Source organism: Enterobacter cloacae complex sp. IR5450 (assembly GCF_049238665.1).
Lineage (GTDB): Bacteria > Pseudomonadota > Gammaproteobacteria > Enterobacterales > Enterobacteriaceae > Enterobacter > Enterobacter hormaechei_C.
Window position 1 is genome coordinate 1 of record NZ_JBMKIC010000039.1, and the last position, 40,597, is coordinate 40,597.

Genomic DNA, 40,597 nt, shown 5'->3' on the forward strand with positions numbered 1-40,597 from the left:
ACTCAGAAGTGAAACGCCGTAGCGCCGATGGTAGTGTGGGGTCTCCCCATGTGAGAGTAGGGAACTGCCAGGCATCAAACAAGAAAAACCCCGTACCGTAAGGTACGGGGTTTTTTGCTTTGGGCGCGGAAAACATGCCGGATGGCGGCTTCCCCTTATCCGGCTTACAATTGTTAAAACAATTTTAACAATGGTGCCGCTTTGACTCGTCCCTTTGATTATCAACAAGATTTTGCCAATATTAATTTTCGCGAACATCCCGAACGGTATCAGGTGGGCCGGGGTGAGCAGGGCGTATTGATGGTCGAGCCTTATAAAAGCGAAATCCTTCCACACTGGCGTTATAAAAATGCTGAAGTCGCAGCGCGTTCGGCAGAAGAGATCTACGCCCTCTTTGAAGAGTACCGCAGGAATAACGATTTTGTAGGTATGGATATGGCGCGTAAATTCATACAGATGGGATACACCCGTGCCCGGCGATACGCCAATCATAAAGGCGGAAAAAAGTATGATGAGAAGCGCCAGGTCAAACCCCTCGATCACGATCCAGTAAAAGCAGAGGCCGCTGCGGTATTCAAAACGTGGTGGGATAAAATTCGTGCCGATGAAGATTATTTGCAGCGAAAAAAGGCTCACCAGCAAGCGTGGGGATAATTACTACGTCCGCTAATAATTCGATACCTGATCGAGTTCACAAAATCCAATGAAACATATTGGAAACATTTTATTTACCTAACGATTCGTTTTAAATCCGGTTTTACTGTTTGTGGGCAATGGCCCGCAATGTGAGACAGGGGATTTTAAAATGACAGAAACCGTAGCCACTGCAGATACGGATAATACCAGTTTAGCAGGCAAGGATACTCGCCGTCGGGTTTGGGCAATCGTTGGAGCTTCATCGGGGAACCTTGTAGAGTGGTTTGATTTTTACGTCTATTCATTCTGTTCACTCTACTTTGCGCATATCTTTTTCCCGTCAGGGAACACCACAACGCAGCTTCTGCAAACCGCAGGCGTTTTTGCCGCCGGGTTCCTGATGCGTCCCATTGGCGGATGGCTGTTCGGCAGGATCGCGGACAGGAAAGGGCGCAAGACATCCATGCTCATCTCTGTGTGCATGATGTGCGTCGGCTCGCTGGTGATTGCCTGCCTGCCCGGATATGACACAATCGGAACATGGGCACCGGCGTTGCTGTTGCTGGCACGTCTGTTCCAGGGGCTGTCAGTGGGTGGCGAATACGGCACCAGCGCGACATACATGAGCGAAGTAGCTGTTGAAGGGCGCAAAGGTTTCTATGCATCATTCCAGTATGTAACCCTTATTGGCGGTCAGTTGCTGGCATTACTGGTTGTGGTGATCCTTCAACAAATCCTTAGCGATGAAGATTTACGCGCCTGAGGCTGGCGCATCCCGTTTGCCCTGGGGGCCGCCCTGGCGGTTGTGGCGCTGTGGTTACGCCGTCAGCTTGATGAAACCTCCCGGCAGGAGGTCAGGGCGCTGAAAGAAGCCGGTTCGATGAAAGGGCTGTGGCGTAACCGCAAAGCATTTTTGATGGTACTAGGCTTTACCGCCGCAGGCTCGCTAAGCTTCTATACCTTCACCACCTATATGCAAAAATATCTGGTCAACACCACGGGCATGCATGCTAACGTTGCGAGCGTCGTCATGACGGTGGCGTTACTGGTCTTTATGCTCATACAGCCGATTGTTGGCGCGCTGTCGGACAAAATAGGTCGCCGCACCTCCATGCTGATCTTTGGTGGCATGCTCACCCTGGGGACTGTTCCGCTTTTGACGGCGCTACAGCATACAACCTCTCCGTATGCCGCTTTCGCTTTGATTATGGTGGCACTTATTATTATTAGTTTTTACACGGCAATCAGTGGCATTTTGAAAGCGGAAATGTTTCCCGCACAGGTGAGGGCGCTGGGCGTAGGCCTCTCTTATGCGGTCGCTAACGCCCTGTTTGGCGGTTCGGCAGAATATGTCGCGCTATCCCTAAAGTCATGGGGCAGTGAAACGACCTTCTTCTGGTATGTCACCATCATGGGGGCGCTGGCGTTTATTGTCTCCCTGATGCTGCATCGTAAAGGAAAAGGGATTCGCCTTTAATAATGCGCCATCTGCCAGACGGCGTAGCCGGTTGTTGCCCCGGCTACGTCCCAGGCAAAATCTTTCCAGCTCCAGCCGCTTCCCGAGGGGCGGCTATCCCAAAGTTCTTTTGATGCCCCCAGGCTAATGGAGAACATGAGCCCCATTGTGGCACTTCGATCCCGGTTATACCCCTGGTGCAGCGCATACTCATTACCCGCAGCGGACAACATTGCAGACGCCAGAAAGTGTTGAGCTTTATCCTGACCCGACCAGTTATCATTAGCCATATGGCTGCAACCGGTCAGGAAAAGAGGGATTATCAGGAAAGGCGTACGCATTAACAGACTCCATAAAAAAGCCCCGTCGATGACAGGGCTCGTGTATTACAGAATGCGGCTGATGAGGCGGTCGATACGGATCCGACGTAGACGGCGAATCAGCTTGCGAACTTTCACCGGATAATCAGCGATGCTTTGCAGATCGCGATAATGACGAACCACGGTGGTATGCGTGCGTATAAGCTCCAGCTCACGATCGCGTTTCGCGGCTAACGCATGCTGAGGATCATGAATAAGGATGGCGTTTTCCAGATCCAGACGCCAGGCGCGTGGGTTCAGGTTATTACCGGTCAGCAGCATCCACTCGTCATCCACCCACATCCCTTTGAGGTGATAGCTGTTGTCTTCATCTTTCCAGAGACGCACAACCAGCTGGTCCGTGTTCACATAGTACTGTAAACGGCTCAGGAAGCGGCGCAGGTTAATCTCATAGAGATAAGGCAGTGCGCCGATGATCTTGAAAGGCTGATCTTCCGGAATGAAAAAGTCATTTGCCGTTTTATCCCCGACAATGATTTCCACCTTTTTACCATCACGCAGCAGCTGAATGATATTACGCACCAGAACGGCGGGAAGATTAAAGTACGGGGTGCAGATGGTCAGCTTATGCTCAGCGCACGGCATCAAATGAAAGATGGTCTTGTTCAGCAGGCTGGATTTTCCCAGGCCTACCAGAGGCGTAACGGACAGTTCTTCATTACTGGCATCACCCTGAAAACGATAAACCGCATCGCGCAGTTCCTGGCGGAAGGAGCGAACGTCGTTTTTGATTTCCGGGCTTTTTGGGCGATGAGGATCGTCAAGACGGTGCACACCCCGACCATGAACCAGGTTTTTATCAACCCAGTTGAACATGATGTCAGCCATCTGCGGATTGCGGATCAGATGGTAGCGATCGTAGCGGTATTTATCGAGCTGATGGAGATACACATCATTCAGGCTGGCGCCGCTATAAAGGACACTGTCATCAATGATAAATCCTTTAAAATGAAGAACGCCAAGCGCTTCACGGGTATTCACCGGTACGCCATACACCGGGATATCAATCCCCGGATTTTCCTGGGCCGTGCGGCAATACCAGTCAGCATTGGTATTCGAGGCAGCCGCACCAATACGGCCACGCTGAGCACGGTGCCAGTCTACCAGCACGCGAACATCCAGTTCCGGACGCTGACGTTTCGCTTCATAGAGCGCGTTCAGGATCGCACGCCCACCTTCATCTTGTTCAAGATAGAGCGCCACAATGCAAATACGTCGCGTAGCGCTGGCAATCTTTTCAAGAAGCGTCTCCCGGAAATGAGCGGGAGCATAAAAGAACTCTACATCATCAACTGACTGAGAAATCTTCGGTAGTTGAGCAAGGTGTTGTTGATGTTTATTACGCTTAAATTTTGACAACATCACAGTGCGTTTCTTCTCTGTTCATTGAAGGGTTGTCTGTACCAGGCAAACAACATAAGCGGACAATGATACCCCAGTGCCGGTAAAAGTGGGTAACATTTCCAGCAGCTTACTCTTGTTTATCCGTCGAAGTCAGGCTGAGGGACAGAGAGACAATGCCTTCATCCAGCTGGATATCAACGTCAAAACCGAGCTTCCGCGCCAGGGTCACCATACCCCGATTGTTTGGCATAGTAATGCCATTCAGGCGTGACAATCCGTGATCGCGCGTATAACCAATGAGTTTTTCGAGCAGCCGTCTGCCCAACCCCAAACCCTTAAGATCGGAACGCACCAGTACGGCAAACTCGGCATCCACGTTATCCGGGTCGGAAATAGCGCGCGTCACGCCGAGGATCTCCTCTCCCGCTCCGGAACGGCGGACCGCCACAATCGCCATTTCTCGATCGTAGTCGATCTGGGTCATATTGGCTAAATCGTCGTGGGTAAATTCATTGATTTCGCTGAAATAGCGATAGTACAAATCTTCCTTCGTCACCTGCGAGATGAACGCCCGCAGCAGCGGCTCGTCTTCCGGCAGGATAGGGCGAAACAGCGCCCGCTCCCCATTTTTCATCTCCACCCACTCTTCCAGATGAAGAGGATAAGGACGAATGGCGAGACGGCTTTCCGGGTCACCGATATAGGGCGCAATGTCCAGCGTCACGTCCAGGGCGGTAAATTCATTTCCGGAGGCAAGAAGGGGGTGGATATCCAGGCGCTGGATCTCCGCACAGTCAACAATGAGGTTGGAGACCTTCACCAGAAACTGGCTTAATCCGGCGATATCAAGCGGCCGCAGAGCGCTTCTCCCGCGGATTTTTTTGCTTTTGATGGCCTGAATAATTAAATAACGCGCCAGGTTCATGTTCAGAGGGGGAAGCGCGACAACCGCCTGTTCTTCTGGCCGCCACTCAACGCCGCCTTCACCCAGCATAATGAGCGGACCAAAAACCGGATCGTGTTCGACAACCACGCGCAGCTCCTGCGCACCTGCACGGTTGGCCATGCTCTGCACCAGCAGGCCGTGGATCCTGGCCTGTGGCCACGTCATTTTTACGCGATCGATAATGGCATCCGCGGCCTGTTGTACTTCTGTCGCGGTGCGCAGATACAGCATGACGCCCTGCACATCCGATTTGTGCGGAATATCGGGAGAGCGCAGCTTCAGCGCGACCGGATAACCAATCTGCTCAGCAATATGTACCGCCTCAGCGCTGTCGCCGGCAATCCAGGTGGGCAGGGTTTGCATTCCATAACTGCCAAGAATGGGTTGTACCTCATGTGTGTCAAGAGAAGTGGCGCCCTCTTCGATGGCCTGCTGCAAAAGCCTGTGCACATCCACCGAATTTGCGGTGAGATTGCCCGGCAGGGCAGGCGTTTCACGCAGCTGCTTCTGGTTGCGGCGGTATTCAACCATATGCATAAACGCGGTAATGGTGCCCTCTGGGGTACGGTAGGTTGGCAACCCGGCTTCACTAAACAGACGCCGTGCCTCCTGCGAGGAGAATTCGCCGCACCAGTTGGTCAGCAGGGTAACGTATTTGCCGCGGGGATGGTTTCGGACCGCCTCAATCAGCGCACGCGCACTTTCGCTGCCTGGCGCAACCGCGCTGGGCGAATGGATAATCATCAGCGCATCAAAGTCCTGGCTATCCAGCAAAATCGTGATCGCCTTAATGTAACGATCGCTGCTGGCATCATCGCGCAAATCGAGGGGATTATCGGGAACAACGCTTCCCGGTAACGCATCCCGCAGGCGCTGGAGCGTCTCTTCACCCAGCGTGGCCAGCTTGCCGTTGCGTAGCCAGAGCTCGTCCAGCGCCAGGGCGGCGGGAGCTGCACCGTTGCTGACAATCATCAGCTTTTCACCGCGCAGGGGGCGCATGTGGCTTAACGTTTCGACGGCGGAAAAAAGCTCGTGCGTATCCTGTACCCGCAATAAACCGGCGCGCTGGATCGCTGCATCCCATGCGGGATCCATCCCGGAACGGGAATGTAGCAGGCGCTGAGCCGCGGGGCTGCGCCCGCTTTTGATGACCAGAATCGGTTTATTACGTGATGCGCTACGCGACGCCGACACAAAACGACGGGCGTCGCTCAGGTGTTCAAGGTAGAGCAGGATAGCGCTGGTTTTGCTGTCACGCGCCAGGAAATCCAACAGCTCATCGACGTCAATGTCCAGGCTGTCGCCGAGGGCAATGAAATAGGAAAAGCCCATCTCACGCTGCTGCGCCCAGTCGAGGATGGTATTGGATACCGCAGCCGACTGCGAAATAAAGGCCAGTTTGCCTTTACGGATCGGAACCGGGGAAAAACTGGCATTCAGCCCTTGCCAGGGCGCAAGCAGACCGAGGCTATTTGGACCAAGAATGCGCATCTGGTAGCGGCTGGCGCAGGCCAGCAGTTCGGGCTGCTGTTCAGGAGGCGAGGAAAGAATAATGCAGGTTTTACAGCCTTTCTGACCGAGCGACTCAAGCAATTCGAGGTTTCGTTTCGCATGCGTACAGAGCACGGCGAGGTCGGGAACAAACGGTAAACTTTGCACGTCCGGCCACGCCAGCACCCCCTGTACCGCCTTATAAGCGGGCGTAACGGGCATGACCGGGCCGTTAAATCCGCCAGCCAGCAGATTGCGCATCATCAGATACCCTGCGCGGTCCGGTTTCATCGAGGCGCCAATAACGGCAATGGATTTCGGACGGAGTAGCGCTTCTAACCCTCTCTGGCTCATGCAGGCCTCCTGTGAATGCAAGCGACCTGATGATTTTAAACGCTTTCTGCCTCAGTTGCTGTGACGCTACCCTTATGAACGGTTTTTCCCGCAAGATAACGTTCGCGGAAGCAGGAGAAGTGACTGCCCAGCGCGCCGGCCGCCTGGGTATCGCCCGCCAGATCCAGTAGCGCTATGGCGACTTCAGCGGTGCAATATTGACCGTCGGCATGCGCTTCACGCAAGCGATAGGCCGAAACACGCGACAGATCGACGGAAATCACCGGCAGCGCATCAAGATAAGGGCTTTTGCGAAACATCTTTCTTGCTTCGGTCCAGGTGCCGTCGAGCATAATAAACAGCGGCGGCTTACCGGATGGTGGCGCCGTAAGTACCTGACGTTGTTCGCCTGCATATGATGCCGGGAAAACGACCATGGGCTGATAGTCCGGGCTTGCCACCAGGTCGAGCAGAGCCTGAGGTGGCTCAGTGCGCGACCACTGAAACGCTGCGGTGTTGGGTAGAATATCGGCGATCAAACGCCCTGTGTTGCTGGGCTTCATCGGTTCGGTATCGAACATGACCAGACAAAAGCGGCTTTTCGCCTCGCTCGGCGCAAGCGTTTCGCACAGACACACTTTCAGCGGTAAAAGGCAGCGCTGGCAGCGGCGAATACGATTGCCTCGGGCCAGAAAAGGGCGGGTGGCGCGCGCAAGGCGCTCGGCGCGTAATTGAAGTACAGCGTTATCAGTCATGGGCGAAAAGGCAGGAAAAACCCCATTTTCGCAGAGGAGAGAACGGGGCACAAGATATGCCCCGCGAATGTTACAGGGATTCGTTTAACCAGCTGTCGAAAGGCGCTTTTGGTACTGCACCATTGAGCATGTCGATCACTTCACCATTTTTGAAAATCATAATGGTTGGAATGCTGCGAATGCGAAAACGGGCGCTGAGTTCACGTTCCGCTTCGGTATTCACTTTGACAAAACGCATTTTCCCGCTGCGCTCTTCAGCTACGTCTTCGAAGATGGGCGCAAAGTTACGGCAGGGGCCGCACCACGGTGCCCAGAAATCGACCACAACAGGCAGATCGTCCTTGAGGAGTTTGTCCAGCGTAGCACCCGTCGCGTTAATGACATCGCCATCAAATAATTCGTGGCCACAACGCCCGCATTTCGCACCGTCATCCATCCGATCGTCCGGAATGCGGTTTAAAGCCTGACAGTTGGCACATACGGTATTCATAACTAACCTCTGATAGAGCCGTGGAACAACGGCAGAACGCCGATAATGTTTCTGATATGTTACATATTATCAGTGAGCCTGTATGAAACGACAACGCGTTTTATTCAATGGGAACAATAGTCACAGGCTTTTGTACGAAATTATGGCTATGAGCTTGCACATCGGGTAATCTGCGCGCTTCGCGCAGCGCTGGTGGAGAAAAGCATGAACGACGAAATGAAAAACAAAAGCGGCAAGGTCAAAGTGATGTATGTCCGCAGTGATGATGACTCTGATAAACGCACCCAAAATCCGCGTACCGGAAAAGGTGGCGGGCGTCCGGCGTCTTCTCGTGCAGACGGTGGCCGTCGCCCCGCCCGCGATGACAGAAATAACCGCGGCGATGACCGCAAACGTGATGACCGTAAGCGTGACGATCGCAAACGCGATGATTTTGTCCGCGACGGTGGATCGCCATGGCGTACCGTTTCTCGCGCGCCCGGTGAAGAGATGACCGAAAAAGCCGATCACGGCGGTATCAGCGGAAAAAGCTTTATCGATCCGGAAGTGCTGCGTCGTCAGCGTGCGGAAGAGACCCGTGTCTACGGTGAGAACGCCTGTCAGGCCCTGTTCCAGAGCCGCCCGGAGTGTATCGTTCGTGCATGGTTTATCCAGAGCGTGACCCCGCGCTTTAAAGAAGCGCTGCGCTGGATGGCGGCGAACCGCAAAGCCTACCACGTGGTTGACGATGCCGAGCTGACAAAAGCGTCCGGTACAGAACACCACGGCGGCGTCTGCTTCCTGATCAAAAAACGTAACGGCACTACCGTGCAGCAGTGGGTTAGCCAGGCGGATGCCGATGACTGCGTACTGGCGCTGGAAGATGTAGGTAACCCGCATAACCTGGGCGCTATGATGCGTAGCTGCGCGCACTTTGGCGTGAAAGGCGTTCTGTTGCAGGATGCCGCGCTGCTGGAATCCGGTGCGGCGATTCGTACTGCGGAAGGTGGTGCAGAGCACGTTCAGCCGATCACCGGCGACAGCGTGCTGGAAGCCCTGGAGCAATTCCATAAAGCGGGCTATACCATTGTCACCACCTCAAGCCGTGCCGCTACGCCGCTGTTTAAAGCGACGCTGCCGCGCAAAATGGTGCTGGTGTTAGGTCAGGAGCGTGATGGTCTGTCTGATGCGGCACTCTCCAGCGCTGACCTGAGCGTCTCTATCGACGGCACTGGCAACGTTGAAAGCCTGAACGTATCCGTTGCGACCGGCGTGCTGCTGGCGGAATGGTGGCGTCAGAACAAGGCATAAGCCTTTTATGTGCCGGGCCTGACCCGGCACATTCAAACCCTACTCGCTCTCTGCCGGTAACACAGGCATCCAGTCAATCGGCTTTTCGCCACGCTTTTCCAGCCACTCATTCGTCAGAACAAAATGATTACTGCCAAAGAAACCACGATGCGCAGACAGCGGCGACGGGTGCGGCGCCTTCAGCACGTGATGACGCTGACGATCGATAATCGCCCCTTTCTTTTGGGCATGCGAACCCCAGAGTAAAAACACGACGCCTTCACGATGCTCATTGATCAGGCTGATAACCTTATCGGTAAAGGTTTCCCATCCCAGACTGGCGTGGGAGTGTGCCTGACCCGCCCGGACAGTTAATACTGTATTCAGCAACAGCACGCCCTGGCGCGCCCAGCTTTCCAGATAACCGTGATTAGGACGGGTGAAACCCGGAATCGTTCCTTCCAGCTCTTTATACATATTCAGCAGAGAAGGTGGGATGGCCACGCCCGGACGTACGGAAAATGCCAGTCCGTGAGCCTGCCCGGGGCCGTGGTATGGATCCTGCCCCAGGATAACCACCTTTACATCGCTCAGTTCGGTGTAGCGGAAGGCGTTAAACACATCTTTCTGCGGCGGATAAATTGTCTGGCCGGCCTGCCGTTCAGCCGCAACGGTACTGAGGGTATTTATAAAATAGGGCTGCTGCTTCTCTTCAGCCAGCACGTCATGCCAGGTTAAAGGTGTTGTCATCTCGCTCTCCTGCGAATCTCATTCTGTGTCTAGCTTACCTGTTAAACACCAATGAGCAAAATTACCCGCGGAAAAGCAGGCTAAGTGACTCAATTTATGTTGAAAACCAGGCTGGATAAGTTGAATTGGTAAACCTTTAAAATTGATCTAAAACAAAAAATACAGACCACACTCTTTGTGTGGTTGGTGGTTTTGTTGATTTAAATCAATAAATCACCCGGGACTGAATGTTATATATACACACAACAAACAATGGTTTTACCAATTGGCCGCAAAAGGCCAGCATCAGTTAATGTAGCCTAAGGGAGGCAACACATGATTACAGGTATCCAGATTACTAAAGCTGCAAATGACGATCTGCTGAACTCTTTCTGGCTGCTGGACAGCGAGAAAAACGAAGCGCGCTGTGTAGTAGCGAAAGCAGGTTTTGCGGAAGACGAAATCGTTCCGGTGAGCAAACTGGGCGAAATTGAATACCGTGAAATTCCAATGCAAGTGCAGCCAGAAGTACGCGTGGAAGGTGGTCAGCACCTGAACGTTAACGTCCTGCGTCGCGAAACGCTGATGGATGCCGTTGAGCACCCGGAAAAATACCCGCAGCTGACCATCCGTGTGTCTGGCTATGCGGTGCGTTTCAACTCTCTGACCCCGGAACAGCAGCGCGACGTTATCGCGCGTACCTTTACTGAAAGCCTGTAAGGTTTCAGCTTTGGGGGTGGAATAAAAAAGCCGGGAATGTCCCGGCTTTTTTTTACTCTTCCGTTTTTGTCTCTGTCGCAGCAGAGCTTGGCTTACGGCGCTTACCAATATTTTTGGTATCGCGGTGGCGCTGTTTAACGCGCGGCTTCTCTTTTTCTTTCTCTTTTCTCTCAGCACGTTTCGCGAGCGCTTTCTTGGACGGTTTACCCGTCATTTTTTCACTCGGCGCACGTGTGGTCGGACGAAGTCCGTCAATCACGCGAGCTTTCAGCGGCTCCTCAACGTAGCGGCCAATTTTCTGTAGCAGCAAATGGTCGTGCGCTTCTACCAGAGAGATAGCAATACCTTTGCGGCCCGCACGGCCGGTACGACCAATACGGTGCAGGTAAGTATCACCGCTGCGCGGCATATCAAAGTTGATCACGTGGCTCACGTCCGGGATGTCGATCCCGCGCGCGGCAACGTCGGTGGCAACCAGCACATTCACGCGGCCATCGGTCAGGCGCTTAATCCCTTCGGTACGCTTAACCTGCGCCATTTCACCTTCGAGATAGCAGTTGTTGATACCGGCATTGCGCAGCATTTCTGCCAGTTCATGCACGCGCTCACGTTTGCGTACGAATACGATGGTACGGGTTGCCTCTTCCTGCTTCAGCAGGTGTTTCAACAACTCAACCTTATGCTCAAGGTTATCTGCGCGGTAGTACCACTGGTGGATCTTCTTACGCTCACGGGTCGATGGCGTAGCGGACACTTCCACCGGATCTTCCAGCAGACGTTCGGCGAAATCTTTAATGGCATCCCCTTCAAGGGTTGCCGAGAACAGCATTGTCTGGTTACGCCAGCGCGTTTCACCCGCGATGTGTTCGATGTCCTGGGCAAAGCCCATGTCCAGCATGCGGTCAGCTTCATCGAGAATCAGCGTTTCCACTGCGCGGCAGTCGAAGTTCTCTTCTTTTATGTATTGCAGCAGACGGCCTGTCGTCGCGACAACGATATCCTGGTTTTCGCTGAACACTTCGGCGTGGTTCATATACGCTACGCCGCCGGTGATGGTCGCGATATCCAGATGGGTGTTCGCCGCCAGCTCACGCGCGTGTTCGGCAACCTGCATCGCCAGTTCACGGGTCGGGGTCAGGATCAAAATGCGCGGCGGGCCTGATTTTTTACGCGGAAAGTCGAGCAAATGCTGCAACACAGGCAGCAAGTAGGCTGCTGTCTTCCCCGTGCCGGTTGGCGCAGAACCGAGCACATCGCGGCCCTCAAGCGCAGGCGGAATGGCCGCGGCCTGAATGGCGGTCGGGCGTGTAAAGCCTTTGCTCTCAAGGGCATTGAGCAGGCTTTCATCGAGTTCAAGTTCGGAAAAAGTCGTTACAGTCATGTTCTACCTCTGTGTGGGGCGCTGATTATAGACGTTACGGCTGTAATCTTCATCTGTTTGTATGGATATCGCTTTTCGACCACTTCGCTTTCCCCTATGCTACTCCAGTTTCACTCAGAAGGTTGCCCTGACATGTCTCAACTCAAAGCGCAGTTGCGCCGCGATGGTTTTACGTTTAAACAGTTTTTTGTGGCGCACGATCGTTGTGCGATGAAAGTCGGTACAGACGGTATTTTACTGGGGGCATGGGCTCCTGTCGCAGGTGTAAAACGCATTCTGGATATTGGTACGGGCAGCGGACTTCAGGCGCTGATGCTGGCGCAGCGAACGGAAGAACACGTCACGATCGATGCCGTTGAGCTTGATCCTCAGGCGGCCCGGCAGGCAAGTGAAAACGCTGCCGACTCTCCGTGGGCAGAACGCATCAGGGTAGAATGCGCCGATGTCCTGACCTGGGCGCCGGAGCAGACCGCGCGTTACGATTTGATTGTCAGCAATCCGCCGTATTTCACGCCAGGCGTGGAATGTGGCACGCCGGAACGCGAGCAGGCACGTTACACCGGCTCGCTCGATCACAAGGCGCTACTGACCAGTGCGGCGGAGCTCATCTCGGAAGAGGGATTTTTCTGCGTGGTCTTGCCTGAAAGCACGGGTAATACCTTCATTGAGATCGCACATGAGATCGGCTGGAATCTGCGTCTTCGTACCGATATTTCGGATACGGAAGGACGCTTACCGCACCGCGTGTTGCTGGCACTCTCGCCGAAAGAGGGCGAGTGCTTTATCGACAGGATGGTCATTCGTGGGCCAGACCAGCGTTATTCCGAAGATTACACAGCTCTGACCCAGGCCTTTTATCTGTTTATGTGAACCTGCGGCGTCAACACCGACGGCCCGGACGTTTCAAGCGGTTCGGGATAGTCCTGCGTATAATGCAGGCCACGGCTCTCTTTGCGCATCATTGCACAGCGCACAATCAACTCGGCAACCTGCACAAGGTTGCGCAGCTCCAGCAGATTATTGGAAACGCGGAAGTTGGCGTAATATTCATCAATTTCCTGCTGCAACATCATGATGCGGCGTAACGCGCGTTCCAGACGCTTCGTTGTACGTACAATCCCGACATAATCCCACATGAAAAGCCGCAGCTCGTGCCAGTTATGCTGGATTACCACCAGTTCGTCCGGGTTTTCTACCCGACTTTCATCCCATGCCGGCAAGTGTGTTGTCGGACGTGCATAGGGCATGCGTTTGGTAATATCTTCCGCAGCCGACCACCCATACACCAGACACTCCAGCAGCGAGTTTGAGGCCATGCGATTCGCACCATGCAGGCCGGTATAGCTGACCTCGCCGATCGCATACAAACCATCCACGTCGGTACGACCATGATCGTCAACCATCACCCCGCCACAGGTATAGTGGGCGGCAGGTACAATCGGCACCGGATCGCGGGTTAGATCAATACTCAGACTCAGCAGCTTTTCATAAATCATCGGGAAGTGCTGGCGAATAAAGTCTGCCGGTTTATGGCTAATGTCCAGATACATACAGTCCACGCCAAGCCGCTTCATCTCGTGGTCAATGGCGCGGGCCACGATATCCCGCGGTGCCAGTTCACCTCGGGGGTCGAAGTCCGGCATAAACCTGGAACCGTCCGGACGCTTCAGATACGCGCCTTCGCCACGCAACGCTTCAGTTAACAGGAAGTTACGCGCCTGCGGGTGGAACAGGGCGGTAGGATGGAACTGGTTAAACTCCAGATTCGCCACGCGGCAACCTGCGCGCCAGGCCATGGCGATACCGTCTCCGGAGGCGATATCCGGGTTAGTCGTGTACTGGTAAACCTTGGAGGCGCCGCCGGTGGCCAGCACAACGGCTTTTGCCTGGCAGGTTTCCACCTTCTCTTTATTCCGATTCCACACCCATGCGCCGACAACACTGCGCGTGCCGGGCAGGCCAATTTTATCGGAAATAATCAGGTCGACGGCGTTGCTGCGCTCCAGTACCCGAATATTGGGATGGCTGAGGGCTTTGCTGACCAGCGTGGTTTCAACCGCTTTTCCGGTTGCATCAGCAGCGTGCAGAATACGGCGGTGGCTGTGCCCGCCTTCACGGGTCAGGTGATAGCTCTCTTCACCATTAGGCTGAACCTGCGTATCAAACAGCACGCCCTGATCGATAAGCCATTGCACGCAGTGGCGGGCATTGCTGGCGACAAACTCTGCGGCATGCTTATCCACAATCCCGGCGCCGGCAATCAGGGTGTCTTCTACATGCGAGGCAATGCTATCCGTTTCATCAAACACCGCGGCAATACCGCCTTGTGCATAGAAGGTGGAACCTTCGCTCATCGGCCCTTTACTCAGCACGATTACGTTCTGATGTTCCGCCAGGCGCAGTGCGAGGGAGAGGCCGGCAGCACCGCTGCCAATGATCAGTACATCACAATGAAGTTCAGGCGTCGTGTTCATGATGTTTGTTTAATTTACTAAACATGGTGTGGGGAGAATAGCATTGCGATGCGAGATATCGCACGTTTTTTTTGAGGTGTGTTGCAATGACTAAACGGAATCCCGGAGGTTAAATCTGCGCTAAATGGCCGGAAATATTTTGCGAAGCAGATCGTTAGCTTCAGATTTTGTGGTGAAATAAAGCCTGTGTTGCGTTACTCTTCTGACGATAAAGTTAATGATTCTTGTCAGAAAGCGGGTGCGTATCGTGAACAGACTTATAATGAGAGAAAATGAATGGTCTGCGGCGCGATGAACAAAAACAAAGGCGTTACGGAACTTATTGAAGAACAGACACTCTAATTCGGTGCTTGCTCAAAGTGCAATGTTGTTAGAGTGGCGTTTCGATAACGCGTGGAATTTGGTTTGGGGAGACATTACCTCGGATGAGCGAGCAGTTAACGGACCAGGTCCTGGTTGAACGGGTCCAGAAGGGAGATCAGAAAGCTTTTAACCTACTGGTGGTGCGCTACCAGCATAAGGTAGCGAGTCTGGTTTCCCGCTATGTACCGTCAGGCGATGTTCCTGATGTTGTACAAGAGTCTTTTATTAAGGCCTATCGCGCGCTGGATTCATTCCGGGGGGATAGTGCTTTTTATACCTGGCTGTATCGTATTGCAGTCAATACGGCTAAGAATTATTTGGTTGCTCAGGGCCGGCGTCCGCCTTCAAGTGATGTTGACGCTATCGACGCAGAAAACTTCGAAAGTGGCGGCGCGCTGAAAGAAATTTCGAACCCTGAGAACTTAATGTTGTCAGAAGAACTGAGACAAATCGTTTTTCGCACGATCGAGTCGCTCCCGGAAGATTTACGCATGGCAATTACGTTACGGGAGCTGGATGGCCTAAGCTATGAAGAGATAGCCGCCATCATGGATTGTCCGGTCGGCACGGTTCGTTCACGAATTTTCCGTGCGCGAGAAGCCATTGATAATAAAGTTCAACCGCTTATCAGGCGTTGACGATAGCGGGATACTGGAAAAGGTATTAGGCATGCAGAAAGAAAAACTTTCCGCTTTAATGGATGGTGAAACGCTGGATAATGAGCTGCTCGATGAGTTGTCTCATTCTCCCGAAATGCAACAGACCTGGGAGAGCTATCATCTTATCCGCGACACGCTGCGCGGTGATACCAGTGAGGTTCTCCATTTCGATATCTCAGCACGCGTTATGGCGGCCATTGAGAACGAACCTGTTCATCAGACCACGCCGCTGATTCCTGAAGCGCAGCCTGCACCTCACCAGTGGCAGAAAATGCCGTTCTGGCACAAGGTGCGTCCATGGGCCAGCCAGCTCACCCAGATGGGGGTCGCTGCGTGCGTATCGCTTGCAGTTATCGTTGGGGTCCAGCACTATAACACTCAGTCTGAAGCCAATCAGCAACCTGAAGCGCCAGTGTTTAATACGCTGCCGATGATGGGTAAAGCCAGCCCGGTTAGCCTGGGCGTACCGGCAGATGCCTCCGCAAGCGGCGGACAGCAACAGCAGGTACAGGAGCAGCGCCGTCGCATTAATGCGATGTTGCAGGATTACGAGTTGCAGCGCCGTCTGCACTCCGAGCAGCTTCAGTTTGAGCAGGCCCAAACCCAGCAGGCTGCTGTGCAGGTGCCAGGAAACCAAACTTTAGGAACGCAATCGCAGTAATGAAGCAACTTTGGTTCGCCATGTCTTTGATGGCGGGTAGCCTGTTCTTCTCTGCTAACGCCTCGGCTGATGTTTCATCCGGGGCGTTGTTGCAGCAAATGAATCTGGCCAGCCAGTCACTCAATTACGAGTTGGCATTTATCAGCATCAATAAGCAGGGTGTCGAATCGTTACGCTACCGCCACGCCCGCCTTGATAACCAGCCGCTCGCCCAGCTTTTACAGATGGATGGCCCGCGTCGGGAAGTGGTCCAGCGTGGGAACGAAATCAGCTATTTCGAGCCTGGCCTTGAGCCGTTTACGCTCAATGGTGACTACATCGTTGACTCCCTGCCGTCGCTCATTTACACCGATTTTAAACGTCTCGCCCCCTACTATGATTTTATCTCGGTGGGGCGAACGCGTATTGCCGACAGGCTGTGCGAAGTGATCCGCGTTGTTGCGCGGGATGGGACGCGTTACAGCTATATCGTCTGGATTGACGCAGAGACGAAGCTGCCGATGCGCGTTGATCTGCTCGATCGCGACGGTGAAACGCTGGAGCAGTTCCGTGTGATCTCCTTTGACGTAAACAGTCAGGTCGGCAACAGCATGCAGAATCTGGCCAAAGCCAGCCTGCCGCCTTTGCTTTCCGTGCCTGCCGGCGATTCTGTCAATTTTAACTGGGTACCATCCTGGATCCCGCAAGGGTTCAGCGAAGTTTCCAGCAGTCGTCGCCAGCTGCCTACTATCGAAACTCCGGTTGAGTCGCGACTCTATTCCGATGGGCTGTTTAGCTTCTCGGTGAATATAAATCGCGCTACGGCGAACAGTTCCGAACAGATGCTCCGTACCGGTCGCCGGACGGTCAGCACGACGGTGCGCGATAATGCGGAAATTACCATTGTCGGTGAATTACCGCCGCCAACGGCAAAACGTATTTCAGACAGCATTAAATTCAGGGCTGCGCAATGATTAAAGAGTGGGCCACGGTCGTATCCTGGCAGGATGGCGTAGCGCTTGTTAGCTGTGACGTTAAAGCATCATGCAGCAGTTGCGCTTCGCGAGCCGGTTGCGGCAGCCGCGTGTTGAATAAGCTGGGGCCGCAAACGTCGCACACTATTACTGTGCCGAGCGCTCAGCCGCTGGTGGCAGGGCAAAAAGTGGAGCTCGGCATCGCTGAAGGTAGCCTGCTCACTTCCGCCATGCTGGTTTACCTTTCTCCGCTCGCAGGCCTGTTCGTGATGGGCGGGGTTTTCCAGATGCTGTTCGGCACAGATTTGGCCGCCATGTGCGGGGCCGCGTTGGGCGGCGTGGGCGGGTTCTGGCTTGCTAAAGGCGTTTCCCCAAGGCTTGCCGCCCGGGAAGCGTGGCAGCCTGTCATCCTCAGCGTTGCACTGGCACCCGACCAACTTCGTGTTGAGACGCTCTCTTCTGAGGCCCGGTGATCTGCCGGGCTTTATTATTATTTACATCGCCATAAAGAAAACGCCGTCTCTTCGCGCTATACCTGGCTCTAAGTGCAGTTCCAGCTGACGAGGATGTAGTGTAGAATGCTGCGTTTTCGCACTGAAAAACGTCAGGCTAAGAACAGCGGCCTCCAGGAATTCGTAAGGCATAATTATTTAACTATATGAAGAACATACGTAACTTTTCGATCATTGCTCACATCGATAATTGATACCCCGCCAGCCTCCGCAAACCTCCGACAAAAACGCCTCAAGATCCCCATCAAATCAGCCTTTCCAAAAATTATACTGTTTGCATGTACAGTCAACCTACGACATCATAAGTCATGGTTTTTGTGTCCACCAGTGCGTCCATATCCTATGATGGACACATAACCCCCCGTTCTGATGGACACACGCAGGGACAAATCATGGCTATTTCAGATAGTTATCTAAAGTCGTGCCTTGGGCGCGAACGAGACAAAGTTGAAGAAAAGGCAGACCGTGATGGTCTGTGGGTACGTATCTCCAAAAAGGGGGCCGTTACTTTTTTCTACCGATTCCGCTTCCTGGGTAAACAGGACAAGATGACGATCGGCAGCTATCCGGAGTTCGGTTTAAAGGCTGCGCGCGATGAAGTGGCTAAGTGGGCCGCTATTCTTGCCCGTGGCGAAAACCCAAGGATCAGGCAAAGCCTCGACAAAGCCAAGATTAATAGCCAGTACACCTTCGAAGAGCTGTTCCGTGAATGGCACTCAATGGTCTGCATTCAGAAAGAATCAGCCGGGCAGGTCCTCCGCTCGTTTGAACTGCACGTTTTCCCCAAGCTCGGGAAATACCCTGCGCATCAGCTCACGTTACACAACTGGCTCACTGTCCTGGACAGATTGGCCCAGGGTTACAGCGAGATCACCCGGCGCGTGATCAGCAACGGCCGACAGTGTTATTCCTGGGCAGTGAAACGGCAGCTGCTGGAAGTTAACCCGCTGTCAGAAATGTCTGGGCGTGATTTCGGCATCCAGAAACAAATGGGTGAGCGAACCCTGGACCGTAAAGAACTGGCGATTGTCTGGCGAGCCATTGAGGATTCCCGACTCATTGAGCGAAACAAGATCCTCTATAAATTGTCACTGATATGGGCGTGCAGGGTCGGCGAACTCCGGCAGGCTGAAGTCGCACACTTTGATTTTGAAGAAGGGATCTGGACTGTTCCATGGGAAAACCACAAGACAGGGCGGAAGACAAAGAAACCGATAATTCGACCTATCATCCCGGAAATGCTCCCGCTGATAAAACGGGCCATTGAGCTGGCGCCTGGACGCTTTGTTTTTTCAAAATATGAAGACAAGCCGATGAGTGAAGGCTTCCATATGAGCATCAGCAGCAACCTGGTTAAGTTCATGCTCAAGGCTTATAACGAGCAGGTCCCACACTTTACTATTCATGACCTACGCCGAACTGCGCGAACGAATTTCTCAGAGCTAACCGAGCCGCATATCGCCGAGATAATGCTCGGGCACAAACTGCCTGGGGTGTGGTCGGTATACGACAAGCACACCTATGTTGAGGAAATGAGAGTGGCATATGGTAAGTGGTGGGCCCGACTTATGAGCATCGTCGAGCCCGACATTCTGGAGTTCACGCCGCGTCAGGTCGGGTGAGGCGGCCTTTATCATCACGCGTGAGGTTTAAGTGGGACATAGGCTTGCGGGTGGTCCTGGACATCTCTCTGATTTGCCAGGCTGTAACTTTGGTTTTTAACCATTTATTGGGGCCGCCCATGTAAGCGCAATCGGGCTCAGGGAAAGGGTTCTCGTTTGGGGCTCTTTTCCTGTAGCGTTCGAGCGTACGTGAGGAAATACACAGCTGCCCGCAGATGTCTTTAGTGCTCATCAGCTCAAATTTATTCGTTGCTTTGCTCATCTTTATTCTCCAAGGGCCCCTACCGGGGCCGTTTGATAATTCTTTATCAGGACACCTGGCCGGGAAGGGCACGCAGGCGGCGCATGCCTGTCATTGCCGTGGCCACATAGCTCGTCTTGCGGTTCACCACCTCAACCCAGACCTTCACGCCTTCAACTCTCACCGTGTAGGTCTCTTTCATCTTGCTGCGCCCATAGTCGCCGTATCTTTGCTGGTGGGCAGCCAGCGCGATTTCGCATGCCTGACGCGCTAACGGGGATTGCTGGTTACCTCGGTTAATCAGTCGCATGGCCATCTCCTTCGATACGCTTAAACTCGATCACCCAGACCCATGGGTTAGCGCGCCAGCTGTCAGAACCGTAGATGGATTCCCACAGGTACTTAAATGCGCCTGTTGCCGTTGGTCTTCCGGTCATGTTGTGGCCTGCAATGCAGTCGTAACAGTCCTGTGAGTCAGCAAGTGCATCCATGTCGATGCCTTCCGCTTCTGCATCCGCTTCACTGATGCCATTCAAGCGCTCAATCCGCACCCCGGTAATCTCCAACGTGATGCGGCTCGCCCAGCGCGGCATGTGGATGCTTGGACGCCAGCGGCCTTCTTCTGGCCAGTCTGCTGGAGTTGTGGCGCGGTACGCTATGTCGTGGCTGTTCTGGTCGATGTTGTAGCGCGCCCACGTCTCGCGCACCCAGATGCGGTCGCCTGGCTTGCCAAATGCGCTGTTCAGATAGTTCCCTGCCGACAGCTCCCCTGCCAGTTCATTGCCAGCCAGCTCGCACCCAAGATTTCTATCCAATATCGGAAACTTTACCGGGCGCCGTGTCTGCGTCTTCCTGCCGTCGAGGATGGCGCGCACCATCTCGCTGTTAAAAATCATCCCGCGTTCGATAATTTTCGTCATGTTGTTACTGGGAGGGCGGACCCTCCCGCCTCCCTTAGTCCACGTATTCCGGTTTCATATCCGCCAGGGTGATGCTGAACTGATCGTGCAACTCGTCGCCCAAGTGACGCTTTGAAGATGCGAGCACACGCTCGGCTTCCGCGAACCGCTCTGTCGCGTCCGGTTCTTCCGGAGAAGGTAGGGAGTTGATAGCCGCCTCAACCTTGTTACGTGCATCGACCAGGTAGTACCGCTTAACGGCTTTGTTTTTCAGCTCGGTGAACAGTGCGGATCCAAGCGTCGCTTTAGCCGTTTCGATGTCGGCACGGACTGCTTTGGCGCTATCCACATCCTGAGCGGCCTCAATGCGGTCGCGGAAATCCTGGGCCAGGGTGTCGATATTTACAGATGGCTCCTGAGGATCCTGCGTGTTTACTACATTTTCACCTTTGATATCAGCCAGGCTCATTTTCTGAACCGGTGCCGGGTTAATTTCCCTTTCGGTGGGCTGCTCAATCTCATCAGGCGTGTAAACGCCTAGGATCACGTGCGGGCAGTACAAGCGCGCCCAATATTTCACGCCGAGATAGGCTATTTGCTGGTCGGGCTTTGAAACCCACAGCGGCGAATTTCGAGTAACTACCTGCGACAGGTAAAGAGGTTTATCCCAGGTGATTTCACTTTCACCACGAAGAATTGCTCCGACTTGAACATAGAGACCTTCTTCGTCTTCATCAGTCCAGTCGCGAACGCGTTCGGCAACAGTGTACTTACCGTTCTTACCCATTTTTTCACGGGTCACTTCTTTGGTTTTGGTGCAACGTTCCCAGTCGCCGCCGTAACGATAATGAAAACGGCCATGAATGGCACTGGAACTGGTAATTACGGCGTTAACAAGCTGCGCTTCATAACCCAACTGGCCGTTGACCAGGTGAGTTTTTTGCGCCACCGCGTAAGGGTTCATGCCCCACTGCATGGCTTGCATAACAATCGCCATGCAATCCGCAGGCTTTCCTGCCAAGTGTGCCGGTACTGTAACGACAGACTGGGCCATCAGCCCGGCGAAAGCCTGCAACTGACCCAGTGCCTGAACGTTGAAAATTGAGTTGCTGGCAGAGATAGTGTTTGGAGCCTGCTGCTCAGCAGTTACGATATTCATGTTTTCCATCATCATTCCCCTTATGCCTGAGTACGCAGCGCTTCAAGGCGGCGCAGGTCGAAGTCGTTCAGTTCGTCGATGTAATCGTCGATGATTGGCGCTGGCCATTCCCCTGTGTCGAAGCCGGTTGCTATAGCGCGCATTGCTTTTCGGTACTCGAGCATGCCCAGTTCCAGAAGGTCTGCGGATGCCTCGATGATGGCGATCCAGTGGTAGTTCTCGTCTTTGTTGACGAAAATCCAGAAGAACTGGTCCAGCGCCGCGGTTTCGCAGTACATAGCCGCGCTCAGGTGATAATCACGTTCAATGATTTCCCGGTGTAGCCTGGCGCGCAGGCTTTCCTGCTTAACGTTCCACATGCTGATGGTTTTCAGGTCAGCACCAATACGCACGCCGTCCAGGTCGATCTCAAGGTCAGGGCGCACACGAACTTCCAGGCCCGTCTCCTCATCAAAGCCGAAGTAACTCACCTCGACGGCGCGGCTCGGGTGGGTCAGCAGCATGCCAGCGGTCGAGTGTGCCAGAAGCGCTTTTTGAATATTCAGTGCGGTGCCCAGCTGCTGGCGAGTGACCAGCACTTTCCCCTCCGGGTTATCGCGCCAGGCATCCAGCAGCTCGTCGGCAAACACGGCATCTGGTTTGACTGTCTTCACGGCCTGAATCAGATCTGCCTTCGTGCCAGAGACTTTCAGCGGTTGTGGCTTCTGTGCTTCCTGCGCCACCATGTCAGGGTTGATGATCGCTAACTGCTCGAGCAGCGCGTCACGGCTGCCGCTAGTTTTAACCGGCGTCGGCAGGGTGGCGTTGTACTCTTTGATGCAGGCTTTCATTGCCGTTGCCGTCTGCTTCTGGTCTGCATCGATACGCTGGAAGTTAGCTGGCAGCGTCATATAGTTCTGCGCTGTTTCTTCCAGGCTAGCGCCCAGCGGCACCTGAGCGGGCAGGGTAGCGTTGTACTCTTCCAGTAACACCTTGATGTCGTCGGCAGACAGCAGCGCCGGCAGGCTGGCGTTGTACTCATCGATAAAGGCGCGCAGTGTCGGCGTGGTGGTGAATGCGCCTTCCGGGATAACCGGTTCAATGCTGAACTCCGCATCCAGCTGTTCAGGCTGCAACGCCAGCGCATGCACTAAGTTGCCCATGTCCAGAACAGCGGAGCGCTCTTTGACGATGGTTTTTTCAACGTGGCGCGCATTGAAGTACATCAGGCTGACGCGGGCGTCTTTTACCTGGGTTGAGCTGATGCCGTTGGCGGCGTGGTAAACCTCGTTCGGAAGACCTTCATAGCGGCCTGGCTCGAAATAAGCAGGATATTCAACAGATGGTTCTTCCTGATGCACTTCTGGTTCGTGTTGTGCCGATTCTGGTTCGCTTTGAGCAGGTTCTGGCTCTTCCTTGATGGCAGAATCTGTTTTTTGGTGATCACCGGCCTGTTCCTGATTCGCCAGGCTTGGCGCGGCAGCGGCCAGTATCTCTACCGGAGCTACGGTAACTGCTTGCGTATCAACTGCATCAGCGCCTTCGCCTGGTTGTACCGGATCAGTATTTTCGACTTTCTCTGGCTGAGTCGTTTCCATCTGCACATCGCTGGTGGTCTCCGCTGCGTTTTCCGTTTTTTCGGCTTCATTTGAGGCGTTTTGGTTGAGCAGGGCATCAATGGAAAATATGCCGTTGCCCATACTTGTGATTTTCGGTTGTCCTTTCGCTTCCTCGGCGCGGCGGCGCGCACCTTCTTCACGAATCCGTTGTAAATTCTCTTCGTGAGTAGTGGTGGCCACACGCTGGGTCATTTCCCATTTCGGATCTGTTGGGTCGCTAATACCCTCGACAAACTCACCACGTTCGGCTGCCAGCTGCTTGCCCACGTTTTCACGTGAAATACCTGGAGCGGCAGAAGGCAGCGGCATTAACTCTGTTGTCGAATTGAAATTTGTTGTCATCGTTCGATTAACAAATTCCAAGTGAGCAGCAGGCGTCTTGTGGATGTTCTCAGGAGCGATACGCACCAGGTTAAAAATTGCCGTCCGGTTAACCGCCAGAACGCCGGGCTGGTTGCGCAGAATGCTGCTCCATGATTTCCACGGCTCCTCTTTTTTAGCGACAATTTCCTTCGCGCGGCGCAGAACGCTGCCTGGTATTTCGTGTGGGTTGAAGTCCATCGGCAGCAGGGCGCAGGCGATCTCGAGATCGAGAGAGTCCAGCGTATGGTGTGCGCCTTCGCCGCGGTCAGTAACATGGCCGCCATCAGCGTTAGTGCCGGAATCAGTACGCTGCACGCTGCTGATGCGGTTTCCGGCAGCCCATTCGCGCGCCAGGATGCCACGGTCAATGTAATCAGTTTCAGTCCATATTTTGGTGAAACGAAGAACCAAAGCGAGTTCGTGACGCTTCTCCTGGCTGAACACCTTGCGAATGGCGTCGGTATAGCGCCAAAGGTCTTTGGTATCGTAACCCTTAACCTCTTCGCAGTTTTCTGCCGCCAGCAGCAGGTTCTGAACGTAGCTGTTGTCAGTGTCCATCTCGAGCGTGCTGATAGCTTCGTACTCCTCGCGGGTTACGTGGTGGCGCATTTCGTCGGTGGTGAACTGTGAAAGAAGTTGTTTGCGGAAGGGCATTCTGCACACTGGATAACGGGTGTTTTCATCGTCGTGCTCGCCGATCTGGATACCGTCATCAATAGCGATATGCTGATCAGTTTCAACCCCGGCGTCGCTGGTTCTTTCTGATTTGAGCAGAGTAAGCTTTCCGTTCTTCCACTCTCTCACTACCTCATTACGGTCACCGGCATCAACTCTCAACCAGTCGGCCATGAAAGCAGCAAGTAGCTTTACTTCGTGCTCTTCATCTGGCGCGAATACCTGCTTAATCGCCTGGACCAGTTTCCATTCAGCGCTCAGGCTGAGTTCGGCAACTTCAGGGGTGTCATTCTTCGCCAGGAGCAGATTCTGGAGATAGGTGTTGCCTTCATCCAGCGACATTTCGCTGGCAGCCAGCTGCTGCTCTTTACTGATATGCGTCTGATATTTGTCGCAGGTCAGGTGGAAGGCAAAACGGACTGCTGGAGTACGGTTTTCAAGCGTAACACTCTCGTCGATAGTTTCGACTTTAACGGTCGTTTCCGGAGCGGAAGTGTTGTCCACAGGGCTAGTCGACTCAGCAACAGCCTTTGGCAGCCAGGTGCGTCCATCGTCCTGGAGTGCGTAGCGCTCGCACCAGGTGTAATCCACAGTGCCTTCTTCCGGAAGGTCGTTATATACGGGGAAATCGGTGCGGATCGGTTTGGCGTAGTCTTTACCGCGGCCAGTTTCTTCAATGCCTGCTTCTTCCAGTGCAACATCGAGTTGGAGATTGGCGCGGGCTGCACTTTTCGCAGTGAACCAAATAACCGCATCTTTCTTGCCAGATTTCTGACTGGCTTTGAGCAGATGGAAAAATTCCATGTCAGATCCTCATTTTTGGATGTAAGATCCCCGGGCCAGAAATAGCGCCCATTGGGGGTGTTTTTGGTTTGGTATAAATTCCGGTGTAACTTTGGTCGGTGTCACCGGACGTATAGGCCCGCTTCGGCGGGTTTTTACGTTATGCTTCGTGAGCCATCTGGTCGAACGAAGCGCAACGCACAGAACAGTAATCACGTTGTTCGCGTTTCAACTGCGAGCCGTGGATGAAGAGCAGTTTGTTTTTAACTTCCTTCCCTTGCTCGATCGGCTTGCGGCAGTACGCGCATTTCTTTTCCTGCATAACGCCCTCCGTTAATGGCTAAGGCCATTTCCAACGCCGTTTAAATAGACCTCAACCAGCAAATCTTTGGTGTAGGTGCGTTCGACGCCACGGTGAAGATACAGACGGCCTCGTGCATTAGCAGACGCGGTCCAGGTTGAATCTTTGTGTTTGACGAGCATGCCTGGCATAACTGCGCCGCGGTTGACCGTCTGGGTGCCATAGTGCTGATGAACCATGATGATTCCCTCTTGTTTGCCCTTGTCGCCAGGCTGGCGGAACATTTCTTAACCTGACAACGGTGCGCTTGTTGTCGATGAATTCAATGATGCAACATTAAGTTTCGCTTGTAAAGTGATGTGAAAGTATAAATTTCGTATCGAGGCAAAAAAAAGGCACCGTTCAGGTGCCATTCGATTTATCGTGATGAAAGATTTATTTGTGGTTGTTGTTTATCAGGTCGTAGACGTCGTTCTTGAGCAGCTCTAAATCATTCAAGACGCCTTTCGTATGAAGGATAAGACGTAGCTTCTCAGCTTCGGGAAGCTGATTGAAGAGAGAAAGCATCACTAATTCAGTTTCGTCCAGCTCCCTCTGAGAGCGTTCGGAGGAGTCAATTTCTTCTATGGGGAGAAAGAACCAGTGCTCGGGTTTACCCGTGGCAGCGGCTAACCGTTTTAGTCTTTCACCACTCGCAACGTTTTTCCCTTTGGCCCAATTTTGCACAGCCGTGTGAGAGAGCATGACTTTCTTGGCAAGATCGGATTTGTTCCAGCCGTTTTCTGTCATGACCTGTTGAATTCGCTTGGCAAACACTGGGTAGTTAATCTCATTCATACGCACATTTTACAACCTAAGGTTTCGCTCAGCACTAAAACAATATCTTTCGTTTGTTGAAACATAAACTTTCGTCATGTATGCTTCGATCCATCTACAAAAGGAGAGCACATGAACAAAGAAACTCAGCAAAAAATTAGTAACGCAGCTTCCCGGGCCTCTATTGGTAAGCATTTTGGTATCAGCGGTCAGGCTGTCGGGAAGTGGATTTATAAAAATGGAATTCCACAGAAACGCATCATCCCGTTATGCCAGCTCCTGGGCTGGGTGGTTACCCCTCATGAAATTGATCCCGAAGCATATCCAAATCCCACAGACGGGCTGCCAAAACAGGAGTCCTGAACATGCACGCCATTTCATATCAACAAAATACCGGATTAACTCCGGTTGCGATGATAAATCGCAATCAGCCAGGCGCGGCAGATAAGCACGAACAGATCCGCGATGCCGTTCGTGCCTGGGCCGCGTCACTGGATAACCAGGATGTCGTTGCCGGGATCATCGTTGAGGAGTGGGAACGACAGGGCGGCGCCGGGCTGGAATTTCCCGAAGACCTGAGCCGTAAGCGTCAGAAACTCTTCCGCTGGCTCGATGGTGATACGGAGTATGCGCGCAAAAACATCAGCCAGCTGTCGCCCGCGATCATCGCCGTTCTACCGCTTGAGTTCCGTGGCCGCCTGGTACCTCAGGACTGCTTTATGACGCGTTATGCAGCGATGGAGAAGGAGATCGGGGAAGCGAAACGCGCGGTGATTCTGAGGGCGCCGCAGCACCAGCTGGTGAAAGAGGTGAGGGAGGGCATTGAACACCTGCTGGCGCTTCTGCCTGGCGAGGCTGTTGTTCAGGTTCTGAGTGGTCTCGCAGTCATGGGCCCGGGCGTCATGTGAGGTGTGCAGTGAATCATGTCGAATTTATTGAAAAGCACGTTCGCGAAGAACTTATCCGGCAGGGCTTCACCGCAGCTGTCGCGCAGGGGGGGGGGCATTCCAGGCCGTCGATATGTACAAGCGAATGTCTCAGGCAAGTCGTAAGGGGAGGATTTTCGATGATGTTTTGCGTCACGCGAAGTTATGGGCTGAAAAACAGACTGTGCCGGCAGACCGGTTTGAGTCGAAGCGCATCAAGCGCGGTAAGCAGCAGGGGCTGTTCTGAAAGAGGTGAAGGCCGGGCCGCGTCAACGGAACCGACCTTCGATGTAATTCAAGGCGAAATTACGAGGGGATTATGACAGAAAAAACAGCTAGTAAAAAAGAAATACGAGATTTTTACATGTGCTCATTCTGCGGAGTTAAAAGCACCGAGTTCAATGGCTCACTTATTGCTGGGCCTGGTGGATGCATCTGTCAGGACTGCGTTTTTTTGTGCGTCGAGGTGATCTTTAAGCACTCAGCAAAAACTGACGAACCGACAGCACTTTAAGCATTCAGAGGTTTTTATGCGTGATTACGGCAAGGTGCATACATCTTTTTGGATAAGCGATGGAATGCGGCGAGTTTCTGATGATGCTCGTCTGCTTGCGCTGTACCTGCTCACGGGACAACACACGAACATGATTGGGTGTTTCCGTCTGCCTGATGGATACGTTTCAGAAGACCTTAACTGGAGTTCCAAAAGGGTTTCGAAAGGGTTTGATGAACTATCCAAGAACGGTTTCGCAACGCGTGATATTACCACGAAATGGGTTCTGATCAGGAACTTCATGAGCTGGAACCCTGTTGAGAATCCCAATCAGGGTATAGCGGCCATGCGCTTATTTTCACAGGTGCCGGATAAGTCGTCCGTCAAGCCAGAGCTGGCGCGGATTATGAATGATGCGATAGCTCATTTCGGAGGCGCAAAACTAAAGGGTTCTGAAAGGGTTTTGGAACCGTTCCTTAACCAGGAACAGGAACAGGAACAGGAACAGGAAGAAGAAAACATTTTGGGGCATGGCTCCGCCACACCCCCAGGTAGTGATGACTCCTCCGATGGTGTGACCTCTCAGAAAAAAAATCCCTACCCTGACGACTTCGAACAGGCATGGGCGATTTATCCAAAGCGTTCAGGCGGCAACAGCAAGGCTGACGCCTGCAAAGCCTGGAAGGCCAGGGTTAAAACAGGTGCCACAGTTCAGGAGTTGCTTGACGGCACCCGGCGTTACGCTGAGTTCGTGAGGGCTACAGGGAAGCTGAATACGGAGTACGTGAAGCAGGCGGCAACGTTTTATGGCCCTTCGAAACACTATGAGGAAGCCTGGGAAGTGACGGCGCCATCAGGTATGCGCGATCTGAATGCCATTTCTCGTCCAGATAAATCCATCCCACCAGGGTTCAGGGGGTAGCGATGAAAAATATGATTGGTACTGGAAGCGCACTTGAGCGCCTGAAGAAAATTATCCCGGCCAGCGTTCAGCCAAAATTCACCAGCGTTGAAGAGTGGCAGGCGTGGCAGGAAACCGAAGGTCGTAAGCGGTCCGGAGAAATCGACAAGATGAACCAGCGCGCCCGCTCAGAAAAGATTTTTGGTCGTGCCGGCATCCAGGCACTGCATCGCAGTTGCTCGTTCGCCAATTACGAGGTGAAAGGGCCGGAGCAGCGCCAGGCATACAGCATGGCAAAAAGCTACGCGCAGAACTTCGGCGGCGGCAGCTTCGCAAGCTTTGTATTCAGTGGAGCGCCAGGAACCGGTAAGAACCACCTTGCCGCGGCAATTGGCAATCACCTGCTGGGTGCAGGCCACTCGGTTCTGGTAGTGACCATCCCCGACCTGATGCTCCGTATTCGCGAGTGCTACGACGACGGGCAGTCCGAATCGTCCCTGCTAAACGACCTGTGTAACGTTGATCTCCTGGTGCTGGATGAGGTCGGTATTCAGCGCGGCTCCAGTGGCGAGAAGGTCATCATCAATCAAGTTATTGACCGTCGACTTTCCTCGATGCGTCCGGTCGGCATCCTGACCAATCTGAACCACGGCGAACTGGTGAACACCCTGGGCGCTCGCGTTATGGATCGTCTTCAGATGGATGGCGGTATCTGGGTGAATTTCGACTGGGAAAGTTATCGAAAAAACGTGTCGCATCTGCGTCCTGTTAAATAATTTCAGAGGAAAAACCATGGGAACCGTAATTCAAGCACTGGAAAAAATGGGCCGGGCGACATACCGCGAAGTTGCTGCACGTCTTGATATCGACCCGGTCGATGCGCTCACCATGTTACGTGAGCAGCGTGATCAGGGGTTATGCGATTTTGGAGACGGCGGCTGGTTCCTCGGTACCGTGAAAGGTCAGTCTCAGCAGTCAACGCCAAAGGCACCTGTTCATCCGGCGCCGCGTCTGAAAGGTGAGGAGCCGGAACCCGTTGATCCTGATGTCGTCCGACAGCAGCTGCGTGAGCAAGGGGCAATGACGACAGTTTCGCTGGCTGCGGCCGTCAATCGCAATGCCCGCGGAATGGTCTCTGTTCTTCGCGCGCTGGAGCGCCAGGGCGTTGTGGTGAAGAACGGGAAGGGCAAAGGCGTTACCTGGTCCCTTGCGGTTGTTACAGAACCCCTTAAGCAAGAACCGGTACCGGAGGCACCTGCCGCGCCGGAAGAAGCAAAACCAGTCGAACAGATCGTGAGTGAAATCCCCTCGTTCACCGAAGGGTGCGACGCAGTCGAAGCGGTACCAGCGGTGCGGGACATTTCTCGCGAAATCCGCCGCACCAGAAACAAGCTGGAGCAACTGACCAAACTGCGTGACGCGGTTCGTGTTATTGGTCGCCACAGAAATCTCGTGCAGCAGCTGACAGGGAGGGAATAACCGATGGCCAGAAAGAAAACCGACAGAGAACGCGCCCTGATCATCAACCGAATTATCGAACTGGTGAAGGAGCAGGGGCGCATCACCACGAATGACGTCGTTGCGATGTTCGGCCTTCACCGGACCACAGCGGATAAATATCTCCGCGTAGCGGTGGAGCAGGGTGGTCTAGTTCGCCACGGGCGCTGCGGTATCTTCCGTGACCTGCGGGCAACAATCGACTTTGACCTGAAACGTTTTTCACACAACAAGGCGGCGGCATGATTACCGAGAAAGACAACGTTTTTTATTGTGACTGCGGATTTTCTTTTGAGAGGGGGCGCAGCGGTGCGCATAGCTGTGAACTTGGTTTGCGTAAGAAACTTGCCGAGTCAGAAGCCAAGCTCGCTGCGCTGGCTGCGGAGAATGCGGGGCTGAAAAAAGTCCCGGCAACTGACAGCGAAACAATGCTGTTGGCTTTGGACGCATTCAACACGCACGGCTCCATGAGGCCTGATGTGGGCTTACAGCAGGCGATAAATGTCGTAATGCAACGTAGAGAAACCCCGGCCACCGATACTTTCCTAGCTGAAGTTCGGGCGCAAGCAGTGGAGATGTTCGCCAAAGAGATGCATGCAGATATCAGCGGTGATGATGCCCGCGAGTTCGCCGCCCAACTTCGCAAAGGAGCAGCATCATGAGCAATACCCTAAAAGAATAGCTCCTGAAGACCATTTCGGAGCTTGAAGAAGAGCGCGATGCAACGCCTGGCATCGTAAACGAAGATGCGGGCGCTTGCTGTGATGAAGTTAGCGCTGGAATCGCTCGAAGCGGGGACTGCCATTCTTTGCTGGCGTCGTGTGACCGTTGAGCCATACGGCCCTTAACCTTGGCATAACGGTAATTTTATCGGCTTCTCAAAACCCGTTGAGGGCATTGAGGACGAGTATTTACTCCGCCCCGCCAGCGCAGGTATCTGTTCCTGGTGAGCTGACACGCGAAGAGTACAAGTGTAGGTTCATGGAAGAGGACAACTTTGATGTCACTTTTCGTTGCGGCTGGAATGCCTGCCGCGCCGCCAATCTTCAGGGTAGCCAACCTGTAAGTAATAGTGATGAGTTGCCGCCGCAACAGCAGGTTGAATGATGGCTAAATCCCCAGCAGAGCACAGAAGTAATTCTCTATGGCCGGAGCGTAAAGGGTTTTATCCAGAAATGGCGGAATCAGTATTTTTCTGATATGGATTATGAGCTATTGTTTTAACAATAGCCCCCTCCTTTAACGTTTTTGTGAGTTAGCAGCACCTCTAACGGCACACATAAAATCACCAATACCAGCGCCGACGCTGTTCCCTTCGGCAACATAATCACCTTTGAAAGCTAACTTCCCATCCATATAGAAGAGTTTTATCTCTCCATATCCACTATCGCAGTCGGCATCTTTAATACTAACTTTGTAATACTCTACTTTTTTATTTTTTGTTTGATACATGAACAAGGCAGATGAATCACCTTTAACATTCCTGTATGTCCCTGCTTTTGCTGAAAAAACGCCATCATCAGCTGTGGTAACCTCAACCCAGTTACTTGTAGTTTCAGCAAAAGCGACACTCGCAACAAACAGAGCAGAAAAGCCCAGCGATGCGGTTTTCTTATCCATAATTAATATTCCATTTTTAATGTTTTGTTTGATTCTATCTTCGTCTCAAAAACCGTTCAACAAAACACCGCTTACCAACTTAAATGGGCACGGAGAGCCATTCAACCCCGTAGCCTTAGCAACGCAACGTGCGCGAGAATGCTTCGCTCGTGATTCGCTGTAAGAGAAGTTTCATTAGTGACGCAAAGCAAACCCGCTTCGGCGGGTTTTTTCTTTCTCATTAATCCGTTGCGGCAATGCTGTGCCTCCGCCATTCGCTGAGGCGCTGGTGAGGGCGAATCTTCCTGATCTTTGTGTGCCAAGAGAGTTGGCGGCCTGATGACAAGCGATATCGTATTGTGGTTAATATTGCTATCCTATCTGAGGAAAATCCTAATTATTAGGCTTCAGCTTTTTCTCGACACTCTGCTGAGGAATAATCTTGTCAGAAATATATCAAAGGACTAATCGTGAAAAAATTCCTTCTTCTGGGCATGGTGCTTCCAGTGTTATCAGGTTGCGTGATTAAAGAACAAACAAGATATGTAGAATCTCCAGTTGCTACCAATCTCAACAATCCGGCTGGTGCTGCCACAAAAAAATGCAGCATCACGAATTATAAAGAAGCAAAACTTGATAGCCAGTCTCCATCAGGGACTGTGATTATTGATTACGGTAATCGTTTCGATATTATGTTTGAAAATTTTGGAAACGGTGAGGTTTTCCATAGTCCTATACTGAATATTGCGAAAGAAAATATGATTATTGGCTATTCAGGGAGCATGATGTATAGCAAGGGAATAGGAAAGATGGCTGGGTTTTACGGAACCTATAATACAGAGTCAAAGTTCAACACCATATTCCAGTGCTATTAAGCAACGTATGTAAAAGCAACAAATAACCTGCCTTATTCGGCAGGTTTTTTTATGTCTAAAAGTTTATGTTTTTAACATTTTGTGCTCTTAACAGGTTGATCATTCTGAGTTTGCGGGTTACTGTATAAAAACACAGTATGTGCAAAGGAGGCCACCATGAAAGTTGAGTTAACCATTGATCGCACAAAGAAACTTCCTGATGGAGCAATGCCAGCGCTGGAAAAAGAACTGCTAAAACGGCTCCGGAATCAGTTCGAGGATTGCAGTCTGGTTGTTCGTCGTGCTGGTTCGGATGGGTTAAGCGTTTATGGTGGGGCAAAGGAAGCGAAGAAGACGGTTGAAGGTATCCTTCAGGAAACCTGGGAAAGTGCAGACGACTGGTTCTATTAAGGGTGTACTCAGGGGTAGCGCGCATTTTCAGAATACCGCAATTTGCGAATCCCTTTGATGCTGCTGCCGACAATTTCTAATCGCGTCTGTATGTCGCTCAGGGGGATTCCGTGGAGGGTGTAGTTCAGTCAGATCTGCGAGTGACCATAACCGATGGGAAAGGAAGGGAGTTGCTGTCCTTCAAGTTGGGGGCGGAAGAGCGCTATATAATTTCCACCAAAGATAGCTCCATAACTCACAGAAAACTAAGTAGGGATGATCGTTACTGGTCCAAAGAAACCATTATGGAAATTGTAAGGGAAATGGCTTCTAAAAATTGACTTGTCACTACGTACGCAATCATAATTCTTGAGCTGGCCTGAACAACCAGCAACCTGACCGCGATGCGCCACGGAGTGAACACCATGGCGCAGTTACAACTCATTAAGCAGTCCTCAGGGATCCTGATCCCGGCTACGCCGGAGACCAGCGATTTGCTGCAATCAAAAATCAAGCTCGGCGCCGTGCTGGTGGCCGACTTCAAACAGGTACGCAATCCTGCGTTTCATCGCCGCTTCTTCGCTCTGCTGAATCTGGGCTTCGAATACTGGGAGCCTACCGGCGGTGCAATCTCATCCAACGAGCGCAAGCTGGTTACCGGCTACGCTAAATTCTTGGCCTCCTATGGCGGAAACGAAGGCGCACTGCTCGATGCCGCTGAGCACTATCTTGTGCAGGTTGCGAGCCGCCGCGTAACAAACGGGATCAGCCTCTGTAAATCTTTCGATGCATACCGCGCCTGGGTGACTATTCAGGCCGGGCATTACGACGCTATCAAACTTCCGGATGGCACACTTCAGAAGCACCCACGCAGTATTTCATTCGCCAACATGGACGAAATTGAGTTCCAGCAGCTGTACAAGGCCGCGCTTGATGTCCTCTGGCGCTGGATATTATCCAAGGCATTCAGGAACCAACGCGAGGCGGAGAACGCCGCTGCGCAACTCATGAGCTTCGCGGGGTGACGGGAATGAAGTATTCATATTTTCACCATACGGAATGCACCAGTGAACAGGCCGACAGCCTGATTGCAGTTTATCGGGCTCGCGGTATCAGAACCGAAAAAAGCCTCAATCCTGATTTCCTGACCTGGACGGTCAGTGCCCGGTTGCCGGTTTGTGCTCGCCTGGAACATACGCCGCGATCACTTCGTCAACGGATGTGGGGGTGATCATGGCTATTGAAGAAAATTGGGAAAGCATTCCCGGATATGAAGGCATTTATGAGGTTAGTGATTTAGGGCGGGTTCGTTCTCTTGACCGTGTTGATTGTCGTGGGCGTACGGTGATGGGGAGGGTGTTGAAACCATATCGTGACGGTAATAAAGGCTATGTCGCAGTTAGCTTGGTGAAAAATGGTGAAAGTACTCGCACCAAATTGCACAGACTTATTGCTTCAGTTTTTCTTTCTACAACTAGAGGAAACGGTGATCAGGTCAATCACATCAATGGGATTCGAGATGATAACAGAGTCGTCAATCTGGAATGGGTCACGTGTCAGCAAAATATACGTCACTCGTTTGATGTCCTGCATAAGAAACCATCAGGAGGACATAAAAATAAGACCGGCGCAAAACATCATTCTTCCAGGTCCGTTATTGCCACACGATTGAGTGATGGCGAAACCTTGCATTTTGGTAGCGCGGCTGAGGCTGGGCGCACGCTAAACATTCCATCTGGTTCCATTCCTCGTTGTTGCAACGGTAAATACCGTAGCAGCCATGGCTATTCGTTTAAGTATGGGGTGCATGATGCTTAAGCAAAAAACTTATCGTAATAAAAAGTGGCTTGCCGCCGTCGGGCAGATTGAATGCTGTGTTTTGTGTGGAGCCTGGGGAACCCAAGTTGCGCACCGAAATGAGTCAAAAGGCATGGGATTAAAAACCGATGATTGTGCGACAGCTGCGCTCTGCATTTGCTGTCATGACAGCATTGATAACGGGAATAAGCTGAACAGGGAGGAGCGTCGGCAGCTTATGGACCGCGCGATTGTTCTGACAGTGATTGAAGTTGCCCGCCGCGGGCTGGTGGTGCCCGCATGAAAATTTACGAAATTACGCCGATTGGCAAGCCCCGAATGACTCAGCGTGATCGATGGCATAAACGGCCAGCAACAGCAGCGTACTGGGCATACAAAGAACAGGTCCGATTGCTGGGCATCCACCTGCCAGAGTCCGGATATCACGTCACGTTCGTCATCCCCATGCCAAAGAGCTGGAGTAAGACGAAGCGGGCGCAATATGTCGGCCGGCCTCACCAACAAAAGCCGGACAAAGACAATCTGGAAAAAGCTCTTCTGGATGCAGTGTTTGTCGAAGATAGCCATGTCTGGGACGGACGGGTTACCAAAATCTGGGGAGAAACCGGGCAAATCATCATCGAGGAGGCCAGATGAAGCCAGAAACGCTTGAGATACTCCGCGCGCGCTGGCAGCGCCTACGGATTTATCGCCGCCCGGGATCGGTGCTGGTGGACTACCGCATCCTTCGTAATTACATCCGAATTGACTCGAAGTAGAGGGGCTCATGAAATTAGAATCTTCACTTAAGCACTTTAGCCCTCAGGGTATGCATATCAGCGACGACGTGAAAGGAACCTCTCCGGATCGGCTCACCGGCACTGATGTTATGACGGCGATTGGTACCACCAGCAGCCGTGCGCGCTTCGGCCTGGCTGCTTTCTTCGGAAAGGCCGGTATCAGCAAAACAGATGAACAGCTCGCAGTTCAGGCGCTGGCGCAGTTTGCCATTAAAAACGCCCCTAAAAATGTCCGCAAAGCCGCTGGCGATAAGCTCGGAGCCTGCATGTTGACGCTGGCGCAGTTTGCTTTCGCGGAGTATTCCTGTTCGGCGGCTACCAGCGTGATGTGTCACAGCTGTTGTGGTACCGGCCGGACCACTAAAGAGCAGGTCACCCGCAAGGTTTCGTACCCTTGGGGTAAAGCGCCATACTGGGCCAGCCGCTCCCGTGCCGTTCGTCCGTCTGACTGGGAGCTGTGGACAGAGGTAACAGAGGTTGTACCGGCGGTCTGTGATGTTTGCGAAGGCAAGGGAACGATAAGCGCCCGTTGTCGTTGCGGCGGCATAGGTGAAGTGGTGGACCGTAAAGCAACGAAGGAACGTGGCGTACCAGTTTTCAAAACGTGTGAACGTTGCTCTGGTATTGGCTTCTCTGCTATCTCCTCGGCGACGGTATATCGCGTCATTCTGAAGCGACTCCCTGACCTTCATCAGTCATCATGGTCGCGTAATTGGAAACCACTCTTTGAAATGCTTGTGGACACGCTGCGCAAGTGGGAATGTCAAGCGGCTGTCGAATTCGAGAAGGCAACAACTTAATAATATGATCGAAGCAAATGACGACGCATTTTTGCATGTTAGGGTTGACTTTGCATAAAAATGTCCTGTATGATTTCCACAGTTGATTATTGCGACCAAATGAAATTAAACCCGCTTTAGTGCGGGTTTTTGTAGCTAATTCATTAATTTCCACAGACAAGATCAGCTATGTAAGCGGCTGCACTTGAGCCACCTTTAACATAATCATATTTTCCAGCAACTTTTCCGCTCATTTCATACATTGTTATTTCACCAAACTCATTTTTGCATGCTTTAGAAGGAATGGTGAAATGCGAGTAGAGAATTTTCGCACTGGAGTTCTTGGAAATTGGAACTTCTTGTATGATTATTGACCGAATACCTTTGTTTTCAGTCAATGAACGTTCCTTACCATAGAAGTTGAAATTGTTTGTATTTGTCAGAAAGATCCAGCCGTCAATTTTGTCAGCTGTGTATGCAGGAAGAGAAGAAATAGCTAATAAAAATGCTCCTGCTAACTTCAATTTTTTATGCATTAATGGTTTTCCTCGTTATCCATTTATGACTGGTACGCTTAAAGATGACACATCATCATTTGGTGATCAGGTTATCGGCACCATTCGCAAGCTATTTAATTAAAATTTCTGGTCGTGATCCGGCGTGCCTTTGCCATATCCGCGTCATGAGTTACACGATGGGTCACAGAACCTTCCGAGTGTGAGCCATAGGAATATGGCAAAGCGATTTTTTACCGCGATGCTATAGTTAAAGTGGCATTCGATAATGCTCTCGATACTGAAAATACTGGGTGGGGAGACACCCGCTTCGCAGAGACAACTGCATGACCCATGACCAGCAACCCAATGCTGGTCTTTTTTTTCCACTGGTCAGTGCACGGAGCTTCTACCTCTGTGGTTCAAGGTTCGAATCCTCGATGGTGGACCATTAAGCACTACAACATTCGTTTACTGAAGGCTACCATCCGTCGGCCTTTTATATGCTCTTGACTATGCAAGCATGTTTTACAGAAAGGTGCTTGCATATGTCAGGCGACAAGAAAGATCCAAAGGGTAAAGCTAAGGGCGGGGTTGCCAGGGCGAAGTCTCTTACTAAAGAGCAGCGTTCTGACATTGCCAAAAAGGCTGCTGCTGCAAGGTGGAGGGATAAAATTCACAAAGCCACCCATATGGGTAATTTCAAAGATGAATTTGGAATAGATGCTGAGTGTTATGTCTTAAGTGATGAATCGAAAACCGCAGTAGTTACTAAGGCTGGACTTGCTCGACTTTTAGGTATCGGCAACTTCGCAAGGGATGTCGATAAACTACTAAGCGCTGGTTACATGAAGGAGTTTGGTGGTCCAAGTTTAATAGCGAAAATTGAAAATCCTATTAATTTTCAATATAGTGGGCAGTCCAAAAACATCAATAACGCTCATGGGTTTGATATTGATGTGATCGTTGATATCGGAAAGGCGCTGATAGATGCAAAAAGTGCCGATGCTCTGCCACCGTCTAGAATCCCTGCTGCCGATACAGCTCAAAAACTAATAAATGCTTCCGCTAAATCAGGTATAAAAGGCGTAGCCTATGCATTGGCCGGTTATCGACCTGAAGTTCAAGAGGTAATCGATGCTTTTAAGGCATTTGTACGAGAGGAAGCCCGCCAATATGAGAAAGAGTTTCCCGACGAGTTGTATGAGGAATGGTATCGGTTATATGGACTTAATCGTCCGGAAAAAGGCAGGCCGATCCGCTTTGGACAGTTGACTAATATGCAAATTTACGTCCCACTGGCTAAGAGTAAGGGGAAGATATTAGAGCAAATTCGCGCCAGTAGGGATGAGAATGGAAAGCAATCAGATAAGTTACACCTCTTCCTTTCTGAAATTGGCGTCAAGGCCTTACGACAACACATCGGCAAACTTCTTGGCGTTGCAGCAATGAGCGACAACAAAGAGGAGTATGAGGCCGGCATTGAAAAAGTTTTTGGCCGTATGAAGCCAGAATTATAAACTTTCTGCCCGGCCACCGCGCCGGGTTTTTATTGTCTAAAGTCTTTCCCAATACTGCCGATAATCTTCGTTCTGAAATTGAAAAAAATAAATATCTGCATTCGTTGCCCGCTCCCGTGCGGGCTTTTTTTATTCCCCTCATTACTGAGAGGATACACAGCTATATGAGGGGAGACCTATGTCCGATCCATTTTCCGGCACAGGGCTGGCCGGTTTAGCTTTGACTGGAGCAAGTGTTTACGGTCTATTGACCGGAACTGATTACGGTGTTGTTTTTGGAGCATTTGCAGGCGCAGTATTCTACATAGCGACAGCAGCTGACCTGAAGGTGTTACGTCGCCTGGCCTACTTCTTCGTGTCGTATATCGTCGGCATTCTTTGTTCGGGGTTGTTGGGGTCAAAACTCACATCCTGGACGGGGTACACCGAGAAGCCTCTGGATGCTATTGGTGCCGTAATAGCTTCTGCGTTAGCCGTTCAAATCCTTACGTTCCTGAACAAGCAGGACATCGGCTCGCTGGTGGCGCTGATAACGCGCCGGGGAGGTTCAGGTGGTACTAAATGACCCAACAGCAACTATCAACGCGCTGCTCTGCGCCGGAGTTGTAATTACTCTGATGTTTTACCGCCGTGGTGATTCGCGGCATCGGCCATGGATTTCGCGTTTAGCCTGGCTGATTACCGTCACTTACAGCGCTGTACCGCTGGCGTACCTGTGTGGGATCTACCCGCATTCATCATGGGCCACCATTGCGGCCAATATCATATTCCTTTCCGTGCTGGTGGCCGTCAAAGGCAACGTTGCACGTCTGGTTGATCATCTGAGGCACTAATGAACCAATCACAATTTCAGAAGGCGGCTGGTATCAGCGCCGGATTAGCTGCGCGCTGGTTTCCGCATATCGACGCCGCCATGAAGGAATACGGCATCACCGCACCGCTTGATCAGGCCATGTTTATTGCCCAGATGGGGCATGAAAGCACCAGATTTACCCGACTGGTGGAGAACCTGAATTACGCGGTTGAAAACCTGGTACCGACGTTCGGCAGCCACCGCATCACTCAACAGCAATCCGCCGCACTTGGCAGAACGGCAACGCAACCGGCAAACCAGAAAGCGATCGCCAATCTGGTATACGGTGGTGAGTGGGGAAAAGAACACCTTGGCAATCAGGTCGCTGGTGATGGCTGGAAATATCGCGGTCGTGGGCTGAAACAGATTACCGGCCTGAGCAACTATCGCAGTTGTGGCCAGGCGTTGAAACTGGACCTTGTTACTCATCCGGAGCTGCTTGAAAAGGATGAATACGCCGCGCGCTCTGCCGCATGGTTCTATGCCTCCCGCGGTTGCCTTCTTCATTCCGGCGACATTGAGCGCGTGACACTGTTAATCAATGGCGGCCGCAACGGGCTGGATAAACGCCGTGCGCTGTTTAATCTGGCGAAATCAGTTTTGGTGTGAGGTGAGAGTGGGTATCGAAACGATAATCGGGCTGGCCGCACTGGTGATTTCCGCCATTGCAGGCGCTTTTGGCCTGGGCCATATTCGCGGCACCAGCAAAGCGGAAGCGAAAGCAGACCAGCAGCGCACTGAAGAGAAGGCCGCCGCCACTGAAGCAGTAGCAGAGCGCCGGGTAGAAGCAACGAAAGAGGCCAGCAATGTACAGCAGACTGTTAACCATATGTCTGACGACGATGTTGATCGCGAGCTGCGGGACAACTGGACCCGTAAGGGTTGAGGTAGCCGATACGTCTTGCGACTGGGTTAAACCCATCTACTGCACAGCGCACGACTGGGATGTACTGGACAGGCAGACGAAGCGCGACATCCTGGCGCATAACAAAGCGTGGCAGGCGAACTGCAAGTAGGCCTTAATTGAAAGATAACTAAATAAATTTTCCAAATGGTCGTTATATAGAGAGTGTGTTTAATTAAGGGGGCAAACAATGCCTTTTCTCATGGTGTTCTTTGTTGTCATTATGGTGTTACTCCTCTGGAAGGCAGGAATACCCCAGGCTATCATTATGTTAATCATACCCATCATGTTTAGTACTTTGGGAGGTATGGTTGCCGCCGTGGGAGTAAGCGCGTTCGCTACACCTATTGTTGGAGTGCCTGTTGGAATCGTTGTATTTTTAATGTTGATGGGTAAGTTTTTATCCAGGAGGTAACCTAAATCCAATACTGAGGACAGGCATGTCACATGAATAGCTATGGCTTTCTTATGCGCATTCTTCATCTATTACAAAGCTCATCTGCTGGTTGCTAATGATGATAAAATGCAGAGTCCCATGGATTTTGGGGTAGGAAAAGCCTGGATATGATGCTAGAAATCATAACATTAAAAAGACCGTGAGATGCAGTATGAAAATCTTAGGATTGGATGAGTACAGAACCCTTCGTGAGGGAGGGACAATGAAGTATTTTGAACTGGAACGCATGCCTAACAGCACTTGGGTAATGCTGCCAACTTACTGATTTAGTGTATGATGGTGATTTTAAGGTGCTTGCGTGGCTTCCATTTCCATCAGATGTCC

General features: G+C 52.2%; 49 protein-coding genes, 1 rRNA gene and 2 pseudogenes. 34 read left to right on the top strand and 18 right to left on the bottom strand.

Features of this window, described 5'->3' with window-relative positions:
- The 3 genes and pseudogenes from rrf to ACOTYB_RS21370 form a co-directional block, all read left to right on the top strand.
- Positions 1–73: ribosomal RNA gene (gene rrf, locus ACOTYB_RS21360) — 5S ribosomal RNA — on the top strand; the annotation flags it as partial.
- Positions 74–201: 128 nt separating this feature from the next.
- The gene (locus tag ACOTYB_RS21365) at positions 202–654 is read left to right on the top strand and encodes a DUF4385 domain-containing protein (protein WP_006811623.1); all 453 of its coding nucleotides are present in this window, start codon (positions 202–204) and stop codon (positions 652–654) included.
- A 151-nt stretch (positions 655–805) separates the two neighbouring features.
- A pseudogene (locus ACOTYB_RS21370) lies at positions 806–2,113 on the top strand (MFS family transporter).
- Here the strand turns inward: ACOTYB_RS21370 and ACOTYB_RS21375 are convergent.
- From ACOTYB_RS21375 to trxC, 5 genes are all read right to left on the bottom strand, one after another.
- Positions 2,110–2,433 carry a YfiM family lipoprotein gene (locus ACOTYB_RS21375; protein WP_421765878.1) on the bottom strand — a complete coding sequence of 108 codons (324 nt, stop codon included), beginning with the start codon at positions 2,431–2,433 and terminating at the stop codon, positions 2,110–2,112. The pseudogene ACOTYB_RS21370 and the gene ACOTYB_RS21375 overlap by 4 nt on opposite strands.
- A 45-nt stretch (positions 2,434–2,478) precedes the next feature.
- Positions 2,479–3,834 carry a CDP-diacylglycerol--serine O-phosphatidyltransferase gene (gene pssA, locus ACOTYB_RS21380; RefSeq protein ID WP_026094276.1) on the bottom strand — a complete coding sequence of 452 codons (1,356 nt, stop codon included), beginning with the start codon at positions 3,832–3,834 and terminating at the stop codon, positions 2,479–2,481.
- A gap of 109 nt (positions 3,835–3,943) precedes the next feature.
- On the bottom strand, positions 3,944–6,607 hold the full coding sequence (locus ACOTYB_RS21385; protein ID WP_022651672.1) for a bifunctional acetate--CoA ligase family protein/GNAT family N-acetyltransferase: 2,664 nt from the start codon (positions 6,605–6,607) through the stop codon (positions 3,944–3,946).
- Between the two features lie 35 nt (positions 6,608–6,642).
- A complete protein-coding gene (gene tapT / locus ACOTYB_RS21390) occupies positions 6,643–7,341 on the bottom strand; it encodes a tRNA-uridine aminocarboxypropyltransferase (RefSeq protein WP_003860734.1) in 699 nt (232 codons plus the stop codon).
- A 70-nt stretch (positions 7,342–7,411) separates the two neighbouring features.
- Positions 7,412–7,831, bottom strand: coding sequence for a thioredoxin TrxC (gene trxC / locus ACOTYB_RS21395; protein ID WP_003860733.1), 420 nt, complete (start codon positions 7,829–7,831; stop codon positions 7,412–7,414).
- 204 nt (positions 7,832–8,035) lie between these two features.
- Here trxC and ACOTYB_RS21400 point away from each other — a divergent pair, with 204 nt between their 5' ends.
- Complete coding sequence (locus ACOTYB_RS21400) at positions 8,036–9,121, top strand: tRNA/rRNA methyltransferase (RefSeq protein WP_058656822.1); 1,086 nt, start codon at positions 8,036–8,038, stop codon at positions 9,119–9,121.
- A 39-nt stretch (positions 9,122–9,160) separates the two neighbouring features.
- On the opposite strand, the gene ung is transcribed toward ACOTYB_RS21400, so the two are convergent.
- Positions 9,161–9,850: a uracil-DNA glycosylase gene (gene ung / locus ACOTYB_RS21405; RefSeq protein ID WP_003860729.1), complete on the bottom strand. Its 690-nt coding sequence runs from the start codon at positions 9,848–9,850 to the stop codon at positions 9,161–9,163.
- Positions 9,851–10,165: 315 nt separating this feature from the next.
- On the opposite strand from ung, the gene grcA reads away from it, so the two are divergent.
- On the top strand, positions 10,166–10,549 hold the full coding sequence (grcA, locus tag ACOTYB_RS21410; RefSeq protein WP_003860727.1) for an autonomous glycyl radical cofactor GrcA: 384 nt from the start codon (positions 10,166–10,168) through the stop codon (positions 10,547–10,549).
- Between the two features lie 52 nt (positions 10,550–10,601).
- Here the strand turns inward: grcA and srmB are convergent, their stop codons facing one another.
- A complete protein-coding gene (srmB, locus tag ACOTYB_RS21415; protein WP_116290752.1) occupies positions 10,602–11,930 on the bottom strand; it encodes an ATP-dependent RNA helicase SrmB in 1,329 nt (442 codons plus the stop codon).
- A gap of 132 nt (positions 11,931–12,062) precedes the next feature.
- On the opposite strand from srmB, the gene trmN reads away from it, so the two are divergent.
- Positions 12,063–12,800 carry a tRNA(1)(Val) (adenine(37)-N(6))-methyltransferase TrmN gene (gene trmN, locus ACOTYB_RS21420; RefSeq protein ID WP_003860724.1) on the top strand — a complete coding sequence of 246 codons (738 nt, stop codon included), beginning with the start codon at positions 12,063–12,065 and terminating at the stop codon, positions 12,798–12,800.
- On the opposite strand, the gene nadB is transcribed toward trmN, so the two are convergent.
- Positions 12,785–14,404 (bottom strand): L-aspartate oxidase, encoded by a 1,620-nt coding sequence (nadB, locus tag ACOTYB_RS21425; protein ID WP_421765879.1) that lies wholly within the window; start codon positions 14,402–14,404, stop codon positions 12,785–12,787. The genes trmN and nadB overlap by 16 nt on opposite strands.
- Positions 14,405–14,829: 425 nt before the next feature.
- Between nadB and rpoE the strand changes: the two genes are divergently transcribed.
- The 5 genes from rpoE (at position 14,830) to ACOTYB_RS21450 (ending at position 19,174) form a co-directional block, all read left to right on the top strand.
- Positions 14,830–15,405 (top strand): RNA polymerase sigma factor RpoE, encoded by a 576-nt coding sequence (rpoE, locus tag ACOTYB_RS21430; protein ID WP_006176728.1) that lies wholly within the window; start codon positions 14,830–14,832, stop codon positions 15,403–15,405.
- A gap of 31 nt (positions 15,406–15,436) precedes the next feature.
- Positions 15,437–16,087 carry an anti-sigma-E factor RseA gene (gene rseA / locus ACOTYB_RS21435; RefSeq protein ID WP_003860719.1) on the top strand — a complete coding sequence of 217 codons (651 nt, stop codon included), beginning with the start codon at positions 15,437–15,439 and terminating at the stop codon, positions 16,085–16,087.
- Complete coding sequence (rseB, locus tag ACOTYB_RS21440; protein ID WP_003860717.1) at positions 16,087–17,040, top strand: sigma-E factor regulatory protein RseB; 954 nt, start codon at positions 16,087–16,089, stop codon at positions 17,038–17,040. The genes rseA and rseB overlap by 1 nt, the downstream gene beginning before the upstream one ends.
- On the top strand, positions 17,037–17,513 hold the full coding sequence (gene rseC, locus ACOTYB_RS21445) for a SoxR-reducing system protein RseC (protein ID WP_003860716.1): 477 nt from the start codon (positions 17,037–17,039) through the stop codon (positions 17,511–17,513). Before rseB ends, rseC begins: the two co-directional genes overlap by 4 nt.
- Before the next feature lie 431 nt (positions 17,514–17,944).
- Entirely contained in the window at positions 17,945–19,174 is a 1,230-nt protein-coding gene (locus ACOTYB_RS21450) for a tyrosine-type recombinase/integrase (protein ID WP_006811608.1), read from the top strand.
- Here ACOTYB_RS21450 and xis read toward each other — a convergent pair.
- From xis to ACOTYB_RS21490, 8 genes and pseudogenes are all read right to left on the bottom strand, one after another.
- Entirely contained in the window at positions 19,152–19,436 is a 285-nt protein-coding gene (gene xis, locus ACOTYB_RS21455) for an excisionase Xis (protein ID WP_023314677.1), read from the bottom strand. The two genes, ACOTYB_RS21450 and xis, sit on opposite strands and share 23 nt — an antisense overlap.
- Before the next feature lie 46 nt (positions 19,437–19,482).
- Positions 19,483–19,725 (bottom strand): DUF4060 family protein, encoded by a 243-nt coding sequence (locus ACOTYB_RS21460; protein WP_032674007.1) that lies wholly within the window; start codon positions 19,723–19,725, stop codon positions 19,483–19,485.
- Positions 19,712–20,335 carry a hypothetical protein gene (locus tag ACOTYB_RS21465; protein ID WP_006811606.1) on the bottom strand — a complete coding sequence of 208 codons (624 nt, stop codon included), beginning with the start codon at positions 20,333–20,335 and terminating at the stop codon, positions 19,712–19,714. Before ACOTYB_RS21465 ends, ACOTYB_RS21460 begins: the two co-directional genes overlap by 14 nt.
- Before the next feature lie 34 nt (positions 20,336–20,369).
- Positions 20,370–21,519 (bottom strand): annotated as a pseudogene (locus ACOTYB_RS21470) (RecT family recombinase).
- Positions 21,494–24,913 carry a RecE family exodeoxyribonuclease gene (locus tag ACOTYB_RS21475; protein WP_409249032.1) on the bottom strand — a complete coding sequence of 1,140 codons (3,420 nt, stop codon included), beginning with the start codon at positions 24,911–24,913 and terminating at the stop codon, positions 21,494–21,496. The pseudogene ACOTYB_RS21470 and the gene ACOTYB_RS21475 overlap by 26 nt, the downstream one beginning before the upstream one ends.
- Positions 24,914–25,052: 139 nt before the next feature.
- Complete coding sequence (locus ACOTYB_RS21480) at positions 25,053–25,214, bottom strand: YdaE family protein (protein WP_006811603.1); 162 nt, start codon at positions 25,212–25,214, stop codon at positions 25,053–25,055.
- Between the two features lie 11 nt (positions 25,215–25,225).
- A complete protein-coding gene (locus tag ACOTYB_RS21485) occupies positions 25,226–25,432 on the bottom strand; it encodes a phage encoded cell division inhibitor protein (RefSeq protein ID WP_032674134.1) in 207 nt (68 codons plus the stop codon).
- Between the two features lie 196 nt (positions 25,433–25,628).
- Positions 25,629–26,030, bottom strand: a complete 402-nt coding sequence (locus tag ACOTYB_RS21490; RefSeq protein WP_006811601.1) for a helix-turn-helix domain-containing protein — start codon at positions 26,028–26,030, stop codon at positions 25,629–25,631.
- Between the two features lie 111 nt (positions 26,031–26,141).
- Between ACOTYB_RS21490 and ACOTYB_RS21495 the strand changes: the two genes are divergently transcribed.
- From ACOTYB_RS21495 to ACOTYB_RS21535, 9 genes are all read left to right on the top strand, one after another.
- The gene (locus tag ACOTYB_RS21495; protein ID WP_006811600.1) at positions 26,142–26,372 is read left to right on the top strand and encodes a helix-turn-helix domain-containing protein; all 231 of its coding nucleotides are present in this window, start codon (positions 26,142–26,144) and stop codon (positions 26,370–26,372) included.
- 2 nt (positions 26,373–26,374) lie between these two features.
- A complete protein-coding gene (locus tag ACOTYB_RS21500) occupies positions 26,375–26,917 on the top strand; it encodes a toxin YdaT domain-containing protein (protein WP_006811599.1) in 543 nt (180 codons plus the stop codon).
- A 382-nt stretch (positions 26,918–27,299) separates the two neighbouring features.
- Positions 27,300–27,449 carry a ClpX C4-type zinc finger protein gene (locus ACOTYB_RS21505; RefSeq protein ID WP_223832652.1) on the top strand — a complete coding sequence of 50 codons (150 nt, stop codon included), beginning with the start codon at positions 27,300–27,302 and terminating at the stop codon, positions 27,447–27,449.
- A gap of 16 nt (positions 27,450–27,465) precedes the next feature.
- Positions 27,466–28,350 carry a hypothetical protein gene (locus ACOTYB_RS21510; protein WP_409249033.1) on the top strand — a complete coding sequence of 295 codons (885 nt, stop codon included), beginning with the start codon at positions 27,466–27,468 and terminating at the stop codon, positions 28,348–28,350.
- Positions 28,351–28,352: 2 nt separating this feature from the next.
- Positions 28,353–29,105, top strand: coding sequence for an ATP-binding protein (locus ACOTYB_RS21515; RefSeq protein ID WP_421765880.1), 753 nt, complete (start codon positions 28,353–28,355; stop codon positions 29,103–29,105).
- A 16-nt stretch (positions 29,106–29,121) separates the two neighbouring features.
- Entirely contained in the window at positions 29,122–29,808 is a 687-nt protein-coding gene (locus tag ACOTYB_RS21520) for a DUF1627 domain-containing protein (RefSeq protein ID WP_409249034.1), read from the top strand.
- Positions 29,809–29,811: 3 nt separating this feature from the next.
- The gene (locus ACOTYB_RS21525) at positions 29,812–30,072 is read left to right on the top strand and encodes a DUF977 family protein (protein WP_006811594.1); all 261 of its coding nucleotides are present in this window, start codon (positions 29,812–29,814) and stop codon (positions 30,070–30,072) included.
- On the top strand, positions 30,069–30,488 hold the full coding sequence (locus ACOTYB_RS21530) for a hypothetical protein (protein WP_023304246.1): 420 nt from the start codon (positions 30,069–30,071) through the stop codon (positions 30,486–30,488). Before ACOTYB_RS21525 ends, ACOTYB_RS21530 begins: the two co-directional genes overlap by 4 nt.
- 319 nt (positions 30,489–30,807) lie before the next feature.
- On the top strand, positions 30,808–30,933 hold the full coding sequence (locus ACOTYB_RS21535) for a hypothetical protein (RefSeq protein WP_006811591.1): 126 nt from the start codon (positions 30,808–30,810) through the stop codon (positions 30,931–30,933).
- 132 nt (positions 30,934–31,065) lie between these two features.
- On the opposite strand, the gene ACOTYB_RS21540 is transcribed toward ACOTYB_RS21535, so the two are convergent.
- A complete protein-coding gene (locus ACOTYB_RS21540; protein WP_006811590.1) occupies positions 31,066–31,446 on the bottom strand; it encodes a hypothetical protein in 381 nt (126 codons plus the stop codon).
- Between the two features lie 449 nt (positions 31,447–31,895).
- On the opposite strand from ACOTYB_RS21540, the gene ACOTYB_RS21545 reads away from it, so the two are divergent.
- From ACOTYB_RS21545 to ACOTYB_RS21585, 9 genes are all read left to right on the top strand, one after another.
- Positions 31,896–32,300 (top strand): hypothetical protein, encoded by a 405-nt coding sequence (locus ACOTYB_RS21545; protein WP_006811589.1) that lies wholly within the window; start codon positions 31,896–31,898, stop codon positions 32,298–32,300.
- 156 nt (positions 32,301–32,456) lie between these two features.
- Positions 32,457–32,690 carry a DinI family protein gene (locus tag ACOTYB_RS21550; protein ID WP_006811588.1) on the top strand — a complete coding sequence of 78 codons (234 nt, stop codon included), beginning with the start codon at positions 32,457–32,459 and terminating at the stop codon, positions 32,688–32,690.
- A 404-nt stretch (positions 32,691–33,094) separates the two neighbouring features.
- On the top strand, positions 33,095–33,694 hold the full coding sequence (locus ACOTYB_RS21555; protein WP_220153295.1) for a DUF1367 family protein: 600 nt from the start codon (positions 33,095–33,097) through the stop codon (positions 33,692–33,694).
- 5 nt (positions 33,695–33,699) lie between these two features.
- Positions 33,700–33,900: a hypothetical protein gene (locus ACOTYB_RS21560; RefSeq protein WP_072047913.1), complete on the top strand. Its 201-nt coding sequence runs from the start codon at positions 33,700–33,702 to the stop codon at positions 33,898–33,900.
- Between the two features lie 2 nt (positions 33,901–33,902).
- Entirely contained in the window at positions 33,903–34,487 is a 585-nt protein-coding gene (locus ACOTYB_RS21565) for an NUMOD4 domain-containing protein (protein ID WP_045349311.1), read from the top strand.
- Positions 34,477–34,770 carry a DUF1364 domain-containing protein gene (locus ACOTYB_RS21570; protein WP_230325787.1) on the top strand — a complete coding sequence of 98 codons (294 nt, stop codon included), beginning with the start codon at positions 34,477–34,479 and terminating at the stop codon, positions 34,768–34,770. The genes ACOTYB_RS21565 and ACOTYB_RS21570 overlap by 11 nt, the downstream gene beginning before the upstream one ends.
- The gene (locus ACOTYB_RS21575; RefSeq protein WP_220153294.1) at positions 34,767–35,123 is read left to right on the top strand and encodes a RusA family crossover junction endodeoxyribonuclease; all 357 of its coding nucleotides are present in this window, start codon (positions 34,767–34,769) and stop codon (positions 35,121–35,123) included. Before ACOTYB_RS21570 ends, ACOTYB_RS21575 begins: the two co-directional genes overlap by 4 nt.
- Positions 35,120–35,245, top strand: a complete 126-nt coding sequence (locus ACOTYB_RS21580; RefSeq protein ID WP_220153293.1) for a YlcG family protein — start codon at positions 35,120–35,122, stop codon at positions 35,243–35,245. Before ACOTYB_RS21575 ends, ACOTYB_RS21580 begins: the two co-directional genes overlap by 4 nt.
- Before the next feature lie 8 nt (positions 35,246–35,253).
- Positions 35,254–36,066, top strand: a complete 813-nt coding sequence (locus tag ACOTYB_RS21585) for an antitermination protein (RefSeq protein WP_220153292.1) — start codon at positions 35,254–35,256, stop codon at positions 36,064–36,066.
- 143 nt (positions 36,067–36,209) lie between these two features.
- Here ACOTYB_RS21585 and ACOTYB_RS21590 read toward each other — a convergent pair whose 3' ends face one another.
- Complete coding sequence (locus tag ACOTYB_RS21590; RefSeq protein ID WP_006811580.1) at positions 36,210–36,581, bottom strand: hypothetical protein; 372 nt, start codon at positions 36,579–36,581, stop codon at positions 36,210–36,212.
- Between the two features lie 506 nt (positions 36,582–37,087).
- On the opposite strand from ACOTYB_RS21590, the gene ACOTYB_RS21595 reads away from it, so the two are divergent.
- The 5 genes from ACOTYB_RS21595 to ACOTYB_RS21615 all read left to right on the top strand — a co-directional run bounded on the left by ACOTYB_RS21595 (position 37,088) and on the right by ACOTYB_RS21615 (position 39,798).
- Positions 37,088–38,059: a P63C domain-containing protein gene (locus tag ACOTYB_RS21595; RefSeq protein ID WP_047736739.1), complete on the top strand. Its 972-nt coding sequence runs from the start codon at positions 37,088–37,090 to the stop codon at positions 38,057–38,059.
- A 178-nt stretch (positions 38,060–38,237) separates the two neighbouring features.
- Entirely contained in the window at positions 38,238–38,624 is a 387-nt protein-coding gene (locus ACOTYB_RS21600) for a phage holin family protein (RefSeq protein ID WP_409249035.1), read from the top strand.
- Positions 38,611–38,892: a phage holin family protein gene (locus ACOTYB_RS21605; protein ID WP_022651286.1), complete on the top strand. Its 282-nt coding sequence runs from the start codon at positions 38,611–38,613 to the stop codon at positions 38,890–38,892. Before ACOTYB_RS21600 ends, ACOTYB_RS21605 begins: the two co-directional genes overlap by 14 nt.
- Positions 38,892–39,521, top strand: coding sequence for a glycoside hydrolase family 19 protein (locus ACOTYB_RS21610; protein WP_023304238.1), 630 nt, complete (start codon positions 38,892–38,894; stop codon positions 39,519–39,521). The genes ACOTYB_RS21605 and ACOTYB_RS21610 overlap by 1 nt, the downstream gene beginning before the upstream one ends.
- A 7-nt stretch (positions 39,522–39,528) precedes the next feature.
- The gene (locus tag ACOTYB_RS21615; protein WP_421765881.1) at positions 39,529–39,798 is read left to right on the top strand and encodes a hypothetical protein; all 270 of its coding nucleotides are present in this window, start codon (positions 39,529–39,531) and stop codon (positions 39,796–39,798) included.
- The last annotated feature ends 799 nt before the right edge of the window (positions 39,799–40,597 follow it).

Excerpts from the sequence above, each read along its gene's own strand:
- ACOTYB_RS21375 (WP_421765878.1), bottom strand. The coding sequence starts at position 2,433 with ATGCGTACGCCTTTCCTGATAATCCCTCTTTTCCTGACCGGTTGCAGC.
- pssA (WP_026094276.1), bottom strand. The coding sequence starts at position 3,834 with ATGTTGTCAAAATTTAAGCGTAATAAACATCAACAACACCTTGCTCAA.
- ACOTYB_RS21385 (WP_022651672.1), bottom strand. The coding sequence starts at position 6,607 with ATGAGCCAGAGAGGGTTAGAAGCGCTACTCCGTCCGAAATCCATTGCC.
- tapT (WP_003860734.1), bottom strand. The coding sequence starts at position 7,341 with ATGACTGATAACGCTGTACTTCAATTACGCGCCGAGCGCCTTGCGCGC.
- trxC (WP_003860733.1), bottom strand. The coding sequence starts at position 7,831 with ATGAATACCGTATGTGCCAACTGTCAGGCTTTAAACCGCATTCCGGAC.
- ACOTYB_RS21400 (WP_058656822.1), top strand. The coding sequence starts at position 8,036 with ATGAACGACGAAATGAAAAACAAAAGCGGCAAGGTCAAAGTGATGTAT.
- ung (WP_003860729.1), bottom strand. The coding sequence starts at position 9,850 with ATGACAACACCTTTAACCTGGCATGACGTGCTGGCTGAAGAGAAGCAG.
- grcA (WP_003860727.1), top strand. The coding sequence starts at position 10,166 with ATGATTACAGGTATCCAGATTACTAAAGCTGCAAATGACGATCTGCTG.
- srmB (WP_116290752.1), bottom strand. The coding sequence starts at position 11,930 with ATGACTGTAACGACTTTTTCCGAACTTGAACTCGATGAAAGCCTGCTC.
- trmN (WP_003860724.1), top strand. The coding sequence starts at position 12,063 with ATGTCTCAACTCAAAGCGCAGTTGCGCCGCGATGGTTTTACGTTTAAA.
- nadB (WP_421765879.1), bottom strand. The coding sequence starts at position 14,404 with ATGAACACGACGCCTGAACTTCATTGTGATGTACTGATCATTGGCAGC.
- rpoE (WP_006176728.1), top strand. The coding sequence starts at position 14,830 with ATGAGCGAGCAGTTAACGGACCAGGTCCTGGTTGAACGGGTCCAGAAG.
- rseA (WP_003860719.1), top strand. The coding sequence starts at position 15,437 with ATGCAGAAAGAAAAACTTTCCGCTTTAATGGATGGTGAAACGCTGGAT.
- rseB (WP_003860717.1), top strand. The coding sequence starts at position 16,087 with ATGAAGCAACTTTGGTTCGCCATGTCTTTGATGGCGGGTAGCCTGTTC.
- rseC (WP_003860716.1), top strand. The coding sequence starts at position 17,037 with ATGATTAAAGAGTGGGCCACGGTCGTATCCTGGCAGGATGGCGTAGCG.
- ACOTYB_RS21450 (WP_006811608.1), top strand. The coding sequence starts at position 17,945 with ATGGCTATTTCAGATAGTTATCTAAAGTCGTGCCTTGGGCGCGAACGA.
- xis (WP_023314677.1), bottom strand. The coding sequence starts at position 19,436 with ATGAGCAAAGCAACGAATAAATTTGAGCTGATGAGCACTAAAGACATC.
- ACOTYB_RS21460 (WP_032674007.1), bottom strand. The coding sequence starts at position 19,725 with ATGCGACTGATTAACCGAGGTAACCAGCAATCCCCGTTAGCGCGTCAG.
- ACOTYB_RS21465 (WP_006811606.1), bottom strand. The coding sequence starts at position 20,335 with ATGACGAAAATTATCGAACGCGGGATGATTTTTAACAGCGAGATGGTG.
- ACOTYB_RS21475 (WP_409249032.1), bottom strand. The coding sequence starts at position 24,913 with ATGGAATTTTTCCATCTGCTCAAAGCCAGTCAGAAATCTGGCAAGAAA.
- ACOTYB_RS21480 (WP_006811603.1), bottom strand. The coding sequence starts at position 25,214 with ATGCAGGAAAAGAAATGCGCGTACTGCCGCAAGCCGATCGAGCAAGGG.
- ACOTYB_RS21485 (WP_032674134.1), bottom strand. The coding sequence starts at position 25,432 with ATGGTTCATCAGCACTATGGCACCCAGACGGTCAACCGCGGCGCAGTT.
- ACOTYB_RS21490 (WP_006811601.1), bottom strand. The coding sequence starts at position 26,030 with ATGAATGAGATTAACTACCCAGTGTTTGCCAAGCGAATTCAACAGGTC.
- ACOTYB_RS21495 (WP_006811600.1), top strand. The coding sequence starts at position 26,142 with ATGAACAAAGAAACTCAGCAAAAAATTAGTAACGCAGCTTCCCGGGCC.
- ACOTYB_RS21500 (WP_006811599.1), top strand. The coding sequence starts at position 26,375 with ATGCACGCCATTTCATATCAACAAAATACCGGATTAACTCCGGTTGCG.
- ACOTYB_RS21505 (WP_223832652.1), top strand. The coding sequence starts at position 27,300 with ATGTGCTCATTCTGCGGAGTTAAAAGCACCGAGTTCAATGGCTCACTT.
- ACOTYB_RS21510 (WP_409249033.1), top strand. The coding sequence starts at position 27,466 with ATGCGTGATTACGGCAAGGTGCATACATCTTTTTGGATAAGCGATGGA.
- ACOTYB_RS21515 (WP_421765880.1), top strand. The coding sequence starts at position 28,353 with ATGAAAAATATGATTGGTACTGGAAGCGCACTTGAGCGCCTGAAGAAA.
- ACOTYB_RS21520 (WP_409249034.1), top strand. The coding sequence starts at position 29,122 with ATGGGAACCGTAATTCAAGCACTGGAAAAAATGGGCCGGGCGACATAC.
- ACOTYB_RS21525 (WP_006811594.1), top strand. The coding sequence starts at position 29,812 with ATGGCCAGAAAGAAAACCGACAGAGAACGCGCCCTGATCATCAACCGA.
- ACOTYB_RS21530 (WP_023304246.1), top strand. The coding sequence starts at position 30,069 with ATGATTACCGAGAAAGACAACGTTTTTTATTGTGACTGCGGATTTTCT.
- ACOTYB_RS21535 (WP_006811591.1), top strand. The coding sequence starts at position 30,808 with ATGGAAGAGGACAACTTTGATGTCACTTTTCGTTGCGGCTGGAATGCC.
- ACOTYB_RS21540 (WP_006811590.1), bottom strand. The coding sequence starts at position 31,446 with ATGGATAAGAAAACCGCATCGCTGGGCTTTTCTGCTCTGTTTGTTGCG.
- ACOTYB_RS21550 (WP_006811588.1), top strand. The coding sequence starts at position 32,457 with ATGAAAGTTGAGTTAACCATTGATCGCACAAAGAAACTTCCTGATGGA.
- ACOTYB_RS21555 (WP_220153295.1), top strand. The coding sequence starts at position 33,095 with ATGGCGCAGTTACAACTCATTAAGCAGTCCTCAGGGATCCTGATCCCG.
- ACOTYB_RS21560 (WP_072047913.1), top strand. The coding sequence starts at position 33,700 with ATGAAGTATTCATATTTTCACCATACGGAATGCACCAGTGAACAGGCC.
- ACOTYB_RS21565 (WP_045349311.1), top strand. The coding sequence starts at position 33,903 with ATGGCTATTGAAGAAAATTGGGAAAGCATTCCCGGATATGAAGGCATT.
- ACOTYB_RS21570 (WP_230325787.1), top strand. The coding sequence starts at position 34,477 with ATGATGCTTAAGCAAAAAACTTATCGTAATAAAAAGTGGCTTGCCGCC.
- ACOTYB_RS21575 (WP_220153294.1), top strand. The coding sequence starts at position 34,767 with ATGAAAATTTACGAAATTACGCCGATTGGCAAGCCCCGAATGACTCAG.
- ACOTYB_RS21580 (WP_220153293.1), top strand. The coding sequence starts at position 35,120 with ATGAAGCCAGAAACGCTTGAGATACTCCGCGCGCGCTGGCAGCGCCTA.
- ACOTYB_RS21585 (WP_220153292.1), top strand. The coding sequence starts at position 35,254 with ATGAAATTAGAATCTTCACTTAAGCACTTTAGCCCTCAGGGTATGCAT.
- ACOTYB_RS21590 (WP_006811580.1), bottom strand. The coding sequence starts at position 36,581 with ATGCATAAAAAATTGAAGTTAGCAGGAGCATTTTTATTAGCTATTTCT.
- ACOTYB_RS21595 (WP_047736739.1), top strand. The coding sequence starts at position 37,088 with ATGTCAGGCGACAAGAAAGATCCAAAGGGTAAAGCTAAGGGCGGGGTT.
- ACOTYB_RS21600 (WP_409249035.1), top strand. The coding sequence starts at position 38,238 with ATGTCCGATCCATTTTCCGGCACAGGGCTGGCCGGTTTAGCTTTGACT.
- ACOTYB_RS21610 (WP_023304238.1), top strand. The coding sequence starts at position 38,892 with ATGAACCAATCACAATTTCAGAAGGCGGCTGGTATCAGCGCCGGATTA.